Annotated in this window: 45 protein-coding genes, 1 tRNA gene and 1 pseudogene (1 of these 47 only partly in view); 29 read left to right on the top strand and 18 right to left on the bottom strand. The window is 71.2% G+C overall.

Annotated elements, in window-relative coordinates; translation table 11 throughout:
* Positions 1 to 318 carry the 5' portion of a response regulator transcription factor gene (locus tag ACZ4WQ_RS29300; RefSeq protein ID WP_311727131.1) on the bottom strand. Its footprint begins 330 nt before the window's first position, so 318 of the gene's 648 nt are visible here — the first part of the coding sequence; its start codon is at positions 316 to 318; the stop codon falls past the left edge of the window.
* Positions 319 to 555: 237 nt separating this feature from the next.
* Here ACZ4WQ_RS29300 and ACZ4WQ_RS29295 point away from each other — a divergent pair, with 237 nt between their 5' ends.
* Positions 556 to 2,448 (top strand): zinc ribbon domain-containing protein, encoded by a 1,893-nt coding sequence (locus ACZ4WQ_RS29295; protein WP_468022548.1) that lies wholly within the window; start codon positions 556 to 558, stop codon positions 2,446 to 2,448.
* Here the strand turns inward: ACZ4WQ_RS29295 and ACZ4WQ_RS29290 are convergent.
* Positions 2,441 to 3,769 carry a sensor histidine kinase gene (locus tag ACZ4WQ_RS29290; protein ID WP_361186779.1) on the bottom strand — a complete coding sequence of 443 codons (1,329 nt, stop codon included), beginning with the start codon at positions 3,767 to 3,769 and terminating at the stop codon, positions 2,441 to 2,443. The two genes, ACZ4WQ_RS29295 and ACZ4WQ_RS29290, sit on opposite strands and share 8 nt — an antisense overlap.
* Positions 3,770 to 3,901: 132 nt before the next feature.
* Here ACZ4WQ_RS29290 and ACZ4WQ_RS29285 point away from each other — a divergent pair, with 132 nt between their 5' ends.
* Both ACZ4WQ_RS29285 and ACZ4WQ_RS29280 read left to right on the top strand, forming a co-directional pair.
* Positions 3,902 to 4,660 carry an ABC transporter ATP-binding protein gene (locus ACZ4WQ_RS29285; RefSeq protein ID WP_311727128.1) on the top strand — a complete coding sequence of 253 codons (759 nt, stop codon included), beginning with the start codon at positions 3,902 to 3,904 and terminating at the stop codon, positions 4,658 to 4,660.
* Positions 4,654 to 7,131, top strand: a complete 2,478-nt coding sequence (locus ACZ4WQ_RS29280) for an ABC transporter permease (protein ID WP_468022547.1) — start codon at positions 4,654 to 4,656, stop codon at positions 7,129 to 7,131. The genes ACZ4WQ_RS29285 and ACZ4WQ_RS29280 overlap by 7 nt, the downstream gene beginning before the upstream one ends.
* Before the next feature lie 80 nt (positions 7,132 to 7,211).
* On the opposite strand, the gene ACZ4WQ_RS29275 is transcribed toward ACZ4WQ_RS29280, so the two are convergent.
* The 3 genes from ACZ4WQ_RS29275 to ACZ4WQ_RS29265 form a co-directional block, all read right to left on the bottom strand.
* Positions 7,212 to 7,757: a DinB family protein gene (locus tag ACZ4WQ_RS29275; protein WP_398376620.1), complete on the bottom strand. Its 546-nt coding sequence runs from the start codon at positions 7,755 to 7,757 to the stop codon at positions 7,212 to 7,214.
* Between the two features lie 129 nt (positions 7,758 to 7,886).
* Positions 7,887 to 9,344, bottom strand: a complete 1,458-nt coding sequence (locus ACZ4WQ_RS29270; RefSeq protein WP_311727125.1) for an aldehyde dehydrogenase family protein — start codon at positions 9,342 to 9,344, stop codon at positions 7,887 to 7,889.
* A gap of 94 nt (positions 9,345 to 9,438) precedes the next feature.
* Positions 9,439 to 10,302, bottom strand: coding sequence for a helix-turn-helix domain-containing protein (locus tag ACZ4WQ_RS29265; RefSeq protein WP_311727123.1), 864 nt, complete (start codon positions 10,300 to 10,302; stop codon positions 9,439 to 9,441).
* A gap of 305 nt (positions 10,303 to 10,607) precedes the next feature.
* On the opposite strand from ACZ4WQ_RS29265, the gene ACZ4WQ_RS29260 reads away from it, so the two are divergent.
* The gene (locus ACZ4WQ_RS29260) at positions 10,608 to 11,111 is read left to right on the top strand and encodes an ATP-binding protein (protein ID WP_358843862.1); all 504 of its coding nucleotides are present in this window, start codon (positions 10,608 to 10,610) and stop codon (positions 11,109 to 11,111) included.
* Between the two features lie 52 nt (positions 11,112 to 11,163).
* Here ACZ4WQ_RS29260 and ACZ4WQ_RS29255 read toward each other — a convergent pair whose 3' ends face one another.
* The 3 genes from ACZ4WQ_RS29255 to ACZ4WQ_RS29245 all read right to left on the bottom strand — a co-directional run bounded on the left by ACZ4WQ_RS29255 (position 11,164) and on the right by ACZ4WQ_RS29245 (position 14,206).
* Positions 11,164 to 12,315, bottom strand: coding sequence for a site-2 protease family protein (locus ACZ4WQ_RS29255; protein ID WP_398376617.1), 1,152 nt, complete (start codon positions 12,313 to 12,315; stop codon positions 11,164 to 11,166).
* A gap of 82 nt (positions 12,316 to 12,397) precedes the next feature.
* Complete coding sequence (locus ACZ4WQ_RS29250; protein WP_311727224.1) at positions 12,398 to 12,622, bottom strand: DUF397 domain-containing protein; 225 nt, start codon at positions 12,620 to 12,622, stop codon at positions 12,398 to 12,400.
* Between the two features lie 477 nt (positions 12,623 to 13,099).
* Positions 13,100 to 14,206, bottom strand: a complete 1,107-nt coding sequence (locus tag ACZ4WQ_RS29245; protein ID WP_311727119.1) for a glycoside hydrolase family 43 protein — start codon at positions 14,204 to 14,206, stop codon at positions 13,100 to 13,102.
* 144 nt (positions 14,207 to 14,350) lie between these two features.
* On the opposite strand from ACZ4WQ_RS29245, the gene ACZ4WQ_RS29240 reads away from it, so the two are divergent.
* The 6 genes from ACZ4WQ_RS29240 (at position 14,351) to ACZ4WQ_RS29215 (ending at position 19,959) form a co-directional block, all read left to right on the top strand.
* The gene (locus ACZ4WQ_RS29240) at positions 14,351 to 16,096 is read left to right on the top strand and encodes a bifunctional 3'-5' exonuclease/DNA polymerase (protein WP_385347963.1); all 1,746 of its coding nucleotides are present in this window, start codon (positions 14,351 to 14,353) and stop codon (positions 16,094 to 16,096) included.
* A gap of 135 nt (positions 16,097 to 16,231) precedes the next feature.
* Positions 16,232 to 17,260: a rod shape-determining protein gene (locus ACZ4WQ_RS29235; protein WP_385347960.1), complete on the top strand. Its 1,029-nt coding sequence runs from the start codon at positions 16,232 to 16,234 to the stop codon at positions 17,258 to 17,260.
* A gap of 145 nt (positions 17,261 to 17,405) precedes the next feature.
* Positions 17,406 to 18,002 (top strand): sigma-70 family RNA polymerase sigma factor, encoded by a 597-nt coding sequence (locus ACZ4WQ_RS29230; RefSeq protein ID WP_311727116.1) that lies wholly within the window; start codon positions 17,406 to 17,408, stop codon positions 18,000 to 18,002.
* A complete protein-coding gene (locus ACZ4WQ_RS29225) occupies positions 17,999 to 18,808 on the top strand; it encodes a zf-HC2 domain-containing protein (RefSeq protein ID WP_398376613.1) in 810 nt (269 codons plus the stop codon). Before ACZ4WQ_RS29230 ends, ACZ4WQ_RS29225 begins: the two co-directional genes overlap by 4 nt.
* Before the next feature lie 126 nt (positions 18,809 to 18,934).
* Complete coding sequence (locus ACZ4WQ_RS29220) at positions 18,935 to 19,480, top strand: RNA polymerase sigma factor (protein WP_352131902.1); 546 nt, start codon at positions 18,935 to 18,937, stop codon at positions 19,478 to 19,480.
* Positions 19,477 to 19,959, top strand: coding sequence for an anti-sigma factor family protein (locus tag ACZ4WQ_RS29215; protein WP_398376610.1), 483 nt, complete (start codon positions 19,477 to 19,479; stop codon positions 19,957 to 19,959). The genes ACZ4WQ_RS29220 and ACZ4WQ_RS29215 overlap by 4 nt, the downstream gene beginning before the upstream one ends.
* A gap of 22 nt (positions 19,960 to 19,981) precedes the next feature.
* Here ACZ4WQ_RS29215 and ACZ4WQ_RS29210 read toward each other — a convergent pair.
* The 5 genes and pseudogenes from ACZ4WQ_RS29210 to ACZ4WQ_RS29190 all read right to left on the bottom strand — a co-directional run.
* Positions 19,982 to 20,437: pseudogene (locus tag ACZ4WQ_RS29210) on the bottom strand (signal peptidase II); the annotation flags it as partial.
* Positions 20,438 to 20,663: 226 nt separating this feature from the next.
* Complete coding sequence (locus tag ACZ4WQ_RS29205) at positions 20,664 to 21,947, bottom strand: glycoside hydrolase family 5 protein (protein ID WP_398376608.1); 1,284 nt, start codon at positions 21,945 to 21,947, stop codon at positions 20,664 to 20,666.
* An 8-nt stretch (positions 21,948 to 21,955) separates the two neighbouring features.
* Entirely contained in the window at positions 21,956 to 22,303 is a 348-nt protein-coding gene (locus tag ACZ4WQ_RS29200) for a response regulator transcription factor (protein WP_311727110.1), read from the bottom strand.
* A 312-nt stretch (positions 22,304 to 22,615) separates the two neighbouring features.
* On the bottom strand, positions 22,616 to 23,653 hold the full coding sequence (locus ACZ4WQ_RS29195) for a glycoside hydrolase family 6 protein (protein WP_398376607.1): 1,038 nt from the start codon (positions 23,651 to 23,653) through the stop codon (positions 22,616 to 22,618).
* Positions 23,654 to 23,860: 207 nt separating this feature from the next.
* Positions 23,861 to 24,919, bottom strand: a complete 1,059-nt coding sequence (locus ACZ4WQ_RS29190) for a S8 family serine peptidase (protein WP_311727107.1) — start codon at positions 24,917 to 24,919, stop codon at positions 23,861 to 23,863.
* Positions 24,920 to 25,356: 437 nt separating this feature from the next.
* On the opposite strand from ACZ4WQ_RS29190, the gene ACZ4WQ_RS29185 reads away from it, so the two are divergent.
* The 11 genes from ACZ4WQ_RS29185 (at position 25,357) to ACZ4WQ_RS29135 (ending at position 38,554) form a co-directional block, all read left to right on the top strand.
* Complete coding sequence (locus tag ACZ4WQ_RS29185; RefSeq protein ID WP_398376606.1) at positions 25,357 to 25,854, top strand: GtrA family protein; 498 nt, start codon at positions 25,357 to 25,359, stop codon at positions 25,852 to 25,854.
* Positions 25,851 to 27,143: a glycosyltransferase gene (locus ACZ4WQ_RS29180; RefSeq protein ID WP_311727105.1), complete on the top strand. Its 1,293-nt coding sequence runs from the start codon at positions 25,851 to 25,853 to the stop codon at positions 27,141 to 27,143. Before ACZ4WQ_RS29185 ends, ACZ4WQ_RS29180 begins: the two co-directional genes overlap by 4 nt.
* Positions 27,144 to 27,870: 727 nt before the next feature.
* The gene (locus ACZ4WQ_RS29175; protein WP_311727104.1) at positions 27,871 to 29,415 is read left to right on the top strand and encodes a glycosyltransferase family 39 protein; all 1,545 of its coding nucleotides are present in this window, start codon (positions 27,871 to 27,873) and stop codon (positions 29,413 to 29,415) included.
* A 25-nt stretch (positions 29,416 to 29,440) separates the two neighbouring features.
* Positions 29,441 to 31,135, top strand: a complete 1,695-nt coding sequence (locus tag ACZ4WQ_RS29170) for a hypothetical protein (RefSeq protein ID WP_385345702.1) — start codon at positions 29,441 to 29,443, stop codon at positions 31,133 to 31,135.
* 95 nt (positions 31,136 to 31,230) lie between these two features.
* Positions 31,231 to 31,665 carry a hypothetical protein gene (locus ACZ4WQ_RS29165; RefSeq protein WP_311727102.1) on the top strand — a complete coding sequence of 145 codons (435 nt, stop codon included), beginning with the start codon at positions 31,231 to 31,233 and terminating at the stop codon, positions 31,663 to 31,665.
* A complete protein-coding gene (locus ACZ4WQ_RS29160; RefSeq protein WP_468022546.1) occupies positions 31,665 to 33,731 on the top strand; it encodes a PAS domain S-box protein in 2,067 nt (688 codons plus the stop codon). The genes ACZ4WQ_RS29165 and ACZ4WQ_RS29160 overlap by 1 nt, the downstream gene beginning before the upstream one ends.
* Entirely contained in the window at positions 33,728 to 34,408 is a 681-nt protein-coding gene (locus ACZ4WQ_RS29155; RefSeq protein WP_311727100.1) for a response regulator transcription factor, read from the top strand. The genes ACZ4WQ_RS29160 and ACZ4WQ_RS29155 overlap by 4 nt, the downstream gene beginning before the upstream one ends.
* An 81-nt stretch (positions 34,409 to 34,489) precedes the next feature.
* Positions 34,490 to 35,233 (top strand): phosphatase PAP2 family protein, encoded by a 744-nt coding sequence (locus ACZ4WQ_RS29150; protein ID WP_398376603.1) that lies wholly within the window; start codon positions 34,490 to 34,492, stop codon positions 35,231 to 35,233.
* Positions 35,234 to 35,239: 6 nt separating this feature from the next.
* A complete protein-coding gene (locus ACZ4WQ_RS29145) occupies positions 35,240 to 35,926 on the top strand; it encodes a response regulator transcription factor (protein ID WP_311727098.1) in 687 nt (228 codons plus the stop codon).
* Positions 35,923 to 37,353: a GAF domain-containing sensor histidine kinase gene (locus ACZ4WQ_RS29140; RefSeq protein ID WP_468022545.1), complete on the top strand. Its 1,431-nt coding sequence runs from the start codon at positions 35,923 to 35,925 to the stop codon at positions 37,351 to 37,353. Before ACZ4WQ_RS29145 ends, ACZ4WQ_RS29140 begins: the two co-directional genes overlap by 4 nt.
* Positions 37,354 to 37,465: 112 nt before the next feature.
* Positions 37,466 to 38,554 (top strand): polyprenyl synthetase family protein, encoded by a 1,089-nt coding sequence (locus tag ACZ4WQ_RS29135; protein WP_385345695.1) that lies wholly within the window; start codon positions 37,466 to 37,468, stop codon positions 38,552 to 38,554.
* 250 nt (positions 38,555 to 38,804) lie between these two features.
* On the opposite strand, the gene ACZ4WQ_RS29130 is transcribed toward ACZ4WQ_RS29135, so the two are convergent.
* Positions 38,805 to 39,428 carry a hypothetical protein gene (locus ACZ4WQ_RS29130; RefSeq protein ID WP_311727095.1) on the bottom strand — a complete coding sequence of 208 codons (624 nt, stop codon included), beginning with the start codon at positions 39,426 to 39,428 and terminating at the stop codon, positions 38,805 to 38,807.
* 120 nt (positions 39,429 to 39,548) lie between these two features.
* On the opposite strand from ACZ4WQ_RS29130, the gene ACZ4WQ_RS29125 reads away from it, so the two are divergent.
* The 8 genes from ACZ4WQ_RS29125 (at position 39,549) to ACZ4WQ_RS29090 (ending at position 52,865) form a co-directional block, all read left to right on the top strand.
* The gene (locus ACZ4WQ_RS29125; protein ID WP_468022544.1) at positions 39,549 to 40,055 is read left to right on the top strand and encodes a hypothetical protein; all 507 of its coding nucleotides are present in this window, start codon (positions 39,549 to 39,551) and stop codon (positions 40,053 to 40,055) included.
* A 145-nt stretch (positions 40,056 to 40,200) separates the two neighbouring features.
* Positions 40,201 to 43,062, top strand: coding sequence for an AAA family ATPase (locus ACZ4WQ_RS29120; protein WP_468022543.1), 2,862 nt, complete (start codon positions 40,201 to 40,203; stop codon positions 43,060 to 43,062).
* Entirely contained in the window at positions 43,055 to 44,347 is a 1,293-nt protein-coding gene (locus ACZ4WQ_RS29115) for a serine/threonine-protein kinase (protein ID WP_398376594.1), read from the top strand. Before ACZ4WQ_RS29120 ends, ACZ4WQ_RS29115 begins: the two co-directional genes overlap by 8 nt.
* Before the next feature lie 10 nt (positions 44,348 to 44,357).
* Positions 44,358 to 48,737 carry a tetratricopeptide repeat protein gene (locus ACZ4WQ_RS29110; protein ID WP_468022542.1) on the top strand — a complete coding sequence of 1,460 codons (4,380 nt, stop codon included), beginning with the start codon at positions 44,358 to 44,360 and terminating at the stop codon, positions 48,735 to 48,737.
* A gap of 10 nt (positions 48,738 to 48,747) precedes the next feature.
* Positions 48,748 to 49,191 (top strand): hypothetical protein, encoded by a 444-nt coding sequence (locus ACZ4WQ_RS29105; protein WP_398376592.1) that lies wholly within the window; start codon positions 48,748 to 48,750, stop codon positions 49,189 to 49,191.
* Positions 49,175 to 49,795, top strand: a complete 621-nt coding sequence (locus ACZ4WQ_RS29100; RefSeq protein WP_398376591.1) for a hypothetical protein — start codon at positions 49,175 to 49,177, stop codon at positions 49,793 to 49,795. The genes ACZ4WQ_RS29105 and ACZ4WQ_RS29100 overlap by 17 nt, the downstream gene beginning before the upstream one ends.
* Complete coding sequence (locus ACZ4WQ_RS29095) at positions 49,792 to 52,428, top strand: Hsp70 family protein (protein ID WP_468022541.1); 2,637 nt, start codon at positions 49,792 to 49,794, stop codon at positions 52,426 to 52,428. Before ACZ4WQ_RS29100 ends, ACZ4WQ_RS29095 begins: the two co-directional genes overlap by 4 nt.
* Positions 52,425 to 52,865, top strand: a complete 441-nt coding sequence (locus ACZ4WQ_RS29090; protein WP_468022540.1) for a tetratricopeptide repeat protein — start codon at positions 52,425 to 52,427, stop codon at positions 52,863 to 52,865. Before ACZ4WQ_RS29095 ends, ACZ4WQ_RS29090 begins: the two co-directional genes overlap by 4 nt.
* On the opposite strand, the gene ACZ4WQ_RS29085 is transcribed toward ACZ4WQ_RS29090, so the two are convergent.
* The 4 genes from ACZ4WQ_RS29085 to ACZ4WQ_RS29070 all read right to left on the bottom strand — a co-directional run bounded on the left by ACZ4WQ_RS29085 (position 52,837) and on the right by ACZ4WQ_RS29070 (position 57,571).
* Positions 52,837 to 54,897, bottom strand: coding sequence for a CHAT domain-containing protein (locus ACZ4WQ_RS29085; RefSeq protein ID WP_398376585.1), 2,061 nt, complete (start codon positions 54,895 to 54,897; stop codon positions 52,837 to 52,839). The genes ACZ4WQ_RS29090 and ACZ4WQ_RS29085 overlap by 29 nt on opposite strands.
* A 10-nt stretch (positions 54,898 to 54,907) precedes the next feature.
* Positions 54,908 to 55,327: a hypothetical protein gene (locus ACZ4WQ_RS29080; RefSeq protein ID WP_398376583.1), complete on the bottom strand. Its 420-nt coding sequence runs from the start codon at positions 55,325 to 55,327 to the stop codon at positions 54,908 to 54,910.
* Positions 55,328 to 55,834: 507 nt separating this feature from the next.
* Positions 55,835 to 55,908, bottom strand: a tRNA-Thr gene (locus tag ACZ4WQ_RS29075).
* A 118-nt stretch (positions 55,909 to 56,026) separates the two neighbouring features.
* The gene (locus ACZ4WQ_RS29070) at positions 56,027 to 57,571 is read right to left on the bottom strand and encodes an alpha/beta hydrolase (RefSeq protein WP_468022539.1); all 1,545 of its coding nucleotides are present in this window, start codon (positions 57,569 to 57,571) and stop codon (positions 56,027 to 56,029) included.
* Positions 57,572 to 57,671 lie beyond the last annotated feature (100 nt).

The following is a 57,671-nucleotide window of genomic DNA, read 5'->3' as shown; positions in this document are numbered from 1 at the left end:
GCCCACCGCCGTGCCGTCGCCGGAGTCCAGCAGCTCGGTCGCGTAGGTCCGCTGCACATACTGGCTCAGCACCAGGACCGGCAGCCCCGGCCGCTCCTTGCGCAGGGCGACCGCCGCCCGCAGCCCCTCGTCGCTCTGCCCCGGCGGCATCCGCACATCGGTGACCACGAGGTCCGGGGAGAACTCGCCGACCGCCGCCCGCAGCGCGGGGGCGTCGCCGACGGCCGCGACGACCTCGTGTCCGAACCGGGCCAGCAGCCCCACCAGGCCCTCGCGCAGCAGCACGCTGTCCTCCGCCAGGACTAGCCGAAGGCTCATGTGTTTCCTTTGGGATCCGTGGTGATGCGTCATTTATCGGCGTCGTGTCGTGTGTCCGGTACCGGTGTCGGTGTCGTATGTGAGTGTGAGGATCGAATGCGTGACCTTTCTCGAGGTGTGTCGTTGATCGGATGACAGCGCCACGGGCGGGAAGGGGGGCTGGTGAGTCGGAGATTGCCGCTGGGTGGGGGCGAGATGGCCCGTACTGCCTGTGCCCGTGGTCTGTTGCGTGCGGGTGTGGTGGAGAAGACGGGTGAGGTGTTGTCGGCCGCTGTGCTGGCGGAGCGGGTGGACTGGGCGGCTGGTCTGGTGTCCGGCATGGCTGCCTCGCTGCTGGACACGCACTGGAATGCCGCCGATGTGGACCAGCTGGCCTCGGACTGGAACGCCGCACCGCCCGCGAGCGTGAAGGTCAATGACCGTATCGTGCGCATGGCGCAGGAGCAGGCCGGGCGGACCCTGCGGTCGGCGAAGTGGCGGGCCGATCTCACCGTCGGAGTCATCGGGACCTGGCCCGCCGAGGCGGGTCGGCGTACCCCGGATGAGTGGGATGCCGTCCGCGAGGCCATCCCCGACGGCTGGCATCTGCCCTCCGGCGTGATCAGGTCCCGCACCCGGCAGATCGCCGACTTCGAGCGGCAGCACGGCCGGTTGCCGGCTGACGTGTTCGAGCTGGAGGCCGCACCCGGCGTTGCGCGGATGCTGCTGCTGTCGGCGTGCGATGGGCAGCAGGCGTCGATCGCACGCGGTGACGATCCGGGCCGGGCGCTGCTGCGGGTGCAGCTGCCCGTCCGCCGGGACCCGCGCTCCTACCGGGACTGGGCGTGGGTGGCGTGCCCCATCACGCTGCCGCCCACGGTCCCACCCGGCGCGGTGCTGCACCTGCCCACTCTCCGCGTCCACCAGGGCAGGGTGCTCGCCGATCTGGCCTACACGCACGCCGTGCCCAAGGCCCGGCGCACCGGGCACATCATCGCGCTGGGCGTGGACTGGGGCCTGAACACCCTGCTCAGCGCGGGCGCCATCCGGCTCCACAAGGACGGGCGCCTCATCGCCATCGGCACGGGCGGGATGTTCCGTGCTGCCGGTGTGCTGGCCAAACAGCACCGGCTGCGCCGCGAGTGCGAGCACCTGCACGCCAAGGCCGGCCACTACCAGCACCTCATCGCCGGACATGACACGCATCCGCTGACGGCCCGGCACCACGTGCTCACCGAAGGGGTCCGGCACGTCTCCGCCCGCCGCTCCAACCTCAACGACGCCCTGGCGTGGGCCGCGGCGCGCTGGACGGTCGACCAGGCCATCACCGTCGGCGCGAGCGTGATCTATGTCGAGGACCTCCGCTCCATGGAGGCGCGGGGCATGGGCCGCACCCTCAACACCCGCCTGTCCCAGCAGATCCGCGGGCAGATCGTGGAGCGGATACGGCACTTGGCCGCCGAGGCCGGTATCGCCGTCGTGACGGTCCCGGCCCGCAACACCTCCCGGCACTGCCCCCGCTGCCTCGTCCCACTGTGCCACCGCAAGGCCCCCGACCGGCCCACTACACCCGGCTGGAAGTGGGCCGTCTGCCCGAACCCCGGGTGCGGCTGGCAGGGCGACCGCGACATGGGGGCATGGCAGCGCATCGCCGCCCGCGGCCTGACCCACCAGACCAAGACCGTCACCGACCGCGCCAGCGACACCCTGGCCATCCGCAGCGTGACAGACAAGCTCGAAGCCCGAGCCGTGGTCACCCCCACGACCCCGACGACCGCCAAGACCCGCCGGAGGGACCGGTCCAAGACCGGACCCACCCGGCGCCAGACCACACGCCCCGCGCCCAGGCGACGCAGGGCACCCTCCCCCACCAGACCCCCGGGTCCGGCGGGCCAGCGTCCGGAGGGACACGCACCAACGGGCCGGATACGGCTGCTCCGCGCAGCCCACCGGCACCAGGGCGTGACGACGATCAGCACACCCTTCCCCAAGCTCTCGGCTTCGCTCGAGCAGGGGAGACCCCATCCCGGCCGACACCGGCCACAAGGGGCAGCACTGGGTGCAGGGTTCCACCTGCACGCCCACGCCACCCCGCCACGATGGGACATCCCACGGCCGGACACCATGTCCTGCATAGGATCCCTTAGTTGATCAGAGACGCTTCGATCGGCTCGCACGGTATCTCCACGCCCAGAATCGTCGGCCCGCCAGGCGGGCTGGAAAGTGTCAGTGTCCCATCGAGCGCGGCCACCCGGTCTGACAGCCCGGTCAGCCCGCTGCCCCCCGCGTCAACTCCAGCCCCGCCCCCGGAGCCGCCCCGCCGAAGGACCGCACCGCCCACCCCGTCGTCCACCACCGACACGAACAGCGCCCCTTCCCGCACCTCGGCCCCGACCTCCGCCAGCGCCGCGGCGCTGTGCTTGGCGACATTGGCCAGCGCCTCGCAGACCACGAAGTACGCGGCCTTCTCGACCGGTTCGGGCAGCCGCCCCAGCCCGGGGGCATGCACCAGAACGGGGATCGGCGAGCGGTCGGCCGCGTCCTCCAGCGCCGCCTCCAGGCCCCGGTCGGCCAGCACCTGGGGGTGTATTCCATGAATCAGCTCCCTCAGCTCCGCCAGCACCTTGCCCGCCTCGTCATGCGCCTTGGCGAGCTGGTCGGCCAGCGGCCCGGGCGGGGCGTCCAGCCGCGCCAGGCCCAGCGTCATGGTGAGCGCCACCAGACGCTGCTGGGCGCCGTCATGCAGATCCCGCTCTATTCGCCGGCGCTCCGCCTCGAAGGCGTGCACCAGCCGGGCCCGCGACCGGGCCACCTCCCCCAGCTCCTCGCGCAGCGGGTCGTCGGGGCCCGCGAGGAGCAGCCGGGCGAACGCGGCCCGCAGCCCGGCGAAGGTGCCCAGACAGTAGAGCGCCACCGGGAGCAGCATCGCCCCCGCGAGGGACCACGCGGCCGCCTCGTTATAGGAGGTGACGGACCAGTACTTGAGCACCTGGGCCTGGCCGCCGCCGTCCAGGGCCAGCAGTATCGGGGTGGCCATCATCGACAGGGGCGCCCCCAGCGCGCCCAGGAGGGCCATTGCGTCGGCCATCCACAGGCCGAACGCGAACAGCACTGCGTACGCCAGCTCGTACCAGGTCGCCCGCTCCTGATACCGCACGCGCGCCCACGCGAGGAGCCCCGGCTCGTCCGGAGGGCGGTGCGGGCTGCGGGCCGGTCTGTCGTCGACCAGCCGCAGCCGGCGGCGCTCGATCGCGCCGACCGGCACCCCGGCCAGCCCCAGCGCGGCCAGTACCCCCAGTCCGAGCACCAGGATCGTCAACACGCCGCCGACCAGCGCGAGGACGATGATGCCGAGCAGCGCGAGCAGCCCGACGGGCGCGCTGCTCATCAGATACAGCACCGCGCGCCAGGGCCAGGCGGAGCGCAGATAGCCGGGCTGATAGAGGGCCTGTCGGACATTTCGCGTGGACATACGAGAACGGTACGGCGCGGCGACCCCCGGCACAGTCGGCCCAGTAGGCGTCTTGGAGGTATGCCTGGCCATACCCCGGAACTATGCCCAGTGGTCGTGAACGGGCGGGCCGGAGGCGGTTGTCTGGACGGCATGACACGAACTGACCTGCGCACCGCGGCGGTCCGGCTCTCGCGGGTGAGCCGGCGCTACGACTCCGGCTCCGGGGCGAGCGGGGTGACGGCGCTCGACGACGTCAGCCTCTCCTTCCCCGCGGGCAGCTTCACCGCGGTCATGGGCCCCTCCGGCTCCGGCAAGTCCACGCTCCTCCAGTGTGCGGCGGGCCTCGACCGGCCCGACTCCGGCTCGGTGTCGATCGGCGGCACCCCGCTGGAGGGGCTGAGCCAGACCCGGCTGACGCGGCTGCGCCGGGAGCGGATCGGCTTCGTCTTCCAGTCCTTCAATCTGCTGCCCTCGCTGACCGCCGCGCAGAACGTGGCCCTGCCGCTGCGGCTGGCGGGCCGCGCCCCCGCGCGCGCGGAGATACAGCGGGCGCTGGCCCGGGTCGGTCTGGCGGACCGGGCCGGGCACCGGCCGGGTCAGCTCTCCGGCGGCCAGCAGCAGCGCGTGGCGCTGGCCCGTGCCCTGATCACCCAACCCCAGGTGCTCTTCGGCGACGAGCCGACCGGCGCCCTCGACTCCGCCACCAGCCGCGATGTCCTGCGGCTGCTGCGGGAGCTGGTCGACGCCGAGCGGCAGACCGTCGTCATGGTCACCCACGACCCGGTCGCCGCCTCGTATGCGGACCGGGTGGTCTTCCTCGTCGACGGGCGGGTGAGCGGAGAGCTGGAGCGGCCGACCCCCGAGCAGGTCTCCGCCCGGATGACACGGCTGGAGACGGTCCCGTGCTGACCATGACGCTCGGCGGTCTGCGGACCCGCTGGATCACGCTCGTCGGCACCTTCGTCGCGCTCGGTCTCGGGGTCGCGCTGATCGCCACCATGTGCCTGGCGCTGGCCTCCACGCTGGACGCCCCGAAGCGCGTTCCGGAGCGGTTCGCCGCCGCGCCGGTGGTGGTGCGCGGCGCCGACACCGTCACCGTCCCCGTGCGGCGCGGACCGGACACGGAGGAGGTGTCGGCGCCGCTGGCCCACCCCCGCCCGGTGCCGCCCGAGCTGGTGCGGCGGCTCGGGCGGCTCGGCCCGGTGACACCGGACCGCACCTTCCCCCTGCTTTCGGGGGCGCTCCCCCAGGGCACCGTCGGCCACCCGTGGTCCGCCGCGGCCTTCACCCCCTACCGGCTGGCCTCCGGGAGGGCGCCGGAGCGGGCCGGGGAGGTGGTCGTCGCCGGTGCCGGGGTGAAGGTGGGCGACCGGATCGGCATCAGGACCGCCTCGGAGTACCGCACCCGGATCGTGGTGGGCACGGTCCCCCGGTCGGCCTTCGAGAGCGCGGTGTTCTTCACCGACGGCGAGGCCGCCCGCATCTCGTCCCGGATCGACGCGGTGGTGGTGCGCGCCCCGGCCGCCGAGGTGCGCGAGGCCGTGGCGGGTACGCCCGGGGTGCGGGTCCTCACCGGCGCGGACCGGCGGCGGGCCGACCCCGACCCGGACCGCGACAGCCGGGCCCTGCTCACGGTCAACGCGCTGCTCGGCACGGCGGCCGGGGTGACCGGCTTTGTCTCCGTCTTCGTGGTCGCCTCCACCTTCGCCTTCGCGGTGGCCCAGCGGCGCCGGGAGTTCGGCCTGCTGCGGATGGCGGGAGCCGCCCCCGGCCAGCTCAGACGCGTGGTCTTCGCGGAGGCCGCGGTGGTGGGGGTGCTCGCCTCGGCCGCGGGCTGCGCGCTGGGGACGTGGGGTGCGCCCTGGCTGGCGCGGCGGCTGGTGGAGGGCGGGGTGGCGCCCCCTTGGTTCACCATCGGCGATCACTTCTGGCCGCTTCCCGTGGCCTTCTGGACGGGCCTGCTGGTGGCGCTCGCGGGGGTGTGGGCCGCGGCGCTGCGCGCCGGTCGGGTCGAGCCGGCCGAGGCGCTGCGCGAGGCCGCCGTGGACAGCCGGACCATGCCGCTCGCCCGTCGGCTGCTGGGCGCCGGGCTGCTGCTGGCCGGGGTGGCGGTGCTGGGGTGGACGCTGGCCGACGACCCGGGCGAGCTGCTCAAGCGGAAGACGTACACCACCGAGCCCATGGTGCTGATCACCGCGGTCGGCCTGCTGGCGCCCCTGCTGGTCCGGCCGTTGGTGCGGGCGCTGGGCCGGCTGCCGGCCCGGCTGCCCGGGGCGACGGGGATGCTGGCCCGGGAGAGCGCCTCGGCCGGGGTGCGGCGTACCGCGTCCGTGGCCGCGCCGGTGCTGATCACGGTCGCGCTGACCGGTTCCCTGATGGGCGCGGCCGCGACGGTGAGCGAGGCCAAGGCGGCCGAGTTGCGGGCGCACACCCGCGCCGATTTCGTGGTCACCCCGGGGGCGGGCGCCGAGGGGCTGAGCGCGGGCGCGGTGCGGCGTGTGTCCGAGGTGCCCGGAGCGCTGACGTCCGCGTCCGCGACCACCGCCGTGTTCGCCCGCGACGGCGAGTCGGCGCTGGTCGAGTCGGCGGCGCGGGCCGTGGATCCGGCGCGGCTCGAGGCCGTCGGGCGGCTGCCCGTGGTCTCCGGCTCGGTCCGTGATCTGGACGACCGGGGCATCGTGGTGAACGAGGAGTGGGAGCGGCCCACCGTCGGCCGCCAGGTCGCCGTCTGGCTGGGCGACGGCCGGAAGACCACGCTGCGGATCGTCGCCGTCCTGCGGACCGGCACCGGCGACAACGGCGCGTATGTCACCTGGGGGAACGCGCGCGGCGCCACGGTGGACCGGATCGAGGTGCGGCTGCGGCCCGGGGCCGACGCGGCCGCCGTGGCCCGGGGGCTGCGGGCGGCGGTCCGGTCCGAGGGCGGGCGGGTGCTCACCCCGGACGTCTGGGTGGCGGAGGTCCATCCCCGCACGAGCCCGCAGACCCGGCTGGGCCTGCTGGTGGTGGTCGGCATCGCGCTGGTCTACGCGGGCATAGCGCTCGTCGGCACGCTGATCATGGCCACCTCCGACCGAATACCCGAGCTGACGGCGCTGCGGCTGGCCGGAGGCACCACCTTCCAGGTGCTGCGCGCGGTGGCGGCGGAGGCGGTGCTGACCGTCGCCGTGGGCGCGGTGCTGGGCGCGGCGGTGGCCGGGGTCCAACTGCTCGGCCTGTGGAGCGCGCTGGGGCGGCTGTCGGTGCCGGCGACCACCATGCCCGCGGTGCCCTGGGGCGCGCTGGGTGCGGCGGTGGCCGCGTGCGCACTGCTGGCGGTGGTCTCCTCCGTCCTCCCCGCCTGGTGCGCGCTGCGGCCACGGCTCGCCTCCCGGCGATGAGCCGGCCACCGGCTCGCCCCGCCCGCTCGACCCGCCCGCTCGACCTGCGGCCGGCGGTTCGGCCGGCGTCCGGGGCCCGGCTAGCGGCCCGCCGCGACCGCGTCGATCAGCTCGAAGGCGGTCTTGCCGTCGATGGTCTCGCGGATGATGTCGGCGTGGCCGGCGTGGCGGGCGAACTCCTGGATCAAGGTGAGCAGCAGAAAGCGCATGGAGCGCACACTGCCCTCGGGGAACCACGGCGCCGGGGGCAGCGGGAAGGTTCCGTTCAGGTCGGGCAGCGAGCGGATGAACTTCTCGGTCTCGGCCACCGCCTCGTCCCAGAAAGCCAGCACCTCCTTGACCGTCGCCTGCCCCTCCTCGGGCTCGAAGCTCAGATGCCACGTGGAGTGGTCGCGCGGGATGGAGCGCGTCACCTGCTTGGCGTCCTCGACCCAGCCCACCTCGACCTCGGCGACGTGCTTGAGGACGCCGAACAGCGACAGCTCGCTCGCCGACGGCTTGAGGAGCGCCTGCTCGTCGCTGAGGCCGTGCAGCGTGCGGCGGACGGCGCCGCGCTGGGCATCGAGGAAGCCCAGGAGGGCTCCGGCCTCGTCACCGTGGGCTTCCTGGTTCACCAGAGTGGGCATGGGTCCGCCTTCCGTCGGTCCTCCGGGAGTTCTCTCTCCCGATGTCTCCGACGCTACGGACCCTTGCGGTCAGCCTCTGTCCTCAACGAGCCCTCAACGACACCTCGGCTTGGAAAATGACGCCTCGACTCAGAACGGGAACTGGCTGCGGCCATGCTGAATGGAGATCCACTTGGTGGTGGTGAAGTCCTCGACGAAGGAGTCGCCGTTGAGGCGCCCGAGCCCGGAGTTCCCCTCTCCTCCGAAGGGCACGATCGGCTCGTCGTGAACCGTGCTGTCATTGATGTGGATCATGCCGGTGCGCACCCGCTTCGCGAAGCGCACCCCGCGCTCGATGTCGCCGGTGTGCACGGCGCCGCTGAGCCCGTACTCCGTGGCGTTGGCGATGCGGACGGCCTCCTCGTCCCCGTCGAAGGGGATCAGCAGCACCACCGGACCGAAGATCTCCTGGCCGAGGATCGCGGCGTCCTCCGCGACTCCGGTGAGCACGCTGGGCGCGACGAGCGTGCCCTTGGTCCGGCCGCGCACCAGCGCGGTGGCCCCCTCGGCGACGGTCTGGTCGACCAGGGCGCTGATGGCCTCGGCCTGGCCCTCGTTGATCAGCGGGCCGATGTGCGTCGTCGGGTCGCTCGGGTCGCCGACCTTCAGCGACTCGACCTTGGCCACGAACTTCTCGGTGAACTCGCGCTCGATCCGGCGATCCACGAGCACCCGGTTCGCGGCCATGCAGACCTGGCCCTGATGGACGAAGCGGCTGAAGACGGCGGCGTTCACCGCGTAGTCCACATCGGCGTCGTCGAGGACGACCAGGGCGCTGTTGCCGCCGAGCTCCAGGATGGAGCGCTTGAAGTGGGAGGCCGCGACGGTGGCGACATGGCGGCCGACCTTGTCCGAGCCGGTGAAGGAGATGACCTTGGGCACCGGGTGCTCGATCAGGGCGTCGCCGATCTCGGCGATGTCGGTGACCACCACATTGAGCAGCCCCGCGGGCAGCCCGGCGTCCTCGAAGACCTTGGCGACCAGCCCGCCACCGCAGATCGGAGTGTTCTGGTGGGGCTTGAGCACAACGGAGTTGCCCAGCGCGAGCGCCGGAGCGACCGACTTGACCGACAGCAGGAAGGGGAAGTTGAACGGGCTGATGACCCCCACCACCCCGACCGGCAGCCGGTAGAGGCGGTTCTCCTTGCCGTCGACCGGCGAGGGCAGAATGCGGCCCTCGGGCCGCAGCGCCAGCTGGATCGCCTCGCGCAGGAACTCCTTGGCGAGGTGGAGCTCGAATCCCGCCTTCACATGCGTGCCACCGCACTCCGCGATGATCGCCTGCGTGAGCTCCTTCTCACGGTCCTCGATGACCCGCAGCGCCCGCTCGAAGACCAGGCGCCGGGCATACGGGTTGGTGCCGCCCCACTCCGGCTGCGCCCGCTCGGCTGCGCGATAGGCCAGATCGATCTCCTGAACGGTGGCCACGGTGATGGAGGCGAGCTTCTCCCCGTTGTAAGGGTTGAAGTCGACGATGTCCCAGGAACCGCTGCCGGTCCGCCACTCACCGTCGATGTACTGAAAGGCCAGCTCGGAGAAGTAGGACATGCCATCCCAATCTGGAGGACACGGTGTCGCTTGTGACGACACCCGCGTACGCGTGGGGGGTTGTTTCCTGACCGACTGTCATCGTACTGGCGAGTCAGGCGACTTGAAGAAGGCCCCGCAGCAAGTCACGGCTCTTTTCCATGGACAGGCTGTCGTCACTCAGCCGCCCCAACACCCCTCGGTAGTGCCCCACTTCCTCGGGTTTGTCGAGGTAGAGCGCGCTGGTGAGCTGTTCCAGATAGACGATGTCCGGCAGGTCCGACTCGGGGAAGCTCAGCAGGGTGAACGCCCCGCTCTCCCCGGCGTGTCCGCCGAAGGAGAAGGGCATCACCTGAAGCGTGACATTGGGCTGCTCGGAGACGGCGATGAGGTGCTGGATCTGGGCCCGCATCACGGCCCGACCGCCGTACGGCCGGTGCAACGCCGCCTCGTCGAGCACCACATGGCAGGCGGGCGCCCGCTCGGAGACCAGCAGCTTCTGCCGCTCCAGCCGCAGCGCGACCCGTCGCTCCACCTCGGGCGCGCCGGCCTTGGGCTGACCACTGGTGACCACGGCATGGGCATAGCCCTCGGTCTGTAGCAGTCCGTGCACGAACTGCACCTCGTAGCAGGCGATATGCGAGGCGGCGCCCTCCAGCCCGACATACGTCTGGAACCAGCTCGGCAGCACATCGCCGTAGCTGTGCCACCAGCCCGCGACATTGGCCTCGCGGGCCAGGCCGAGCAGGGACGCGCGCTCGGTCTCGTCCGTGACCCCGTAGAGCGTGAGCAGATCCTCGATGTCGCGCGCCTTGAAGCTCACCCGGCCCAACTCCATCCGGCTGATCTTGGATTCGGAGGCCCGAATGGAATAGCCCGCCGCTTCCCGCGTGATGCCACGGGACTCGCGCAACCGCCTGAGCTGAGAGCCCAGGAGAATCCGGCGCACCACCGATCCGCTTGACTCGCTTGCGCTCATGTCTGCGACCCTCCCTGTACGGAACGCATCCTTCCGAAGGCGACCCCCGCAGCCCTGGGGCCGAAGTCTGCCACTCTTCGGGCTCCTCCCCGTACACATGTCGTTACTCAAGTGTGAGACGTACACAAGAGGGCGTAGGGAGAATCTGTGTCGAAGTTGGGTACATAGTCTCAAAAAATCTGCGTGCACGTGCATCTGCCCTTGCATACGTTGTGCGCATTCGGAACCATAGGTCTTGCGCACGTGCAAGCTCGTACGAGATCTGGCCAGGATTCGTCAGGGCCACGGATGCAGGAGTAGCTCGCATGGGGACCGAAGGCTCGACCATGCTGGAGCCCGTGTGGCGGGGGCTCCCCCCGATCGACGCCCCCGGCGTTTCCGGTTCCGCGTCCTGCTCACTACCCACCCGCTTCGAAGCGGTCCAGGGAGCCCGTCGGTTCACCGGGGCCACGCTCGAACAGTGGGACCTTCCCGAGATGTTCGACGAGGTGGCCCTGGTCGTCTCCGAACTGGTCACCAACGCCCTGCGCCATGGCGTCTCCGGTGGCCGCCCGGACGGCCCGCCCCGCGCGGAGAGCGAGACACAGGTGCGGCTGCATCTGATGCGCTGGCACTCACGCCTGGTGTGCGCGGTCCGGGACCCGAGCGAGAAGAGCCCGGTGGCCGGCGAGGCCGACGCCGGCCAGGAATCGGGAAGAGGGCTCTACCTCGTGGAGTCCTTCACCGACGACTGGGGCTGGCACCCCCTGGCCGGAACCCTGCGCGGCAAGGTGGTCTGGGCGCTGTTCCTGCTGCCGCGCCCACGGTAGAACCACCCACGGTAGAACCGCCCACGCCGGGGATGACGGCCCTCCGGGCGGGTCACAGCGCGCTGGGCTTCGGCGGGGCGGCCGTCATCCCCAGCGCGTGCTGCTGGAAGAGCCGCGTCACATCATGTGCGGTGACGATCCCCTCCAGATGGCCATGGTCGACGACCAGGATCGGCATGGCGGCCCCGGGCCGCGCCCCCCGCTCCATGACCTCGTTCAGAAGATCGCCCGGCACGGCGAGCGTGCACCGGGAGACCGGCGTGGCCACATCGCGCACCCGCCTGCCCTCCCGGCTCTCGGGCGGCACCGCCGCGAGCCCGCGCAGACTCACCACCCCGCTCGGCCGGCCCTCGAAGTCGATGACCGGCAGCACCGTGTGCCGGGCGGGCCCCGCCACCTCGTCGATGAAGCGGTCCACGGACAGCCAGTCGGCCCCGGCGGCCACCGGGTGGGACATGGCGTCGGACACCCGCACCCCGCGCAGCGCCTCGTTGATGGTGGCGCGCTGCCGCTCCGCGTTGGCGACGATCACCATGAAGAGACCGATGAGCGCGAACCACAGCCCACCCGTGGCCCCGCGGATGAACGACACCCAGCCGAAGGCGATCATCGCCAGGCCGAAGATCTGTCCGCTGCGGCCCGCGGCCCGCTCGGCCCGCTCCCGGTCCCCCGTACGCCACCACATCACCGCCTGCACCACCCGCCCCCCGTCCAGCGGCGCGGCGGGCAGCAGATTGAAGATCCCCAGCAGCAGATTGGCCCACCCCAGCCACACCAGCAGCGCCGCGACCACCCCCCAGCCGATCAGACCACGCGCCCCGAGGCCCGCCCCGAGCGCGACGCCCCCGATCACCAGGCTGGTGATCGGGCCGCTGATGGCCACCAGCAGCGCCACCCCGGCGGTCCGCGGCCGCCCCATCTGGGTCATGCCGCCCAGCGCCCACAGCGTCACATCCTGGACCGAGACGCCCTTGCTGCGGGCGGCGACCGCATGCGCGGCCTCGTGCAGCAGCAGGCTCCCCATCAGCAGCACGGCCCCGATCACGCTCGCGGCCGCGTAGGTGGCGCTGGAGTGGCCCGGGGTCCAGGCCGGGAGCGTCTGGCGGCCCAGCCCGTAGGCCAGCAGGGCCACCAGCACCGGGACGCTCCAGTGCATCCGCAGCGGCACCCCGAGGACATGTCCGACACGTACCGACCCGTTCATCGCCGTATCACCCCAGCCGTCTCATCCAGCCGGACACCAAGCCCACCTACCAGTGTCGCTCGGCGGAGCGGGAACGGGCGCGTCAGACCGGGTCGCTCACCAAGTGGTCGAATTCGCCGCCCTTGATGCCGAGCAGCATCGCCTCGACCTCGGCCGGGGTGTAGATGAGGGCGGGGCCGTCCGGGTAGCGGGAGTTCCGTACGGCGACATGCCCGCCCGGCAGCTTGGCGAACTCCACACACGAGCCCTGCGAATTGCTGTGGGTGCTCTTCTGCCAGGCGGCCCCCTGAAGGTCCACGGCCGCCATGCCGTTGTACGGGTGGTCGCGCACAGGGGCTCTCCACTGTTAGTGCAGCTGTCAACTGACCCGGATCATAACCTTGTTGGCCTGCGAATGCATGGGCATCCGAACGATCAAATGCATTCGCAGATGCACCAGCAGATGCACGTGCACCATGCGTATCCGGATGATCACCCGATGATCACCCGATGATCACCGGGAAGCGTAGGACATAGACGATCCGCACGGTCTATAGATGTGACGCCACCGACGCCCGCCGGGTTCGCCCACACCCGGAAATTCTTCCGGATTCCGTTATTCCGGGGCATGGCACCCAAAAGACCGCCCAAAGCGCGCGTACGGCGTTTTCGCGAACAGCGGGATTCCCGCGGTCGGCGGGGTTCCCGCAGACATACGAGAACCGCAGGCCATCAGCGTGACCCGCGGTTCTCGTTCGGCCGGCGCTTCCGATCCCGTACGGTCGGCGCTTCCGCTCCCTTACGGTCAGCGCCGCGCGGCGGCCGGGGTGCCGGAAGGCTCGGCGAGCGCGATGGACGTGGAGACCGGTGTGCCGAAGTTCGGGGTGCCGTCGGCGTTCCAGTTCACCCTCTGGGCCCGGGTGGTCCGGGTGCCGCTGCACCCGTCCGTGGCCTTGGAGTTGGCGTGGTAGGCCATCCAGACCTCCTTCCCGTCGGGCGACGGGAAGAAGAAGTTGTGGCCGGGCCCGTAGACCCCGTTGGCGTCGTTCCGCTGGAAGACCGGGTTGGCGAACTTCTTCCACGCGCCAGCCGCCAGCGGGTCGCCGCCGGTCAGCTCCATCAGCCCCAGCTTGTAGTCCGGGGTGTCGCAGTGCGAGGCGGAGAAGGTCAGGAACGTCCGCCCGTCGTGCTGGAGAATGGTCGGCCCCTCATTGACGCCGGAGCCCACCTTCTCCCAGCCGTAGGTGGGGGTCGCGATGCGGACGGCCCCGCCGGTCGGGGTCCACGGATTGCTCATCCGGACCGCGTACAGGTTCTGCGTGCCGCCCTCCCAGAAGGAGTAGAGCAGGTAGAGGCGGCCGTCGGGCAGGGAGAGATAGCTGCTGTCGATCATCCAGCGGTTGTCGCCGTACGGATCGACCTGGCCCTTGTACGTGTACGGGCCCAACGGGTTGTTCCCGGCGCTCTCCAGGACGTGGACGTGCTGGTGGTCGATGTCCGTGGAGACGCCCGCGCTGTAGGTCAGATACCAGCGCAGACCGTTGGAGCCGTTGAGACGGTGCAGCTCGGGCGCCCAGAAGTTGCAGCAGCGGGACGCGACGGTCTCGCGGTAGACCGTGGTCGGGGTCGCGGTCTTCAGCCCGCCGAGCGTGGGCGATCTGCGCATCTCCCAGTGGGAGGCCCAGGTGGTGCCGAGGTGGTAGTAGTACCCGGCGTAGCGGATGATCGTCGGGTCCGCGCCGTTCTGCGTCACGATCGGGTTGGTGAACGTCCCGGCCGCCACGGCGGAGTCGGCTCCGGCGGCGGGCGAATCGGCCCTGGCCGCGGGGGCGCCGCCCGTCTGGGGCAGGGCCAGGAGCGCGAGGAGAACCGCCACGAGGAGCGGCAGCACTCGGGTACGGGTGGGGGTCATTGACGGCTCCAAGGTTCGACATTTCGAACGCTTTTCGTCATTCCGGACGGACCGTAGGACCGCCGCGCCACACGGTCAACCCAATTCACAGCCGTAACCGCACGGGCATGAGGCCTGTCAGACCCCCCTGTCACACTCGGCGACATGAGATGGGCGGTGGCGGAGACCGGCGACGGGGGTGCCCGGCTCTGCCCGCTGGACCCCACGGGGCGGGCCGCCGGGCCGGTCGTCGAGGTCACGGCGGCGGCGGGCGGCGTCGCCCAGGCCGTACGGTCGCGGCCCGAGGTCGAGCGCTGGGTGTGGCGGTCGACCGCCGAGGTCTACCCCCGCCTGCTCGCCGCCGGCGTCCGCGTCGAGCGGTGCTACGACATCGAGGCCGCCGAGGCGCTGCTGCTGGGCCACGAGGGGCGGTCCGGTGAGCCGCGCTCGCTGGCCGCGGCGTGGGCGCGGCTGCGCGGGCTGGCCGTGCCCGACGACCCGCCGGTGCGGGCCGCCGAGACCCAGCCGTCCCTCTTCGAGCCCGGCCCGGTGCCGCTGCCGCCCGGCACCGACCCCCTCGACGGGCTGCTCGCGGTCTACGCCGGACAGCTGGCCCGTACGGAGGCGGCCGAGCACCCCGGCCGGATGCGGCTGCTGACGGCCGCCGAATCGGCCGGGACGCTGGTGGCCGCGGAGATGCGGCGGGCCGGGGTGCCCTGGCGGGCCGACCGCCACCGCGAGCTGCTGGACGAGCTGCTCGGCGAGAGATACCCGGGCGGCCTGGAGCCGCAGCGGCTGGCCGAGCTGGCCGACGAGGTGTCCCGCGCCTTCGGGGGCGTACGGGTGCGGCCCGATCTGCCGGCCGAGGTCGTCAAGGCGTTCGCGCGCGCGGGCATCGCGCTCGGCTCCACCCGCGCCTGGGAGCTGCGGGGCATCGACCACCCCGCCGTGGAACCGCTGCTGCGCTACAAGAAGCTGTACCGCCTGCACACCGCGCACGGCTGGGCGTGGCTTCAGTCCTGGGTCCGGGACGGCCGCTTCCGCCCCGAGTATCTGCCCGGCGGCACGGTCTCCGGCCGCTGGACCACCAACGGCGGCGGGGCGCTCCAGATCCCCCGGGTGGTGCGGCGGGCGGTGGTCGCCGACGAGGGATGGCGGCTGGTGGTCGCCGACGCCGACCAGATGGAGCCGCGCGTGCTGGCGGCCATCTCCCGCGACCCGGGCCTGATGGAGGTCGCGGGCAGCGGCCGGGATCTGTACGCGACGCTGTCCGACCGCGCCTTCTCCGGCCGGCGCGAGCTGGCCAAGCTCGCGCTCCTCGGCGCGATCTACGGCCAGACCTCGGGCGACGGCCTCAAGCACCTCGCGGCCCTGCGGCGCCGCTTCCCGGCGGCCGTCGCCTATGTGGACGAGGCGGCCCGGGCGGGCGAGGAGGGGCGGCTGGTGCGCACCTGGCTGGGCCGCACCTGCCCGCCGGCCACCACCTCCGCCGACGCGGCCGACGAGGCGGGCCTGCCGCGCGATCTGGAGGAGGAGCCGAGGTACGGCAGCACGGCCGGCGCCCGCGCCCGCGGGCGGTTCACCCGCAACTTCGTCGTCCAGGGCAGCGCCGCCGACTGGGCGGTGCTGATGCTCGCCGCGCTGCGGCAGTCGCTGGCCGGGGCGGGGCTCCGCGCGGAGCTGGTCTTCTTCCAGCACGACGAGGTCATCGTGCACTGCCCGGCCGAGGAGGCCCCCGCGGTGCGGGAGGCGATCGCGGCGGCGGGCGAGACGGCGGGGCGGATCGCCTTCGGCGAGACGCCGGTGCGGTTTCCGCTGACCACGGCCGCCGTGGAGTGCTACGCGGACGCCAAGGAGTACGACGTCAAGGACTACCTGGACACCGCGGATCACTCGGACGGCAGGGACTAGGGAGCGGCGGGGGCCAGGGGAAGCGCTCGCCCGACCGGCTCACCACCGGAGGCGAGGCGCGCGGTGCGGCGCTCACGATGATCACAGGGCCGCCGGGGCGACGGCCCGTCACGCCGCCCAGGCAGGAGACCTGACATGACCATCAGCCTCGAGCGGCTGCGCCGCTGCTCCATCGCCGTCGACCTCGGCGCCGCCAGGACCCGGGTCTATCTCAAGCGCAAAGGGCTCATCGTCGACGAGCCGTCCGTCGCCGCCGTGAACACCCGCACCGGGGGGCTGATCGCGGTCGGCACGCTCGCCGAGCGCATGACCGGCCGTACGCCCTCTCATATCCGGGTCGTGCGGCCCGTGTCCGGCGGCAGGGTCGTCGACATCGCTATGGCCCAGCGCATGTTGCGGTTCCTCGTCGGCAACAAGCTGCGCCGGGCCTGGCGGCGCAAGCCGCTGGTGAGCGCCGCCGTCTGCGTCCCGTACGACGCGGACCCGCTGGCGGAGCGCGCCGCCGTCGAGACGCTGACCGGGCTCGGCGCCCGGCGGGTGGAGCTGGTCGACAGCCTGGTCGCCGCCGCCGTGGGCTGCGGCCTGCCGGTCGAGCGGCCCGAGGCGACGATGATCGTGGTGTGCGGGGCGGCCACCACCCAGGTCGCGGTGTTGTCGCTGGGCTCGATCGTGGCCGCCGAGCGGGTGCCGGTCGGCGGGGAGACGATCGCTCACGCCGTCGTCCAACATGTGCGCAACGAGCATGCGTTGATGCTGCCGAGCCAGGCGATCCGTCCGCTGCACCTGGCCCTCAGCGGCGCCGGAGCGGCCATGGACGGCACCGAGGTGCACGGCCGGGACGTGGCCACCGGCCTCGCCCGCTCGGTGCAGATCGACATCGAGGGCATCCGGGCCGTGGTGCAGACCCCGCTGACCGGGGTGCTCGACGCGATCGGCGCGGTGCTCCGCCGCTGCCCGCCCGACCTGGTCGCCGACCTCGCGGAGCGCGGCATCATGCTGGCGGGCGGAAGCGCGGGGCTGCCCGGGTTCGAGGATCTGCTGCGGGATGCGACCGGCATGCCGCTGCACATCGCCGAACACCCCGACACCTGCGCGGTCGAGGGGCTGGGCGCGATGCTCGAGGGCTCGGTGCGGCCCGTCATCCTGGACCCCCTGTCCTCCTGAGAGCCGGTGAGATCGGACGCCGTCCGCGTTCTCTTCAAGAATCTTCGGCACGAGTTGAGCGGCACTCCCGCCCCGTCCGTAGTGATGGAGGAAGAGGCCGTCCGGGCCACACAACCCCCGGCCCACACACCGGGAGTGTCTGTTGATGTTGTCCAACTCGGGTTCCGTCCTGGAGGTTCTGGTGCGCGACGACGCCGCCGTGACCGATGCGCATCGGTCGAGATCCCAGCGCGGTACGCCGGACGAGGAGCTCATGCGCGCGCTCTACCAGGAGCACGCCGGGCCGCTGCTCGCCTTCGTACTGCGCCTGGTGGCCGGCGATCGGCACCGGGCCGAGGACGTCGTCCAGGAGACCCTGGTCCGTGCCTGGCGCAACGCCGACCAGCTCAGCAGGGCCACCGGCTCGATCCGGCCCTGGCTGGTCACGGTGGCCCGGCGGATCGTCATCGACGGGCACCGCAGCCGCCAGGCCCGCCCGCAGGAGGTCGACCCCTCCCCGCTGGAGCTCATGCCGGCCGAGGACGAGATCGACCGCGCCCTGCGGCTGATGACCCTCTCGGACGCGATGCACGACCTCAGCGACGCGCACCGCGAGGTGCTCGTCGAGACGTACTTCAAGGGCCGCACGGTCAACGAGGCGGCCCAGACGCTCGGCATACCCAGCGGGACCGTGCGGTCCCGGGTCTTCTACGCGCTGCGCTCCATGAAGCTCGCGCTCGAGGAAAGAGGAGTGACGGCATGACCGCGCAGGCGCCCCACGCCGGGCACGACGCCGTCGGCGCGTACGTACTCGGCCTCCTCGACGATGCGGATGCCACGTATTTCGAGCAGCACCTGGCCGGTTGTGAACAGTGCGGAAGCCGGCTCGACGAGCTGGCGGGGCTTGAACCCATGCTGGCGGAGCTGGCCTCCGGCGTCCCCGGCATCCACGGTGCCCCGGGCCGGCCCGGGCTCACCCACGTCCCGCACTCCTTCACCGCCACCCCCAACGCCATCGAGACGCTCACCGCACGCCCGGGCCCCGGGCTGCTGGACCGTATGGTCGGCGAGGTCGCGGTGGTCCGCCGCCGGCGGCGCCGCCGGCACCTCTCCCTGGTGGCCGCGGCCGCCGTCCTGATCATCGGCGGACCGCTCGGCGCGGTGGCCCTCACCTCCGACGACGGCTCGACCACGGCGATCACCGCGACCACCACGAGCGAGACCTTCGAGAAGGTGCCCACCAAGGTCGAGGCCACCGACCCGGACACCAAGGTGAACGCCACGATCGCGGTGACGGACAAGAAGTGGGGCACCGACGCCATGCTGCGGCTGAAGAACGTCAAGGGCCCCCTCGCGTGCAGCCTGATCGCGGTCCCCAAGAGCGGTGAGAAGCAGGTCATGACGACCTGGTCGGTGCCGCCTCAGGGGTACGGCATCCCGGACAGCACGGACAAGAGCGCCCGGGACCCCCTGTTCACCCAGGGCGGCGCGGCCTACAAGCTGGCCGACATCGACCACTTCGAGATCCGCACGCTCGACGGGAAGCTCCTGGTCTCCGTGAAGGTGTGAGCCACCCGTCGAAGGGGTGAGCCACCCGTTCCGCCGATCGCGGCGTGCGGCGGGACCAGCGCGATGTTACACAGAGTGTGACAGTCGTCACCGCGTCCCGGGGGGTCAGGATCCGAGGAGGCACCCGTGGCTGACCCGGACGCCCGTCAACAGCGCATGTTCGCCCAGTACGTGCTCCCCGAGGTGGAGGTGCTGCTGCGGGTGGCCATGTCGCTGACCGCACAGCCCGCCGACGCCGAGGATCTGGTGCAGGACACCCTGCTCCGGGCCTACCGGGCGGTCGGCCGCTTCGACGGCCGCCATCCGCGCGCCTGGCTGCTGACGATCATGCGGCACGCCGAGGTGAGCCGCCGCCGTCAGCGCAGACCTCATCTGCTCGACGACCCGGACACCGAACTCGACCGGCTCGCGTCCGCCCCGGGCGCGACACCCGAGGAGCTGGTGGTCGACACGGCCTTCGACGAGGCCGTGGACGCCGCGTTCACGGCGCTGCCGCTGCGCGACCAGCAGGTGGTGCGGCTGGTGCATGTGGACGGGCTGTCGTACGCGGAGGCCGCGCGGGTGCTGGACGTGCCGAAGGGGACGGTGATGAGCAGGCTGCACCGGGCGCGCAAAAGAATCCGGGATCGGCTGGTGGCCGCGGAACCCCAAGGACAGCGAGGTGGGGCATGAGCAGCAGATGGTGGATGTGGTGGCGGAGCGCCGAGCGCGGCCACGCCGAGGAGTGCCTCGCGGACGGCGCGGAGCTCCAGTCGTATCTGGACGGTGAGCTGGACGCGCCGGAAGCGCGCCGGGTCCGGGCCCATGTGGCGCGGTGCCACCGCTGCGCCCGGGAGCTGGCCGCGTATCAGCGCATCACGAACGCGCTGGCCTCCCGCGGGGCCCGCGAGGGCCCGGACGAAGCGGCGCTCGGGCGGCTGCGCGACCTCGTGGGCTCCCTCGCGGACCAGGACCCGAGCCGAGGCCGGACCGAGGAGCGACCGCAGAACCGGGACCGGGACCTGCCCCGGGACCGGGACCTTCCCCGGGACCTGCCCCGGGACCGGGACCTTCCCCGGGACCGGACTCAGGACCTGGCGCCCGAAGAGGCGCCGCTGCCGCCCGGGGAGCCGGACGCCAGCGAGAGCGCGGTCCCCAAAGCGGGCGCCTGAGGTCGCGTACCAGGACAAGGACGATCAGGCAGGCGCCGACCGCCAGGGCGGCGTCGGCGAGGTTGAACACCGGGCCGCGGGGCGAGACCGTGATCCAGTCGATGACCGCGCCCCGCAGCGGCCCGGGGTGTCGTACGGCCCGGTCGGCGCCGTTGCCGAGCGAGCCCCCGGCGATCAGCCCGAGGGCCAGGGCCCGGGTCCGGGTGCGGACCCGCAGCCCCGCGCCCACCGCGGCCAGCGTGGCGAGCGCCCCGGCGACGGTGATGAGGGTGATCAGCAGGGGCCGGCCCCGCCCCAGGCCGAAGGCCACCCCGGTGTTGCGCACCAGCAGGGTGCGCATCGGACCGAACTCGCCCTGTGGCCCGAAGGTGCCGCCGATGGTCGCCACCGCCAGGGCCTTGGTCACCTGGTCGGCCACCGCCACCGCCGCTACGGCCAGCGGGAAGAGTACGCGGCCGGTGCGCTGCTGGGGCTTCATCGTCGGCCTCCTCGCGCTTTCGGGGGCCGGTGCGGAAACGGGCCCGGAGAGGAAACCCGGCGAGGTGAGCTCCCGCTTCCCGATGCGCCCGGGTTTTTGGCCCGCGTGAGCCCATGCCTCCGGACACGACGTCTCCGGACCGACACACGACGGAGGGCCCGCAGGCGGGATGCCTGCGGGCCCTCGCTGTCCACCGCCGGGTCCGGCGGCCGTCGTACCGAGGGGGTTACTCCGACGTCTTCCCCTTGGCCGACAGCAGCGGCGCCTGGTACTTGGACAGCATCTTCATCTTGTTCTTGTCGACCGTCTTCCAGTCGTTGTTCAGGACACCACCGGTGTCACCCGAGTTCGGGTTCAGGGACCAGTAGGTGTAGCTGATCTGGTTCTTCTTGAGGTAGTCCATCAGCGCGTTCTGCCACACGGCCTCGGAGCTCTTGCCCGCGGTCTTGCGACCGCCGAACTCGCCGAGCATCAGCGGAGCGATGTTCTCCTTCTTGATGTAGGCCCAGTGCTTCTGCCAGATGGCCGGCATGTTCTTCGGGAAGTCCTTGGCCATGAACCAGTTCTGGTTGTACACACCCGGCCCGTAGTCGTGCGGCGAGTAGACGACCTTGTTCTTCTCCTTCAGCGTGACCGGGTACTTCTTCACACCCTGGAGGTCGCCGCCCCACCAGAACTGCTCGTTCTTGTGACGGTCGGTGCCCTCGACGAAGATCAGCCAGTTCTTGTTGACGGCGTGGATCGCGTTACCGGCCTTCTCGGCCGCCATGCGCCAGTCGGTCTTCGGGTTGCCGTCGCCCCACGTGGCCTGGCCACGCGGCTCATTGTGCAGGTCGGCGCCGATCACCCGGGGGTTGTCCTTGTAGCGCTTGGCCAGCTGGGTCCAGTCGTCCAGCCACTGCTTCTCGGTGAGGTTCTGGGTGTACCACAGCTCACTCTGGCCGTACTGGTCCGGACGGTGCTGGTCCAGGATCACCATCATGCCGCGGTCGGTGGCACCCTTGACGATCTTGTCCATGATCTGCTGACCGGTGAGGCCCTTGAGGTCCGGGTTCTGCTTGAAGTCGATCCCGTTGGGCTTGCTCTTGGCCGCGAACATCTCGTTGGAGTACGGGAGGCGGATCGTGTTGAAGCCGTTGTGCGCGATCTGGTCGAGCATGCTCTGCCAGCTACGGGTCCACAGACCGTGCGGCACGAAGCTGCCGGTCTCGGCACCGAACCAGTTCACACCGGTCAGCACCACCTTGTGGCCCTTGGAGTCCACGATGTCGCCACCACGGGTGGACAGCGGACCGTCGACGGCCGCGCCGCCCTTGCCCTTCGCTGACGCGACGGACGAGGCGGTGGAGGACGAAGCGTTGTCGTCGGAATTCAGGGCGAACGCGGTCACGGTGCCACCGACGGCAGCAGCCACGACAACACCAGCCGCGATACCGACACGCAGGCGGTAGGAACGCTGCCCACGCTTCGACCCGGTGGTCTCGGAAACGGTCGGAACGTTGTTGTCCATGGGGGAATTCATTCGGTGAGACTCCTGAGGAATTGGGGTATGGCTGTTTTCAGGACGCTGGGATTATTCGTCGGAGATTCCAGACATTCCATTCGCGGGTCGGAGACTGCGGTCAGCCGGACAAGCCGCGCACGGGGAAGGAGATCTGCGACCAACAGGTCGAGACGGAGCGATTTCCAGCTCGACTTGTCCACGTCGATGAGCACCACGTCCGGCTGCCTGCGCTCGGCCAGTGAAATTGCTTCACGAACCGATCTGGCGGCGCCGGCCAGCTCCAGTCCGGGTGTCTCGTCGACCAGGTCGGCGATCGCACTCGAAACCAGATGGTGGTGCTCCACGACGAGAACTCTTTTCATCGGTGGAGCTCCTTCAGGCGGCTTTCCCTTTCGCTCAACGACATTAGGGAACCCACCGGGGGCGAATCACCGTACGCCTGACTGAAATCCCGCTACCTCAATTGCGGGAATGCCGGGCACGCCAAACGACCGAATTCCGCCTACCTCGATTGAGGTAGGCGGAATTCGGCCGCTTTGATAGCCCTATGTCCGCTTTGGTCGGGCAGTTTCGCTCCGCTGTGCACTGGATCAGATGCGTAGAGTGACGACCGCAGGCCCGAAACAGCCCCTGAGCCCCAGGACTGGGGGGCTCAGGGGCTCAGGGGCAGGGGCTCAGCGGGTGAGGCCGAAGGCGTAGCCGGGGACGAAGAGCCCGGCGGTCGCGGCGCAGCCGTCGGCCTGGCCCGGCTGCTTGACCCACAGATACGCGTCGATCCCGGGAATCCCGGTGCGGGCGGTGGGCGGCGTGCCCAGCCGGCGCCCCGGCGGATCGCAGAAGCGGTGGTCACGGGTGGGTCCGGCGCCGTTCCGGCTGGTGTCGATCACGGCCCCCAGCCGGGGGCGGCGCAGCTCCCTGAGGACGGACAGGCCGTAGCGGACCTCGTCGCGCGTGGCATTGAAGTTCGAGACGTTGAGGGCGATGCCGTCCCCGTACCGGTCGATCCCCGCGCGCTTCAGCCGCTCGGCCATGACCGGCGCGGGGAGCCAGCGGGAGTTCCCGGAGTCGTAGTAGATACGGGCGTGCGGGGCCCGCTTCCGCAGTTCCCGCCCGGCGTGGGTCAGGGCCGCGTACCGCTGCCCCTGCTGCCGTCGCTTCAGGCAGGTCAGGTGGGCCAGCGCGTCCGGTTCCAGGATGACGACGGCGCGCGAGGCGCCGATCCCCCTGGCGAAGCCGCCGATCCAGTCCCGGTACCCGGACAGATTCGCCATGCCCCCGGAGCTGTGCTTTCCGCAGTCGCGCTGCGGGATGGCGTACGCGACCAGCACCGGCAGCCGCCCGCGGGCCCGGGCCGCCCGCACCACGCCCCGCACCTGGGACTCGACCCGGCCCTGGTCGGTGTCCGTGAACCAGGCGGCCTGCGGCTGGTCGGCGATGCGCTTGCCGATGACCGCCGCCCGGCGGTCGTGGGCGTTGCCGCGCACCCACTGTGCCGCCGGGTTGTCGGGGTCGGTGTAGAAGCGGGTGGAGGCCGGAAAGTACGGCTTGGCCAGGTGGAAGACGGATCCTTCCCCGGGCCGGGCCGCCCCCGGGTGGAGCACCGTCGCGGCCGTCGCGACCTCGGCCACCAGGGCCAGGGCCAGCAGCTGGGCGATGCCCCTGCCGGTCAGCAGCGGGGACCGGCGGCCCGTGCGCCGCCCCTTCGGCCCCAACCGCCGCCATCCCCCCTGACGCAGCCGTTGCCGCGGGCCCAGCCGCCATCCCCCCATGCGCAGCCGTATCGGTACCGGCCCGAGCCCCAGCCACCTCGGCAGCACTATCAGCCACAACAGCACCTGTAGCCTCAACCGTCGCCAGAGCCCCAGTCGCCCAGGGGCCCTCTCGCTCACGCCGGGTCCGCCGTTCACCGGGGCCGCCGGTCAGCTGTCGGAGTTGTTCGACGGGGGCTTGCGGCGGCTGATCAGGAAGACCGCGATGACGGCGAGCACCACCAGGGCGCCCGCGACCGCGCCTATCGCCACCATCGCCGACCCCTCCTCGGACCGGGCCGCGGAGTGCTCGCGCTTCGACTCGGCGGTCGCCTTTCCGGAGCCGGGCGGGCTGGTGGAGGCGGGCGGCGCCGCGCGGTCCGCCAGCGCCCTGGCCGGGGCGATCAGCCCGAAGCCATAGCGCGGGTCACGCCCCGATGACCCCTTGCGGTCGGCCGTGTCGATCAGCTTCTGCACCACCTGGCCGGCGGTCCAGCGCGGGTGCTCCGAGCGTACGAGGGCGGCGCCGGCCGCGACCCACGGCGCGGCGTAGCCGGTGCCCGCGCCGGTCCAGTAGTCCTTGTTCGGGGCGGTGGTCAGGATGGCGACGCCGGGCGCGGCCAGGGTCACGCCCCCGCCGTGGTGCGAGTCGGTCCACACGGCGCCCTTCTCGTCGGTCGCCACGACGGAGACCACCCCGGGGTAGGAGGCGGGGTAGGTGGGGCGGTTGCCGTCCTTGCCGTTGTCGCCCGCGCCCGTGACCACCACGGCGTCCTCGCCGATCGCGTACGTCACCGCCGACCGCAGCGCGGCGTTCGGCTTCTTGAAGGACACCGCCACATCGATGACCTTCGCGCCGCGGCCCACCGCGTGGCGGATGGCCCTGGCGGTGGCGTCGACCTGCGGCTTCCGGTCCTCGTACACCCCGAGCGGCAGCACCCGGGCCTGGGGCGCAAGACCCAGCAGCCCGTTGCCCCGGTAGTTGCGGCCGGTCCCCACGATGATCCCGGCCGCGTGGGTGGCCTGCTCCATCGCGTCCCCCTGGTCGCGGGTGCTGGTGCCGCTGGGGCCGTCCCCGAAGTCCTTGCCGGCCAGCACCCGCCCGCGCAGATCCGGATGGGCGGCGTCGACGCCGGTGCCGATGACCGCGACGGTCACCCCGGCGCCCTTGCTGATTTTCCACGCCTTCTTGGCCTGGAGCGCGGTCAGCGCCCATTCGGAATCGTGCATCGCGCCGGAATCGGAATCCGCGGAAACGGCGGAAACGGCGGCCGCTGCGGAGGGGGCGAGTGAGAGCGCCATCAGGGCGATGACGGTCCCGGTCCGGGCGGCGAATGAACGGTGCGGTATCACGCGATCTGACATTACGTCACCTACCTTCATCCCAGGCTTCATCCCAGGGGGGACGCGAGGCCGTCGGCAGACGCCTGGCCGTTTCATCTTCTGCGGACCCCCGTGGTGGGGACACCCGCGCGCGGGGGACCTGCCGCTCCCCTTTTTGGGGGACCGGTTCCAGGCCCGGTTTCCGCGCCTCCCCAAAACGGGGGAGAAAGCCGGTCCATCGAAGGTGGAGTACGCCCTCCCCCGAACGCGTGATGTCCTCGGAAATCCGGGGGCGCACTCTTGGACTGACATCGGCGATAGAGCCTCCTGCGTAGGGAGTCGCGATGCAGCGTTTCGGAACGTTCAGCGATCGCACAAGCGACCCGAGCGAACGGGTGGACAACACCCGCAAGCGAAAAGGAAGGTTCTTTCGCGCGCTCTCGACGAGCGGCCCGCTGGCCGCCCTGAGCGGTCTGGTGCTGCGATTCGCGGTGGTCGGCGTGGGTGGCGTGCTGGTGAACACGGCAGCCCTCTTCGCGCTCTACCACTGGGCCCACTGGCCGCTGCTCGCGGCCTCCCCGATCGCGGTGGAACTCGCCGTGGTCCACAACTATCTGCTCAACGACCGGTGGACCTTCTCGGTGAGCACCCCGTCCGTCCGACGGTTCCTGAAATTCAATGTGTCCGTGCTGTGCGGGCTCGCGGTCAATGTCATGGCGGTCTGGCTGCTGGAACGCGCGGGACTCCATCTGCTGTTGGCGAACGGTATCGGCATCGCCGCCGCCTTCGCGGCCAATTTCGCGGCGAGCGCGGGCTGGGTCTGGGGGAGGCAGGACCGATGATTTCCATTATCTACCTGAGCCTGGTGCTGGTCTCGGTGCTGCTGACCATACAGTCGGCCCATGTGCTCTATCTGATGCTCTACACCTGGGACCGGACGGACGCCGAGCAGAAGGCCAAGGCCCCGGAAACCTTTGTCAGGCCGCGGCTGTCATTCAGCGTACTGCTGCCCGCGCGCCATGAGGAGGACGTCATCCAGACCACCATCGAGCGGGTGGTGCGGGCCGACTATCCGGCCAAGCTGCTGGAGGTCTTCGTGATCTGTTCGCAGGACGACACCGGCACGATCAAAAAGGCGGAAGAGAAAGTCGCCGAGCTGGAGCGGGAGGGGCTGCACAACGTCGAGGTCGTGGTGTTCGACGACAAGCCCGTCAACAAGCCCCACGGGCTCAACGTGGCTCTGCCGCACACCACTCACAAGGTGGTGACGATCTTCGACGCCGAGGACGACATCCACCCCGAGATCTTTCTGCTGGTCAACACGGTCATGCTCAAGGAGCGGGTGCGCGTGGTCCAAGCGGGCGTCCAGCTGATGAACTTCGACTCCAACTGGTACTCCACGCTCAACGTCCTGGAGTACTTCTTCTGGTTCAAGAGCCGACTGCACTACCACGCCCACTTCGGCTCCATTCCGCTCGGCGGCAACACCGTCTTCTTCTTTCGCGAACTGCTGGTCCGGCTCGGCGGCTGGGACGAGCGCAACCTCACCGAGGACGCGGACCTGGGCCTGCGGGTGTCGGCCAGCGGCGAGCGAGTGCGCGTGGTCTACGACGACCGCTATGTGACCAAGGAGGAGACGCCACCGACCCTCGGCCACTTCATCCGGCAGCGCACCCGCTGGAGCCAGGGGTTCATGCAGACCCTGAAGAAAGGCACCTGGAAACAGATGCCCACGCGCAAACAGCGATGGCTCGCCTTCTACGTCCTCGCGTTTCCGCGCGGGCAGGCGCTGCTCGGCCTGTATCTGCCGATCTCCCTGGGGATGATCCTGGTCCTCAAGGTGCCGGTGCTGATCGCGCTCTTCTCCTATCTGCCCATCCTGCTGCTGTGCGCGCACTTCCTGGTGAACGCGGTGGGACTGTACGAGTTCACCGCCGCGCACGGGCTGGAGGCCACCCCGAAGACGCTCGTGAAGATGGCCATCGCCTGGTTCCCCTTCCAGATGGTCCTCGCCTATGCCGCGGTGCGCGCCATGCGGCGCGAGCTGCTCGGCCGGCGCGACTGGGAGAAGACCCAGCACGTGGGTGCCCACCGCACCCGTCCCGAGGAGGCGGACTCCCGTGTCGCATGACCCCACGCCCCCGCGCCCCCCGCACCCGCGCCCGCCGGACCCGCCGGACCCGCCGGAACCCCAGCAGCCTGAGCGTCCCGAGCGGCCTCAGCGCCCTGAGAGCCTCCAGCGGCCCGAACGACCTGAGCCACCTCAGCGGCCCGAGGGGTCCGAGCGGCCTCAGCGGCCCGAGGGGTCCGAGCGGCCTCAGCGGCCCGAGGGGTCCGAGCGGCCTCAGCGGCCTCAGCGGCCCGAGGGGTCCGAGCGGCTCCAGCGGCCCGACCGACCCCCGCGTCCCGACCGGCCCCGGCGGCCCGAGGGCCTCCAGCGACCCGACCGACCTGACCGGCCCGACCGGCCCCGGCGGCCCGAGGGCCTCCAACGACCCGACCGGCCTGACCGACCTGACCGGCCCCGGCGACCTGAGGGTCTCCAGCGGCCCGACCGGCCCGACCGGCCCCGGCGGCCCGAGGGTCTCCAACGACCCGACCGCCCCGACCGGCCCGAGCGGCCCCGGCGGCCCGAGGGTCAGCGACCCCAGCGCCCCCAGCGACCCGAGGGACAGCGCCCCCAGCGACCCGACGGGCCCCAGCAGTCCCGGCGACCCCAGCGGCCCCAGGGCGGGGTCGCGGTCGAGGAGCGCCCGCCCCCGCCGCCCCGGCGGCGCCGCCCGCCGCCCCGGCTGTCCGTCGAGCGCGGCATCTTCCCCCGGCTGGACCGCCGCGGTCGGCTGGCGCTGCTCCTGTCCGTGCTCACCGGGCTGCTCACGCACGGCTACCACCTGTTCCGCTATCCGCTGTACCTCACCGACGAGGGCATCTATATGCAGCGGGCGTGGTCGCTGGTCAGAGAGACCAGGCTGTCCCCGTACACCTACGACTACGACCACGCCCCGGCGGGCTGGATCACGCTGGCCGGCTGGGCGTTCCCGCTGCCGAAGCAGTTCGAGGCATTCGGCAACGCGATCAACACCGGCCGATTCCTGATGCTGCTGGTGCATCTGGGCTCGGTGGTGCTGCTCTTCGAGGTCACCCGGAGGCTGTCCGGCACCGTGCTGGCCGCCACCATCGCCGCGTTCTTCTTCAACTGCTCGCCGATCTCGGTCTACTACCAGCGCCAGGTGCTGCTGGACAACCTGATGATGTTCTGGGTGCTGCTGGCCCTGTTCGCTCTGCTGCGCCGGGAGACCACGATCAGATCGGCCTTCGCCGGCGGGCTCGCCCTCGGGGCCGCGCTGATCACCAAGGAGAACGCGCTCTTCTTCGCCCCAACATTCCTCTATCTGCTGTATCGGAGGATCCGGCTCTCACCCAGCCAGCGGTTCACCCGGACGCTGTGGCCGTTCGCCGCGGCGGCCCCGGTGGGCGCTTATGTCACATACGCCCTGCTCAAGAACGAGTTGCTGCCCAGCGGGCTCGACTTCGACCTGGCCAACCCGCCGGCGGACCACGTCTCGCTGCTCTACACCCTGTGGTGGCAGATCAACCGTAGTCAGGGCAGCCTGCTCAACCACCACGGTCTGCTGTACACCAGCTGGCTGCCCCGGGACTCGTTTCTGCTGCTGGCCGGGATGGCCACCACGGTCATCAGCGTGTGGTGGGGAATGCGGAAACACCGGCGGGATCTGGGGTTTTTCGTCGCCGGGACACTGGGCTTCGGATATGCCTTCTATCTGCTGCGCGGCAGCGTGGTGCTGGACTTCTACATCACCCCGCTGATTCCGATGTTCGCCATGAATATCGGCATGGTCACGGACCGACTGCTGAGGCGTCCGGTGCTCCGCAAGGTGCTCGGGCGGGCGAGTGCCAAGGTACGGATCGCGGTGCCCGCGGCGCTCGCCGTCATGCTGCTGGCCTCGCCCTCCACCGGATACATCCTGACCGTCAACACCGAGGGCCGCGTCGCGGTCGCGGACCAGTACCAGTCCAAGCTGGCCCTGACCCATATGCAGCTGGCACAGATCGCCTGGGTGCGCAAGCACGTCTCGCCCAAGGCGCGGATCATCATGGACGACGACATGTGGGGTGAATTGCATGACGTGCACCCGGTCTATCCGTACGCGCATTCCCACTGGAACGCCTCGTCCGACCCTGCCCTGCGGGACAAGCTCTTCCGCAAGAGATGGCAGAACGTCGACTACATCATCATGTCCAACAAGATGCGCAACGCAATTCACCGCAACAACGGCGACGGCCGGGAGAACTGGATCCTGGCGGCACTACGGAATTCGGAAAGGGTATGGGCGGACATCCGGGGTGGCATCAGGCTTGAAATCTATCGGGTGAACAAGTAGCCCGCCGGAAGAGGAGGTGAAGGCCATGCCCGAGTACGACGACTACGACGAGTACGAAGAGTACGACGACGAATTCGACACCCGTGAGGCGGCCGGGCAACGCGGGGACGACGGAGACGACAGAAACGACAGCGGGGGCGACGGAGGCGACGGGGGCGACGGGGGCGACGACTTCGGCGAATACGGCGACGACGAAAAGTACGACAAGTACGCCGACTACGACGACTACGAAGGCTCCGGCGACGATTACGCCGACTACGACGAGCCCCCGCCGAGACGCGCCACCAAGACCAGCAAGACCCTCAGGGTTTCCAAGGCCTCCGAGACCTCCGAGACTTCCGAGGCCTCTCCGGGGGAGCCGAGCGCCGGCGGGGGGAAGCGCAAGCGGGTCTCCTGGAAGACGGTCCTGCTGGGCATCGTGGCCATCGCGATCCTCGGATCGCTGGTCAAGATGGTCGCGGGCGGCGGCCTCGGGAACGCCCTCAACTCGTCCGGCGGCGGAAGCGCACAGAAGAAGAGCAAGACCCAGGAGCAGGAGATCCGCCCGACGACCAAGCCCAAGACGATCAAGCTGGGCAATCAGCGGGTCCCGCAGGCCTCCGGGCCGATCATCGTCATCAATCCGGGCCTGGTCGCCCCCGGCGGCAAGGCGTCCGTCGAAGGCGGCGGCTTCGCCCCCAAGAGCACGGTGGACCTGCTGCTGAAGACCAAGCGGTCGGGCGCCAAGGGCCGTCCCATCCGGACGGTCCGGACGGACAAGCACGGCTCGCTCTACGTGAACTTCACCATGCCCGAGTCGCTGGGCGGCAGGCCCGGCACGCTGGTCGCGCAGCAGCGCGGCGGCGGCCGGACGGCCCAGGCCGAGCTGATCTCCGGTGGCTCGATAGGCACCGCGAGGATCAACAAGATGGTCGGCCGGCCGGGCGACGTGGTCTCGATCAGCGCCCGCGGCTTCAAGCCGGGCGAGCAGATCAACGTCTTCTGGGGCCGGACCAACGGCACCCCCGTCGCCAGGCTGCGCACCGACAGCTCGGGCGGGGTCGGCCGCGCGGACATCAGGGTCGGCGTCGCCCCGACGGGCCAGAGCACGCTGGTGCTGGTCGGCCAGCAGAGCAAGACCACGGCCACCGCACCGTTCCAGATGCTGAGCCTGTACCCGGCGATCAAGTCCTCTCCGTACGCGCTGAAGGCCGGGCAGCGGATCAGGCTGTCGGGGAACCGGTTCGCGCCGAACGAGCGGGTGCTGGTCTACATCAACGCCACCACCGGTCTCCCCGCCTTCACCACGCAGGCCAACTCCTTCGGCCAGATCCGCGACGTGGCGTTCGACGTGCCGTTCGGGCTGAAGGGCAGGCAGAGCCTGACCGCGATCGGCGACCAGAGCCGGGCCGTGGTCCGCTCGGGCTTCACCGTGCTGCCGTACTCCCCCAGCGCCGAGCCCAGCACCTTCGGCGGCAAGGCGGGCACCACGCTGAGCTTCTACTGCTCCGGGTTCGCGCCCAACGAGACGGTGACCGTCTACGCCGGCAGCGGCAGCGTCGCCGGACGGAAGATCGCGGTCTTCCAGGTGGACGGCCGGGGCAAGGCGGCGGCCGTGGGCTCGTACCGGATCACCTCGGCGGACGAGAACGGTGTGAGTTTCAAGCTCATCGGCTCCAAGAGCGGCGGGGTCGCCAAGGCCGGCATCAACAACACGAGCGGCCAGGGCCAGGGGCACTAGAGATGCGTAGTCACGGTGCCGGGGGGGCTGGCCGGGGACAACTACAGACAAGCCCGGTGTTCCATAGTTGTACCATGCATGTCCTGGAGTGTCCTATGAGTGTTATTTTCGGCCCGAATTCTCGAAGAGTCCTACAATTCCTGACCCACATCGAGGACCTCTCCCCGGAGGAGATCGACCGCGTGGCCGATCTGTGGAAGCAGACCTCCAGCCAGACCCGCGCCGAGGGGTGGGCTGAGGTCCACCGCACCACGTCCGACGAGGAGCAGTACCGGATCCTGGTCGCCGCCTCCGTGGCGCGCCGGTGCGCCCTGGACACCGCCCGGGCGCTCGGCAGGCACGACTGGGCCTTCTGGGCCGCGGTGTGGGACGCCGCGGCGGCGGTCGCCGTATGCGACCGCATCGGGAGCCACTACCAGGTGCTGGTGGCTCCGCTGGCCGCTGTCATGCCATCGCTGGCGCACTGCCGGCGTGACGAACTGACCACCTTGGAGCTCCAAGGTGCCGTCCTCAAGGGAGGTGGAGGTTGATGCGCGACGACCGGATCCGAGTCGTGGTGGCCGATGACGACCCCGTGGTCCGGGAAGCGCTCGCGGACCTGGTCGACTCCCACCCCGACCTGGCGCTGGTGGGCCTGGCCGTCAACCACGAGCAGGCCATCCGCGCCGCGGTGGAGCACCGCCCCCGTGTCGTGGTCATGGATGTGCACATGCCCAGGGGCGACGCGCCCAGCAGCGTCCGCGCCATCCGTGAGCAGGTGCCCGGGGCCCGCGTGGTGGCCCTCTCGGCCCACGGTGACCGGGAGACCGTGCTCAACATGCTCGCGGTCGGGGCCACCGGCTACCTGGTCAAGGGCACCCCCGCCGAGGAGATCCTCGAAGCGATCACCCGGGCCGCCCGCGACCAGTTCTCCATGGCCGGGGAGCTCGTCGCCGACTGCGCCGAGCCGCTGCGGCGGGCCGACCGCGCCTCCTGGCGGTTCGAGGAGCTGGTGGGCAACCGGCTCGAGGAGTCGTACCTGGAGTTGCTCGGCCAGGCGCCGTGCGGGGTGCTGATCGTCGGCGCCCGCGGGCGGATCGAGTCCGCCAACGCACACGCCCGGCACATGTTCGGCTACAGCTCGGCCGAGCTGCGCGACAAGCGGCTGCGCGACCTGGTCCCCGACCGCTACCACACCGCCGCCGAGCAGCTGATCGGGCGGCAGTTCACCGCTCCCTCCGCGATGACCGGGCGGCGCCGGGACGGCACCGAGTTCCCCGCCCAGTTCAGCGGCGGCCATCTCCAGGGCAGGCGGCCCCGGTGTGTGGTCTTCGTCGCGGACCTGAGCCAGCTGCGGGCGGCCGAGGGCCGGTTCCGGCAGGTCATCGAGTCCTCCCCGGACGCCATGGTGATCGTGGATTCCGCCGGGCGGATCCAGACGGCCAACCGCCGCACCGAGGCCCTGTTCGGCTACGACCGCGACCAGCTGATAGGCCGCGCCGTCGAGGCGCTCCTCCCCGACCAGCCGCTGACCATCTCGCTGCGCGACTGGGCCGACTCCGCGGAGGAACCCCTGGGCCACAGCATGGAGCTGGTCGGGCGGCGCAGCGACGCCAAGCAGTTCCCGGCCGACGTCAGCATCATCCCGCTGCGCACCGAGGACGGGCTGCTGACCGTGCTGGCCATCAAGGACATCACCGAGGTGCAGCGCGCCCAGTTCGTCCTGGAGCGCAGTCTGGAGCTGCTGGAGATCACCGACCGGGACCGCCAGGCGCTGCTCAGCCATCTCGTGCACGCCCAGGAGGCGGAGCGCGGGCGGATCGCCGCCGACATCCACGACGACACCATCCAGGTCATCACGGCGGCCAGCCTGCGGCTCCAGCAGCTGCGGCGGCGGCTGCGCGACCCCGATGAGCAGCGGATCATGGAGAAGCTGGACGAGACCCTCAAGCTGTCGCTGAGCCGGCTGCGCCAGCTGATCTTCGACCTGCGCCCGTCCAGCCTGGAGCACGGCTGCCTGGCCGCCGCGCTGCGCGGACTCCTGGAGCAGATACGCACCGAGACTGGCGTCGAGTACCGGCTGGAGGACCGGATCGCGGCCAAGCCGCCGCCCGAGACCATGGCCCTGATCTACCGCACCGCGCAGGAAGCGCTGATGAACGTGCGCAAGCACGCGCGGGCGAAGACCGTGCATGTGCAGCTGCTGGGGCTCGACGAGGGCTGCCTGGTGCGGATCGTGGACGACGGCCAGGGCTACAACCCGCTCGAGGTGGAGTCCCGCCCCGGCCATCTGGGCCTGTCGCTCATCCAGGAGCGGGCGCAGATCGCGGGCGGCTGGTGCCGTATCGAGAGCGCGCCGGGCGCGGGCACCACGGTCGAGTTCTGGGTGCCGCTGGGCGAGGCCCCGGGCCGCGGCCCGCTGCCCTTCGGCCCCGCGGACACCTCGGGCTACCCGGACTCCCTGGACTCGTCGGGCTCCTTGGACTCGCCGGGCTCGTCGGGCTCCTTGGACTCGCCGGGCTCGTCGGGCTCCCTGGGTCCGCTGGACGCACCGGACTCGCCCGCCCCTCTGGACCGTCCGGAACTGGACCGTCCGGAAGGGGACACGCAGTCGTGACCGCGCCGGCCGATCTCACCAAGGTGCTGATCGTCGAGGACCACCGGGTGGTGGCCGAGGGTCTGTGGGCGCTGCTCGCGGAGTACTCGGACCTGACCGTGGTGGGGTGGGCCGACTCGGTCGCGGAGGTCGTCCCCATGGCCAAGGAGCTGGGCCCCGACGTGGCGCTCGTCGACTTCCGACTGCCCGACGGCACCGGAGCCGACGCGGCGGCCGCGATCCGGGCCAACGACCCCTCCACCGCCATCGTGATCCTCAGCGCGGACGCCAGCGACTCGGCGCTGCTGGCCGCGGTGGAGGCCGGGGCCTGCGGCTATCTGCTCAAGTCGGCGAGCGGTGACGAGATCGCCGCGGCCATCCGCTCGGCGGCCGAGGGCGAGACCCTCATCCCGGCCAGCACCCTCGTCGAGGTCCTGGCCCGGCACCGGGAGAACGCGCGCTCCTCCGCGCAGCAGACCGAGCGGCTGGAGAGCCTGACCCCGCGCGAGCAGGAGATCCTGACCCTGATGAGCCAGGGCCTGGACAACCGGGCCGTCGCGGAGCGGCTGAGCATCAGCTACGCCACGGTGCGTACGCATGTGCGCAAGATCCTGGAGAAGCTGGAAGTGCGGTCCCAGCTGGAGGCGGTCGCCAAGGCGGCCGACTGGGGGTTCCGTCACGTGGAACCGGACGAGTGACGCCGACCGGTTGACCCCACTTTGGGGGACAAAACCCTCACTCGGGGGAATTCCGGGCGTACCGCGGCGAGTTTCCTCCCCATGCGCCGCAGCCTACGGATCCTTCTGCCGGCCGCCGCCGCGAGTTACGCGGCGGTCGCGGTGGGCGTGCTCACCACCTCGCCCCTGGTCCGCCTCGACTGGCACGTGGCGCTGTTCAAGCCGTACAAGCACTGGCCGTGGGCGCAAGGGCCGCTCGACGTGTTCATCGTCGCGGGCCAGCGCGGCCCCACCGCCGTCGCGGCGCTGGCCTGGCTGGGCTGGCGCTCCTGGCGCACCGGAAGCGTGCGCCCCATGATCGTCTTCGCCCTCGCCCTCACGCTCCTCAACGCGAGCGTGGGCGCCGTCAAGCTCGGGGTGGGCCGTCTCGGTCCGCATTACGCGCACACGGTCGGCTCGGCCGAGCTGTTCCACGGCGGGATGATCTTCCCGTCCGGCCACACCGCGAACGGGGTCGTCGTCTGGGGCACCCTGGCCTATCTCGCGGGGCGCCACCGCCGGGCGGCGCGCGCGGCGGCCGGGGCCATGGCCCTCGCCATCGGACTGGCCACGGTCTACCTGGGCACTCACTGGGTCAGCGACGTCCTGGGCGGCTGGGCGGCCGGCGCCCTGGTGCTGCTGGCCCTGCCGCTGTGCGAGCCGTTCGTCGCCGCGGTGGAGCGATGGCTCGAACGGAGCCGATGGCCCGGCCGGCTCGGGTGGAGCGGCTGGAGCGGCCCGCTCGGCGCGCGCTCTCCCCCGCCGCCCGCCCGTGCCCGTGTCCGCACTCGTCCCGTGAGCAGGTGAGCCAAAGTGGCACTTCGAGTTCTGATCGCCGATGACCACGCGGTCGTCCGGCAGGGCCTGCGGATGATCCTCAGTCTCGACGACGACATCAAGGTGGTCGGCGAGACGACCAACGGCCGGGAAGCCGTACGACTGGCCCGGGAGCTGTGCCCCGACGTGGTCCTGATGGATCTGCTGATGCCCGTCATGGACGGGATCTCGGCCACCGCCGAGATCCGTCAGGACCTCCCCGAGGTGGAGGTCGTGGCGCTGACCAGCGCCCTCGACGACGCCATGGTCATGGGGGCGGTCCGGGCGGGCGCGATCGGCTTTCTGCTGAAGAACGCCGAGGCCGACGAGTTGAGAAACGCGGTGAAGGGCGCCGCCGCCGGCCGGATCCAGGTCTCCCCCGACGCGACGTCCCGGCTGATGGGCCAGGTCAGGGCCCCGAGCGGGCCGGAGCAGCTGACCGAGCGGGAGGCCGAGGTCCTGACGATGCTCGCCCGCGGCAAGTCCAACAAGGAGATCGCGCGCGACCTGCGGATCGGACAGCAGACGGTGAAGACGTATGTGAGCCACATCCTGACCAAGCTCGGGGTGCACAGCCGCACCCAGGCCGCGGTGTACGCCGTCCAGTCGGGCCTGGTGCCGGCCGGGGAGCTCAACACCCCCGAGCCGCTGGAGGCGACACGGGACCACTGGTGGTCGGCGTGATCACTGTCAGGCGCCGGGCCAGGGCGCGGCGGCGCGCCCTGGCCGAGATCCAGCGGCGCGTCCTGGACGCGGAACCCGCCGAGGACCTGCTGCGGCTGGTCGTACGGCGGGCGCGGGAAGCCCTCGGCGCGGACGCGGCGCGGGTGCTGGTGATGGAACCGGCCGAGGGCCCCGTCCCCGGCGAGGCCCTGACCGTACGGGCCGCCGACGGCACCCCGCGTACGGCCGGGCTCACCGCCGTCCTGGACACACCGCTGACCGTGCGAGGACGGATCGTGGGCGTCCTGGAGGCGAGCGTCCTCGGCCTTCGCCGCTTCACCTCGGACGACCGACGCGCGCTGAGGAGCTTCGCCGCGCCCGCCGCCCTGGCGGTCGCCCAGCTCCGCACCCGGGAGCAGCTGCGCCGGCTGGCCGACACCTCCGATACGGACGGGCTGCGGCCCACCCTGGACCGGCTGGCCGCCGCGGCCGTGGCGCACACGGGCGCGGCGGAGTGCGCCGTCCGGCTGCTGGAACCGCTGGAACCGGACAGCGCACCGGAAGCAGCCCAGGAAGCCCGGGAGGCGATCGCCTCCGCCGCGCCCGTGATCCGTACGCTCCGCGACGACGGCACCGGAGCGGCCTGGCCGCTGCGCTGCCCGGGCCGGGTGGCCGGGGTGCTGCACTGCCGCTACCCGCCCGGCCGCCGGCCCGACGGCCTCGACCTGGCCCTCCTCGACGCGATCGCCGGGCACGCGGCCCGCGCGGTGGCGGACGAGCGGCGCCGGGCGGCCGCGCGGGACAGGGGCGCCCTGGACGAGCGGCGGCGGCTGTCCAGAGAGCTGCACGACTCCGTCTGCCAGGCCCTGTACGGCATCACCCTGGGCGCGCGCACCGCCCGTGAGCTGCTGGACCGTGACCTGCGCGGCGGCGAGGGACGGGGCACGGACGCGCTGCCGGAGCTGGCCGAGCCGATCGACTACGTCCGGCAACTCGCCGACGCCGCGATCACCGAGACGCGGGCCGTGCTGGGCCGCCTCAGGCCCGAGACGCTGGAGGCCGACGGCCTGGTCGCGGCGCTCGCGCACCACGTGGCGGCGCTGCGCGACCGGTACGGCATCGCCGCCGAGGCGACGCTCGGCCCGGAACCGGAGACCACGCCGGAGGCCAAGCACGCCCTCTACCGGATCGCCCAGGAGTCGCTGCACAACGTCGCCAAGCACTCGGGGGCGCGGCATGTGCGCCTCCACCTGCTCAGCGGCCCGGGCACGATCACGCTGACGGTCGCGGACGACGGCGTGGGCTTTGACTCCCGGGGCTCCTTCCCCGGCCATCTGGGCCTGCTGTCCATGCGGGAGCGGGCCCGGGAGGTGGGCGGCACGCTGAGCGTGGACAGCCGGCCGGGCCGGGGCAGCCGCGTCCGGGCTACCGTCCCGGCGGAGCCGTAGGCCCTCGAAAGCGGAGCCGTGGGCTCTCGAAACCCTGCCCCGTGTGAGACATTTCACCTACTACGTTCCCGATGCCGGAGATGCCGGCCAGCCACAGACAGGAGACCCGTCCGTGACCCTCCCCGGGCCCATGGGGCTGTCCATGCGGGACCGCGCGGTGGAAGCCGACGTCCGAGCCGGACTGGCGGCGGTCGAGGCGGGCCTGCTGGAGGCCACGAAGAGCGATGTGCCGTTCATCACCGAGGCCGCCCAGCACCTGGTGCGGGCGGGCGCCAAGCGGCTGCGGCCGCTGCTGGTGCTGCTGGCCGCGCGGTTCGGCGACCCGGCCGCGCCGGGCGTGGTGCCCTCGGCCGTCGTCGTCGAGCTGACGCACCTGGCGACGCTCTACCACGACGATGTGCTGGACGACACCGACGCGCACCACCGCACCGATGATTCCGATACGAACTGGGACAACTCGGTAGCTGTGCTCACCGGCGACTTCCTCTTCGCCCGCGCCTCCCACCTGCTGGCCGACCTGGGCCCGGAGGCCGTACGGATCCAGTCCGACGCCTTCAGACAGCTGGTCACCGGCCAGATCCTGGAGACGGCCGGCCCCAGCGGCGACCGCGACCCGATCGAGCACTACCTGGAGGTCCTGGCGGGCCGGGCGGGTTCGCTGATCGCGGTCTCCGGGCGGCTGGGCGCGCTGGCGTCCGGCGCGGGGCGGGAGGTCGCGGGCGCGCTCGCGCACTACGGCGAGCGGCTGGGCGTCGCCTGCCGGCTCGCCGAGGACGTGCTGGACATCGCCGAGGGCCGCGGGGCCGGGGGCCTGCCGCGCGGCCGCGCGGGCACCGCGCTGCGCGAGGGCTTCGCCACACTGCCCGTCCTGTATCTGCGGGCGCGGGCGAAGGCGACCGGCTCGCCCGAGGACCGGGAGCTGTGCGAACTGCTCGCCGCCGGGTTCTCGGACGAGCCCCGGTACGCGGAGGCGCTGGGCCGGCTCCGCGCCCACCCCGCCCTGGAACAGGCCCGGGTGGCCGCCGCCCGCTACGCGGACGAGGCCCGCGCCGCCCTGGCGCCGCTGCCCGCCGGCGCGGCGCGGCGGGCGCTGGAGGACCTGTGCGAGGTGGTGACGCGCGGCCGCCCGGCCGTCTCACCCACGGCCCCGGCCCCGCTGGTCACCGCGGAGCAGGGACTCCCCGAAGCGGCGCAGCCGTGAGACGGCGTCGGGGTCGGGGTCCACGCGGCGCGCCCCACGGCAGCGGCAGTCCTCGGCCGTCACAGGAGGCCCGGGGCAGCCGGCTCCCCGGCGCCGGCGCCCACCGCCGACCCGCGAGGACCGCCGGACGACCGCCGACAGCCGCCTGAATCGCTCCCTGGCAACCACAGCGAGGAAACCCGCCCGCCCGCGCCCCGTATTCCACCCGCGTTCCACCCGCTTGCACCCGTGTTGCACATTCCGGCCCCGGTCAGCGCCTGCGCTGCCCCGCGTAGAACATCGAGGCGCCGGTCACCACGAACAGCCCACCGGAGATCCCCAGGGTGAGGGCGGTCTGGCCGGACTGGTCGGGCCCGTCCGGCAGCCGTGGCTCCAGGACCCCCATCGGGTCCTCGCGGAGGACGACGCGCTGGAGCCGCTTGATGTGGTCGAAGCAGTTCTGCTGCTGCGATATCTCGTGCACGGCCCGCTTCCCACCGGTCTCCTTCACCGTGCAGTGCTGCTGCTCATCGCGGTCCTCGACCTTGATGACCACGGCTGGCACCTTCTCCCCGAAGGTCTTCATATAGAGCTCGTACAGCCCCGGCCCGGCGAACAGCGTCAGCGCGAACCCCGCGCAGGACACCAGCGCCGCCGCCCCCGCCCGGTGCCAGATGCCGCCCGCCACGGTCGCCGCGACGGCGAACGTCCCGAGCGCGAGCACGACTCCGGCGTAGATGCCGACCGACGGATACTGGGCCAGCCAGGCGGCGGCGGTGAACATCAGCGGCACCGACACCGCCCACACCAGCGAGGTGACCAGCCGGCGCGCCGTGGACGGCGGGGCCCCCGCCGCCTTCTTCCCCGTGGCCACGACGGACTCGGGCGTTCCCATGCCTGCTCCCTGCTTCGCTCACGCCTGACGGGCAGCAAGCATGCCGCAGCCGCCGGTCCGGCTACGCCCGGGGCTCGGGCAGGGGCAAGCGGAGGCCCATTCGACCTACGCTGTCAGCTCATGGATTGGACTACGCCCATAAGCACGCTGATCGGCGCGATAGTTGGGGTCGGATCAACGCTGCTGGGTGAGGCTGTTCGCGCAAAACGCGATCGAGGGCACCAGCTGCACCAGCTCAGGCGGGAGCTGTACGCCCGCTACCTCGAAGCCCTCACCAACACGGACAGCGAGCTGCAACTGCTCGCCATCCGCCAACAGGCGCCCGTGGACGAAGGCGACGTCCGGGCCGCCTGGCGCAGTCACTCCCTGCTCTCCCTGAACTACGAGATCACCCTCGTCGCCCCGACGCCGGTAGCCGACGCCGCCGATACGGCATACCGCTCGCTGCGAGCGATGCGGAACGTCATAGCCACGACCGAGGTCACCATCGGCAATCCCGGTACGCCGGAGAACAACGCCCCCGGAGCAGCCGAGTGGCAACACGTCCACCGCACCTACATCGACGCGCTGGCCGCCCTGCGCTCGGCCATGCGCACCGACATAGGCCCCGCACACCAGCCCACATGACCAGGGGATTCAAAGATCAAAAAACTTCAATGGCGACAGGCCCTGTCGCACCCGTGTCAAACTGTGAATACAGCGGAGAAACCGCCGTCGGCTCCGGAATTCTCCGCCAACATGGTCTGCCGGGAACGGGTACGGGGGTGCCGTCGTGTTGTCACTGTTTTCGGAAGGGATCTTCACTCCGCATACACTTCTGGACGAACGCACAATCGACGTTCTCTCGGCGGCAACCCAGCGCTGCTCGGGGACAGTCCGCCCGAGTGACATCCTCTACGCCGCGATCGACGCCGGCGATCAAGGAGTTCTGTCGGCACTCGCGCTCACGCTCGCCGACGGTGCCCAGCCGCGGCATCTGCTGGAAACCATCGCGGTGTACAACCCGGGGAGCCAGGACGGACTGGATTTCGATTTCGACGGAAGACGTGAGCGCTTCACACCGGAGACGCTGTCCGGCCTCGACCGCTTCGCCGCGGAGTTCGCCCAGGACCAGGATCGGCTGCGCCCCGTCTGCCTCGAACTGCTCATCGCCTGCGTCCTGGATCATCCCGACCCCGGTGACCGGCAGTTCCTGCGGATTCTCGACATGGCGGCCGCCGCGCGCACCCTGCGGGAACAGGCACGCCTCAGCACCGAGCAGCCTCCCGCTCTGCTGGACGAGACCGGGAGGCTGCGCTCCGAGGATTTCTCGGCGGATGCCTGGGCCGTTCTGGAGCAGGCGGCGGGGCGCGCGGGTGAGCTGGGGTACGACCGCCTGTTACCGCCGCACTGTTTCCTCGCCCTGCTCGGCGAGACGGAGGGGCTGACCGAGCGGCTCGTCCGGCTCCAGATCCCGCCGCAGCTGGGCCTGGTGAAGGTCGCGGAGCTGCTGAGCGGCGCCTTCCGGCTGTCACAGCACGGAAAGGACGCGCCGCCACTGCATCGTGACGGGCTGGGAGAGCCGATGCTCGCCCTGCTCCGGCGCGCCTGGCGGGCTGCCGCGGTCTGGGGTGCCGAGCTGGTCGACACACCGCATCTGCTCGATGCCCTGCTGGAGGATCCGCCGCCGAGGCTGGCGTCGGTGTTCCAGGGGGAACCGCTCCGGGTGGACCTCGCCCGCATGCGTGAGCTGCTCGCCCAGGCCGTCAGGGAGGCGCGCACCGCGGGACCGCGCGAGGTCTCCTTCCGGTTACCGCCGCAGTCACCGCCCGCCGAGGATCTCACCTGGCTGGCGCGGACCCAGGGGATCGTTCCCGCCCTGCACCTGGAGCGCTACTTCGACGCCCTGGGTCGAGCCCTGCATCGTACGACCGACAACCATGTGCTGATCACCGGGCCCGCCGGGGTCGGCACCACCACCCTGCTGCGCGAACTGGCCAGGCGCGCGGCGGCCGGAGAGCTGCCTTTCCTGCGGCGCAAGCGCCTGCTGCGCGTCGACTGCCATGACGTACCGGACTCCGAGAGCGGTGCCAAGCTCGCCAGGATCATCGCCCATGTGGCCGGGCGTACTGATCTCATCGTGTGCCTGGACGGCCTTGGAGCCATGCTCCGCGGCCCCGGGGGCACCGACCACGTACCGGCCCTGCGCAGCGCGCTGAAGGAGCGCCGGATCCATCTCGTCGGGGTGCTGTCCGGCCAGGAGTACGACGACCTGCTGTCCTCCGACCACGCCCTGCGCGAACTCACCACCCGTATCGACATGACCGAGCCGGCCCGGGCCTGCGCGCGAGACATGGTCCGCCAGGCGGCGGACGGCCTGGAAGCGGAGTTCAACACCGAGGTGGAGGACCGCGCCGTCGACCGGGCAGTCGTGATGTCCGGCGACTACATCCTCAACCAGCGGCTGCCGCTCGCCGCCGTCAAGGTGCTCCGCCGGGCCTGCGAAGACCTGGATTACCGCCGTACGCAGCTCGGCGATACCCGGGCCGTCGTGAACACCGAGGACGTGGTGCGGGTCATCGCCGAAGTGTCGGGCGTGCCCGCCGGGCAGATCGCCGGCACGGGCGGGGAGCGGACCGACTACGAACAGGCGCTGGGCGGGTCCGTCTTCGGGCAGCGGGAAGCGGTCGAGGTCGTCGCGAGCGAGCTGCGCCGCATCAAGTCGGGCCTGGCCGGGGCGAGCAACGGCCCCGCCTCGGTGATGCTCTTCGCCGGGCTGACCGGGACGGGCAAGACCGAGCTGGCGAAGACCGTCGCGAGTTTCTACTCCTCCTCCAAACGCCTGCAGACCTACCCCATGGAGAACTTCTCCGAGGCGCACAGCGTGTCGGGCATCATCGGCTCCCCACCGGGATACATCGGCTACGAGCGCGGCGGCCGCCTCATCAACGAGCTGAACGCGGACCCGTACTGCGTCTTCCTGCTCGACGAGGCGGAAAAGGCGCACCCCGAGGTCTGGCGGCCGTTCCTCAACCTCTTCGACGAGGGCTGGATCGTCGACCAGCGTGGTGTCAAGGCCCATGGCGACCGGGCGATATTCATCCTCACCAGCAATGCGGGTCAGGAGATCATTTCCCGGATGGCACGGGAGGGCCGGTCCGACGAGGAGATCGTCGCGCGGGTGAAAGAGGCACTGCCCCAGATCGGGAACCGTGCGCAGGGCGGTCCTGTCTTCTCTCCCGAGTTCTTGGCGCGCATTCGCCGGATCATCGTGTTCCGCCCGCTGGACCTGGACGCCATGACCGGAATCTGCCGCAAGCTGGTCGACCGGCAGCGCGAATTCTGGCTGGACAAGCGAGAAAAGGAGCTGGTCGTTCCCGAAACGCTGATCCGCTACGCCGCCGGGCGCGGACATCTGCTGAACGAGAAGTCCGGCGGCAAGGAGGGCGGCCGCATCATCGCGAAGATCCTGTCGGACCTGATCGAGAATCCCATCCTTCTCGAACAGGAGCGCCGGGAGGCGGAGTTCCGGAGTTGCACCCGCATCGAGCTCGACTTCCGTCGCATCGGGCCCGGCGAACCCCGGACGGACGTCCGCTTCAGCCCCGCTCCGGCGGCAAATACGGCGAAGGAGGCCGGACCGGGTCATGAGTGACGACGGAGCCGGGACCGACCTGCGGTCGTTCGAGGGCCGGGTGATCAACGACCGTTATCTGCTCACCAAGTGGATCGGTGGCGGCGCCTTCGGCGCGGTCTTCCTCAGCGAGCAGCGCATCCTCGGCCGCCCCGTCCGGCGGGTCGCCTGCAAGATCTCCAAGGAGACGGGGATGACCGAGGCGGACGCCCAGGAGCGGTTCGCCGACATCCTGCGGCTGGCCGAGGCGATGGACGGGATGACCGACGCCGAGGCACGCCGCCACCTCGTTCATGTGTACGACGGCGGGCTGGCCCACGACGCCGACGGCCGGGCGTTCCTGGTGATGGAGTACGTGCAGGGCACCACACTCGCCGCCCAGTTCGAGACGTTGAAGACGGTCCCCGCCAAGCTGCTGTTCAACTGGGCCCGGCAGATCTGTGTGGCGTTGCGCGGACTGCATGCCCTGGACCAGCCGTTGCTGCACCGGGATCTCAAGCCGGACAATGTCCTGCTGGGCTCGGACCTGACCGTGCGGCTGATCGACTTCGGCCTCGCCGCCAGGCTGCTGGCGTCCGGGACCGTGCCCGGAGTCGCCGGCACTCTGACGTACATGGCGCCCGAGACCTCCCAGGGCGAGAGCGTGCCCGCCTCCGACCTGTACTCACTCGGGGTGCTGATGTACGAGGGGCTGACCGGCCGGCTTCCCTTCGCGCACCTCATACCGCCCCCCGGCCTTCCCGACACGCTGCACGGCGACTGGCTGTACCAGCAGAAGAAGGAGGGCCACGCGGCGGCCCCGCCGTCACGGCTGAACAACACCGTGACGCGCGGGATCGACGCCGTGGTCCTGCGCTGCCTGGAGTTCGAGCCCGCGCGGCGGTTCCGCAGTGCGGCGGAACTCCTGGACGCGCTGGCCGGGGCCGAGGCCGGGGCCCACCGCCCACCGCCCGGCGAGAGCGCGCTGGAGCAGGCCCGGAAGCAGGCGGCCGACGGCGATCCGGCCGGCGCGTGCCACACCCTGCGCAAGTGCCTGGACTCCGGTTCGGGGGATCTTCCCCCCGCCGTCCGGCTGGCGCTGCTGAGCGAACTCGCCCGCCTGCTCGACGGGCAGGGCGACCCGGCCGGCTCCGCTCGGCACCTCGCCAGGGCCTGGCAACTGGTGCGCAACAGCGCCCTTCTGCGCACCCGGAAGGAGCGTTGTGCCCTGCTGTCCCGTACGGCCGACGCCTACCGGCGGGCCGGGAACGCCTTTCAGGCGACCCACTTCGAGGATCTCCTGCGACGTGAGAGGGGCAGGGGGTGAGCACAGCCGCATGAGTCCGCCACCATCCTTCGGCGACTTCCTCAGCCGCTCGGGGCGATTGCGCAGACAGTGGACCGCCGCTCTCAAGAACCCGGACCCGCCCAGCGGCCTGGCGCGACTGCGGGAGCTCTCCGTGCGGATGGAGGAGCGCCCCGAAGCGGCCGCTCCGCTGTGGACCGACTTCTTACGGTCCCTGGTCGGCCGCCCATTCCAGCCGCTGCTCACCGAGGACGATTTCGAAGCGCTGGAAAGGCTCGGCCTGCGCGTCGCCCAGACCGGTGCCATCCCCTTCGACCAGGTGGTCCGGCCGCTGGTCAAGGCGCGCTATGGGCGCGGCGAGGAGAAGCAGGTCTACGAACTGCTGACCCGGCTGTACTGGGAGGCGCCGGACCAGGATCCGGTCAGGGCCGCGCTGGCGGACGAACTGGCCCGGTCCGGCCGACAGGACGACGACCATCTGGAGGTCTGTGCGGACCTTCTGGGCCGGGGCGGGCCACGGCCCCCGGCGGTGGTCGCGCTGGCCACCGACGCGCTACAGGTGGACTTCACGTCGGAGGCGGCGCAGCTGCGTCGGGCGAACAAGCTGGCAGCGACCGGACTCCCAGGGGCGGACCGCGCGGCCGGGCTCCACCGGCTGTTGGTCACCGCGGAACTCGACCTGGCCAGGGACTGCTTCCTCGCGGCCTGCGCGGCGGACCCACGCGACGGGACCGCATTGCTCGGGCTTGTGGCCGCCTACGTGCGGGCCGGCGAGGCCGCGAGTATCCCTGAATGGGCGTTCGACGCAGCCCGTGAAGCCCCGCCCAGGGTCGCCGCGATGGCCGAGCTCGGCCGGGTGCTGGCCTGGTTCGACTCGGACACCGACACACGTCCCCCGGCCACCGACCGGCTGGCCGCCCTCGACCTGACCCTCGAGGCGGGCCCCTGGTCCGCCTACGCCCGCGGCCGCCTGCACCTCCTGGACGGCGACGCCGCGCGGGCCCGCGATCTGCTCGTGCCCCTGACGGCCGGCGCCTCCCCCTTCCCGCAGTGGCGCTACCACGCGGCCTGGTCGCAGCTGCTCTGCGGCAGCCGCGCCGGACTCCGGAGGCTCATCGGCACGATGACCCCGAACCCGGACGACTGGGCGCTCGCCTGTCTCCTGCTGGACGCCGAGCCGGATGCGGTGCCCGGCACTGACGCGGAACATGCGGCAGCCGCGGCCCCACCCGGCTACGAGCGGATCGCCCAGGTCCGCCGTGACCTGACCGCGGGCAGGCGGCCGCCGCCCGGCGCCGCGGACCAGCCCGCGCCCGGTCTGCCCGCGCCCGGCCTGCCCGCGAAGGTCGGCGGCTTACCGGAGCGGCTCGAGGCGTTGCGTACGGCCCTGGGCGAGGCGTACAGCCGGGCGATGCCGGCGGAGATGACGGCGCTGGTGAGGCAGCCGCTGTACCGGCGGCTGCCGAAGGCCGACCGTTTCTTGTGGTCGGGGCTGCTGGCGCTGCGGCGGGATCCGGAGGAGGGGCGGCGACTGCTCGGGGCGGCCCTGGCGCTCGGGCATGAGCGGGCGGCGCTGGTGCTGGCCGCGCACCACTTGGAGGAGCGCCGTCCGGCCAGGGCGCACCGGCTGCTGGCCGGGCGCGGCGGCGCCAAGGCGGAGTTGCTGAGCGTGTGGGCCGAGGCGGCCGGGGGCGGGTCGGACGAAGCCATCGCGGACCGGCTGGAGCGGCTGGCGGCCCGGGAACTCCCCCAGGTGCCGTACGTGCTCGGCGCCGTCTGGCTGCATCAACTGGCCGGGGAGGGCGCGACCCTGGACCCGGACGACGCCCCGTACCACGCGCGGCGGGCGGCCAGGGATCTCGGCCGGGCCGTAACCGCCGGGCCGGGCGCCGTACCCCCGGACGCCCCTGTACTGCTGCGGGCCGCCACGACGGTCGCCTACGGAACCGCCCCTGGCCCGGGCGACGAGTCGGCGGGGCTGCCGTCCTCCGCACGGCAACATCCCTGGGCGGAATGGGTCCTGGGCATCGCGCTGCTGGCCGAGGAGCCGGAAGCCGCCGACCTGGAACTGTGCGGGCGGCTGGCCGCCCTGATCGAGGATGCCGACGAGCCGCCCCCGCAGGCCGTGGCCGGGCTGGCCGCCGCGCTCACCCGTGCGGGCATGCTCGCCGAAGACCCTGACCGCCGGGACTCCCTCGCCCGGTTGGTGCGCAGTCTGACGAACCAGTACCCCTCGCCGGAAGTGCACGCGCTCGCCGGTCGGATCACGGCTGCGGCGATCGCACTGCCGGCCGTGGGACGCCCACCGCTCCAGGCGGCGCAGCCGTCCGGCGCCGTACAGCCCGTGCCGGCGCTGGCCTGTGCCGCGCGCGACCTCGCGCGGGGCGACCGGGGCGCCGCCGTACAGGAGTTGCGGGCCGCATCGGCGGACAGCGCCATGTGCGCCGTGCTCGCCGACGTGCTGGACGGCCGCTCTCCCGGGGCCTCCCCGCCCGACGGGGCCGGGAAGCAGGCCGCGCTGGTCCGGGTCGTCCATGCGGCCGGGCTCGTCGAGAGCGATCCCAAGCGGTGCCTTGACCTGCTCTCCGCGGCGGCGGCCGACTGCGATCTGGCCGCCGTCACCGACATCACCCGGCTGCTGCCCGCGCTGTTCGCCCACGCCGAGGGCCGCGATCCGGGCAGCCGCAAAGCGGGTCGTGCCAGACCGAACGGCGCCAAACGCCGTCCCGGCGAGCCCCATCCGCTGGCTGGTCTCGTCAGGCGGCTGACCGATGAGTGCCCGCCCTCACTCGACACGGCGGTCCTGGCCGACTGCGCGACCGCCGTCGGGGATGACGTGACGGCGGAAGCGATGTGGGTGCGGGCAATACACCGGGCTGAACAGGAAGGGCTCGACTCCGGCCACCTCCGCGCCCGATTCGCCCGGCTGCTCTGCCATCAGGCGGTGACCGCCCGCCGAGCGGGGCACGCGTTGCGGAGCGCGGAGCTGCTGCGCCGGGCCGCTGACGTCCTGCCATCGGCCGGCCCCCCGATGAAACGCGTCCCGTCCCGCGGCAGAGTCCAATCGCTCGCCCGCGACCTGGAACTCGGCACATACGTCGACCGCCTGCTGGACCAGCTCTTCCCCGGCGCCGAGCCGGAGCCCGTCCCCTGGGAACGGCCCGGCCGTTACTCCGCCCTGGAGACGACCGTCGAGGCCGACAGCAGGCTCCTGCGCGCCCTGAGGTCGGGAGGGAGCAGAGGAGTCGAACGGAGCTGGGCGGACTGCCTGAAGACCCTGGAGTACGACGTCCGCCTCCACCACACCCTGGCCCTGCTGTACCGGAGCATGGCGCTCGGCGGGGCCGCGCCCACCGCGCAGGCGGGCGGACACCTCGCCCGCGCGACCGTGCTGTGGACCCTTCTGCTGGCATCAGGAGAATTCTGGGAGCAGCACGGCGAGGCGCCCGTCGGGCCCGAGGCGGAGACGCGGCTGCGCGGCATCGTGTGCCGGGACATGTTCGGCATGCACCGCAAGCTCGGTGCCGAGGCCCTCCAGGCAGGGCAGCGGGATACCGCCCGGCAGCACCTGCGGGTGCTGGAGACCGTCCGCGAGGGGGAGTCCGCCGTCCATGGCCTTCTGCGGGACTTCGGCATCCCGTGGTCCGTGGCGGTCGACGCGCGGCGCTGGGCCGAGATCTCCGCCCTGGCCGGTTCGGTCACCGACGCGTGGTGCGACGAGGTCGTTGAAACCGCCGAGAAGGCGGTCAGAGACTCGGCCGCAATCGCGAAACTGGCCGAGGGGATCGACAAGGACTACGAATCCGGCATCCGTCTGATGGAGCCGCTGATCGGCCTTGGTATTCCGCTGCCCCGCCTTCTACGAACCGGACTCGACTGGTACAACGGGCTACAGACCTGCCTTTACCAGATGCACAGAACCGAGGAACTGCGGAAGGTTATCGGAAAAGCGCGCAGGTTCGCCGACGAGCTCGCTCCGCTGTGCACCCCGGGCAAGGGACATCTCCCGGGCAACCGAGCGCTCGGCCAGCATTTCGCGTTCCGCGGACTGTTCGTCGCACAGGGCAGCCGAGCCGCCATCGTGTCGTACGAAGAGGCGCTGAAGTGGGATCCCGGCAACCTCAGCGCCCCCGACCTGCTCGCCCAGACCCTCTTCAGGGCACAGGTGGAGCGTGTCCTCGCCGCGCGGAAGGCGGAGAACTATCCACGCATGCTGACCGCGGCGAAGAAGGCGTACGAATTGGCCCGCACCGACCATGACCGTTCGGTGGCTCTGACCTACCAGGCCACGAGTCACATCTATTCCAAAAAATTCCCCCAAGCCCTTCCGTTGTTGAAACAGGCTGTGCGTCTCGATCCCTCCAACGAGGCGGCCCGATCGTTCTACGACCAGTTACACGACAAACCGTGAGAGGAGACTTATGAAGCCGAATCCCTTCCACGTCCTCGGACTTCCCGTGTCGGCGGGCGACGAGGAGGTGGCAGAGCGCTTCCAGGAACTCGCCGTGACCGGGGCGCAGGACGCGGGTGCGCTCGCCGAGTGGGCCAAGGACGAGTTGATGGGCCTCCCGGAGACCCGCGAACTGCACGTACTGCTGGAGGCTCCGGGTGCGGACTACCGCGGCGAGCGATGGGAGGACTTCGCCCGGCAGTACGGGCGCCGTCCCATCGCCTTCGACGCGCCGTCCGGGCGGGCGGAGGCGCCACGGGCGGCGGACTTCGACCTCGCCGCCGTGGCCCGGCTGTTGCTGGACGAGATGCTGACCCCGCCGACCGTCGACATCCGCCCCGCTCTGGACAACGCGCCGGTGCCGCTGCGCCTGGAACTGCCGCCGCTGGAGGTACGCGATGTCCTCTTCGGCTGAGATGCCCTCTCCGGCTGACTCCTCGCCGGCTGGTTCCTCTCCGGCCGACGCCGAGGCCCACCCCACCGGGAACGTGATCGACTGGGACGAGTTCGAGGAGCGCCCGGTGCCGGAAGGGCTGGGCGGACCTGAGCAGCCGGACCTCGTCAGCCCGGGCCGCGCGATGGCCGCCCTGCTCCAGCGGTACTGGTCCGACCTCCAGAACGAGAGCAACAGGGCGCACAAGGAGACCGCAGCGGCGCGCCAGGTACTCATCGAACTCGCCGTCCATGTGGCGCGGTTGGACGGTCTGCTGAGGGAGGCGGCCGGTCCGCTGGAGGCGGCAGGCGCCGAGTCGCTGGGTCGCCGTCTGCACGTGGCCAGAAAACAGGTGCTCGAACCGCTGCACGCGCTGGACATCACCACGCAGGACCCCAACGGAAAGCCCTACGAATCGGTCGCGGATGTCGTCGACATCGCTGGGTGGCGTTATGGGCCCGAATTCACCGCCGAGGTGGTGGCGGAGACCGTGGAGCCGATCGTGCTCGACTGCGGCACGGTCGTACGGCTGGGGCAAGTGATTATGGGCGCGCCGCTGAGCGCCGGAACGGAGAACGGCGCATGACGCAGTACGTGAGCAAGGCCGTCGGAATCGACCTGGGGACCACCAACAGCGCGGTGGCGGTGATGAACCCGACCGACACCGACCTCGTGATCCACCAGGACGGCATGAACGCCCGCACGACACCGAGCTGCGTATGGCGCAACCCCCGAAACGGCGAACTCGTCGTCGGGCGCAAGGCGTTCGCGAGGGTGGGCAGCGAGCCGGAGCCGGTCACCTCCGTCAAACGCCTCATGGGATCACGTAAGACGGTGACCCTGGCGGGCGAGGAGCACACCCCCGTCGACGTCTCCGCCGAGATCCTGCGGGAGATGAAGCGGCAGATCGAGCAGGACGTGGCAGAGTTCGACACCGGGGACGTGCGCTGGGTGGTCGACCGCGCGGTCGTCACCGTACCCGCGTACTTCGACCAGCCGCAGATCGACGCGACCCGCAAGGCGGCGGAGAGCGCCGGTCTGCGAGTGGTGGACCTGCTGCACGAGCCGACGGCCGCCGCGAGCTACTACTGCTGGCGGACCGGCACCCGGGACGGCACCTTCCTGGTCTACGACCTCGGCGGCGGCACCTTCGACGTGAGCGTGGTGCGCTGCAAGGCCGCCGACTTCAAAGTGCTCGGTATCAGCGGCAACACCATGCTCGGTGGGGACGACATCGACACCGCGCTCGCCCGCCACCTCCAGCAGCTGCTCCAGGAGGACGACTGGGCGATGGACCTGGACCTGGAGAACGACGCGGAGGACCGGCTGCGCTTCCGGCGCCTCAAGTCCCTCGCCGAGTCCGTGAAGAAGGGGCTTTCGGACCGTACGGAGTTCATGCTCCGCGACTCCGGCGGGCTGACCGACAAGGACGGGCAGCGGGTCGTCATCGACACCGTGATGGAACGCGCGCAGCTGGAGAAGATCGCCCGGCCGCTTCTGGAGCGCACCTTCCAGTACTGCGACGAGGCGCTCGACCAGGCGGCCGAGGAGGCCGGGGTCACCCTGGCCGACGTGGACCAGATCATCCTGGCCGGAGGCTCCACCCATCTGCCGCTGGTCCAGGAGATGGTGAAGAGCCGGTTCTGTGCGCCCGACCTCGGCTCCCCCGACCCCGGCTCGCCGCGCGCCAAGTGCACCGACCCGGTGTACGAGCAGGTGGACACGGTCGTCGCACTGGGCGCCGCCGTGCGAGCCTCGGCGGTGGGCGGCCTGGACATCTTCAACGAAGAGCGGACGGTCCGGGTGGGCTTCCGCGGCACCGTGGTCACGGCCTCGGACCGCACCGTGGTCGGCGGGACGGTCGAGGCGCTCGACCCCGATCTCGATCTCGGCGGCGGCTCGGTGCGGCTCAGCACCGAGGAGTATGAGGACGAGGCGCAGCTCAGGCCGGGCGGCAGCTTCGCGTTCACCCGCATTCCCGTACAGCCGGACGCGCAGAGTCTGCTCACCGTCGACGTGTTCGACGCCGATGGGGAGTTGCTGGCGACCGTCGGACGCACGGTCGTCCACGACCGCGCCGCCGCGCAGAAGCCGGGGCGCAGTACGACCAGCGCGTCCATCAACGCCAAGCCGATCCTGCTGGAGGTGAACCGCGAGGGGCGAACGCAGCGCGACGTGCTGATCCCCGCGCTGCGGCCGCTGCCGTTCAAGGAGCGCTACGACTTCAGCCACCCCGGTGACACCGACACTGTGGAGTTCCGGCTTTACCAGCAGGCCCGCCAGATCCAGGTCATCACGGTTCCGGTGCCGTCCTCGACCCCCAGGGGCACGGTGATCGACCTGGACGTGGAGATGGACGTGCATGCGCTCATCACGGTGCGTGGCTCCATCGGAGACCATCCGTTCGAGGCACTGGTCGAGGTGCCGCCGGAGGCCGAACTGCCGGGAGAGGACCAGGTGGCCGAGCTGGTGCGCGGCTTCGAGCAGGGCGTCGAGTTCCTGCCGGCGGGCGAGCGGAACGTGAAGAGGACCAGGATGGAGATGGCTCAGAAGGCCTTCGCCGACGCTCTCGAACTCGGCGAAAGGACAGTAGCGAGCCATGAGTTCGAGCAGATGCAGGCGATCGCCGACTCCGTCGGCAAGCCCGACGCGGAGGATCTTCAGCCGCCCAGGCCGGACTTCGAGAAGCTCGTCAAGGACTGTACCGAGCTCAACCGGTACGTGGCCACGTTCAGCGCCGAGGCCGAGGCCCCGCACGACGAACGGGAGCTCGCCCAGGCCATCGAAGTCCAGCGGGATCAGGGCGAGCGGGCACTGAGCGCCGGTGACCAGCGGTCGTACTCGGAGGTCATCACCCAGCTGCAACACATCTTCGAACACCTCCGGATGCTGGCGTACCGGCAGCATCAGAAGGACCGCGGGCCGGTCGCCGACACCGAAGTGGCCGAATCTCGGCTCCAGAGTGCCCTGGAGATCCTGAACCTGGTACGTACGCAGGTCCAGGCGTCCCGTACTGCCACGGCCGAACACCGTCAGGAGGTGGAGGACATCGGGAAGCGGCTCGCCGGGTTGCAGGCTCTCATCGCCCAGGATCCGCACCGGGTCCAGCAGGAAGCCGGCCAGGAGCGTCAGCGCCTGATCCGGCTGAAGAACATCGTCATGGGTTCGCCCGACGACCCGGACGGCCCCGGCGCCGGCATCCCGGTGGCCATCTCATGACGGCCACGACGAGGCACGTCCGCTGCCCGGTGGCCCTGTGCCGCAAGGAGAACACGTACGGGACGGAGGTCTGCGCGGGCTGCGGCACGCCCCTGTCCGGCTATGCGCGGCTGCACACCTACCCCGCACACCTGTTCAATCGGGGGCTGGCCGCGGCACGCGAGGGCCGCCTCACCACCGCACGGGACTGCTTCGCCGCGGTGGTGCTCTGGTGCCCCGGCGACACCGAGGCGCGCAACGCGCTGGCCTTGGCCGGCCTCCGGCTCGATGACCCCGACGAGGCACACCGGCAGTGGGCGGAGGTGCTGGACCGCAGACCGGGCGACCCGAAGGCGACCCGGGGCCTCGCGCGGCTCGCGGAACTCGCGGCGCTCGCCGAACCGGGCGGGACCAGCGGGACCAGCGGAGTCAGCGAGCCCGGCCCAGGGCCTGGATAAGCAGTTCGGGGTCGACCCCGAGCTTGCGCATCAGCTCACGCCCCGATGACTCCTCGTCCGCAAGCAGGGCGAGCAGGATCGCGGTCTCGCCGACGCGACCGGACGAAGTGCGCCCGGCGGCGCCGCGCCGGCGGGCCTGGTCAAGTACGTCGTGGACGCGGGGGGACAGGTCACGGCGCCGGGGGGTGAGCATCTCGGAGAGCCGTCGGAAGGCGCGCTCCCCGGCCGCCCCCTGCTCGTGCATGCCGCGGCGCAGCGCTTCGCTTCCCATCGCGCCGAAGGCGAGCAGCAGCGTATAGGTGCCGATGACCTCGCCGCGCGTCTCGGCCAGCAGATTGGCGAGCCGCACTATGCCCACGGCGCTCCGGCTCAAGTCGTCCATCGGCAGCCGCTCGTCACCGTTGAGCGCCGCCGTGCCCGGGGCCAAGGTGTGCTGGCCGGAGGTGTTCTGATCCAGAGTGCTCTTGTCCAGGCTGTTCCGGCCCGGAGTTTTCGTCGCGCCGTCCGGCAGCAGCCTGGCGAGCGGGACCCCGCACAGTTTCAGCAGCCGGGAAGAGACGCCGCCGCCCACGGCGACGAAGGCCGCTGTGATGTCGGCCGTGGTAATGGTGCTCCTGCCATCAGCGGCAACGTGGGTGGCCGCTTCCATGAACACGCGGTTGACGGTGTCGGACAGGAGGCCACCACGCCCCGTACGAGTATCGGAACCGCCGACCGTGCCGGAGCTGCGGCTGAGGACCTGGTGGATCACCTGGTCGAGGGCCTCCATGGCGTCCGGCCCGATACTGTCCTCGATCCGCCGCCGTACGTCCGCCTCGCCGAGCAGCCCTTGCAGCAGGTCGACAGAGGCGATCCCGCCCCGGCCGACCGCGGACGCGCGCACCCGCCGCATCAGCATCTGCGCGTCAGGGGCGAGAGGGAACGTCAGGTCGTCGTCGGACGGTTCAAGCGCCTGAGGGTTCCCCGTCGTCGCGTCCGTCACGTCCTTGGTGAGGCCCGCGGCCGGGTCGCCGTACAGGATGAAGGATGCCCAGGCGGCGTCCGGCCGTTCGCGGAGCGCGGCCCGGGCCGCCCGGACGGCGGCACCGGCCGACTCACCGGCGAGCAGCCGTCCGTAGAACCCGGCGGCGAACTGCCAGGCGCCCTCGTCGGCCACATCGGTACGGGTGCCGACGACGGTCTTCGCGCCCAGGGCCATGAAGGACATGCACATGCTGGCCACTTCGCCCCCACCGGCGGAGGCGCAGCCATTGATGAAGGTCACCGGCGGCGCGCCACACGCGGAGAGAGTCTGGAGGACGACCTCGCCGAGCAGTTGCCGGTCGTGCATCATCAGGCCGGTCGTGCCGGAGCCGGTCGCCACGTGACCGCAGAAGTGGAAGAGATCGTACGGCGTCTCCTCGGAGGCCAGTTCCGTGACGACGTCGAGCAGGGTGGCCTCCTGACCCAGCAGCACCTTGCACTCGATACCACGGCCGACCAGCCACGCCGCGACCTTGGCAACCTCCTTGCGGGCGGAGGCAAGGTCGCCGAGCGTGTCGCCCACGATGAGCGCGCGGCCGACCCGGCTGATGCTGCGCCCGCCGACGACGGGGCGCTTGCCCATCAACCGACGCCCGAGATCATGCTTGAGGCAGACGAAGTCCGCACCGTCGTGCAGCAGTTCCCACGGGACATCCTGCTCGTTCGTACGCACCAGGACGGGTCCGGTCGACGCGTGCAGCCGGGTGACCAGCTCGGCCGCGTTGCCCTGTACCCGCGGGAACAGATGCCCGTAGAGCAGCTTGCCCCACTTGGCCAACTCCTTGACCAGGCCTGGTTCCGGGTCCGGTTCCCCGGCCGCTGCCTTCGTCAGGGCCTCGTCGATCCGGGCGCGGCAGCCCTTCACCAGTCCTGGGTCGACCTCGACCGTGTACTCCATTTCGAGCGGAGGACTGTCGCCAACAGTGCTGCCGACCCGCAGGTCGTACTCGTAGCGAACGGTCATGCCTTGTCCGGTGACCCGAACGTTCAGCGTGGCCGGTTCGCTCATGACGGCCCGCTCATGACGGACTGTGCCGCCGGACGAATGCCTCGACGAGCCGCTCCTCGGCGGCGGTGGAGGGCTGGATGATCTCCACCTTGTCGTCCCCCATGATCACCGTGATCGAGGTGACGCCACCGGTCCTGTCCGCCGTGCCCGGCCCATTCCCCGAAGGGGCGTTACGCTCCCTGGTCAGCCAGCCCCGGATCGTATCGATGATCGAGACCAGGGTTCCGGCCGAGGTCACCACGAGGGTGGCCACCTCGACGACACCGCCCGAGCGTCGTCCGGGCGCCGGTCGTGTCGCGTAGACCGGTACGACCCGCGCGGCCCCGCTCTCGAACAGTTCCCGCCCCAGAGCAGCAGGTGCATCCGCTCGTACATCCCCGTTGAGGACCAGTTCGCACGCGAACCCTCCGTCGGGCTTCCGCTCCACCACGTACGACCTCCATCTTCTGCCCATAACCCTAAGACGCACCGCCGTTGCAGGGGACCCCTTCGGCCACATGCGCACAACGCCCCCGGAGCCGTAACGCAGTAGCCGGATTCGGCGGGTTCGGCTCAGTGCGCTGTCAGGAGCGGACATGCTCGCCCGCTTGCTGCGCCTGTCTCAGGCGTCGGCCTGCCCAACCAGCAAGCACAGGTTGTAGCGGCCGCGGCTGAGGTGGTAGCGCAGGTCCGGCTTCGGCCTGACGCGCCCGGCGATGGTCACAGGGTCGGATTCCTGGGCGGGGCGGGCTCGCGGGGGAGGGGAGAAAGCTCACGGAGGTAGTAGCGCACGTTTCCGCGTGCGGAGCCGTGCCGTGTGCATGCCCCAGCCGAACCCCGCAACTGAGACCAGAAATGAGACCACCGGCAGCCGCGCGGCCCGCGCACGGCGCCGCCGCCGTATCCGTTGCAACAAAGAACCCCATCTCAGACACTGTCCGAGCTGGGGTTCTGTCGGAGCCGCCTAAGGGAATCGAACCCTTGACCTACGCATTACGAGTGCGTCGCTCTGGCCGACTGAGCTAAGGCGGCATGCTGCCTGGCCAGGCTGGCATCAGCAGCGTCGCCAAGTCTACACAGTTTCGGGGGGTGCTCCGTACGGGGTTGATCACTGCCCGGGTGCGCAGCATTGGCGCAGGTCAGGTGCAGGTCAGGTGCAGCGTTTGCCGGAGGGGGGCGGGGTGCCGGTCAGGAGGTAGGTGTCGATGGCGGTGTCGATGCAGGTGCTGCCGCGGCCGTAGGCGGTGTGGCCGTCGCCGTCGTAGGTGAGGAGGGTGGCGGAGGCGAGCTGGGAGGCCAGGGAGCGGGCCCAGGTGTAGGGGGTGGCGGGGTCACGGGTGGTGCCGACGACGACGATGGGGGCGGCACCCTTGGCGCGGAGGGGGTGGGCGGTGCCGGTGGGGCGCACCGGCCAGTAGGCGCAGTTCAGGGCGGCCCAGGCCAGGGCCTTGCCGAAGACGGGGGACGCCTTCTGGAAGGCGGCGAGGGATTTGCTGACGTCGGCGGGGGTGCGGAAGGCGGGTGGGAGATCCAGGCAGTTGACGGCGGGGTTGGCGTACATGAGGTTGGCGTACGAGCCGTCGGCGCCGCGCTCGTAGTAGAGGTCGGCGAGGGTGAGCAGGCCGCTGCCGTCGCCGCGGGTGGCCGAGCGGAGGGCGGTGCGCAACTGGGGCCAGGCGCCCTCGTCGTACAGGGCGGCGAGCACACCGGTGGTGGCCAGGGACTCACCGAGGCGGCGGGACTCGCCGGCGGGCACGGGGTGGGCGTCCAGGCGGGCGAAGAGGGCGGACAGGCGCCGGCGGGCCTGGGCGACGTCGCGCGTGCCCAGGGGGCAGCTCGCGCGGCGCACACAGTCCTTGGCGAAGGCGGTGAAGGCGGTCTCGAAGCCGGCGGTCTGGTCGCGGTTGATCCGCTCGGAGGAGAGCGCCGGGTCGAGCGCGCCGTCGAGGACCAGGCGGCCGACGCGGCGCGGGAAGAGGTCGGCGTAGGTCGCGCCGAGGAAGGTGCCGTACGAGGCGCCGACGTAATTGAGCTTCCGGTCGCCCAGGACCGCCCGCAGCAGGTCCATGTCGCGCGCCGCCTCCACGGTCGAGACATGGCCGAGGAGCCGGCCGGAGCGGGCCGCGCAGCCGCGGGCGAACTTCTGGTACGAGGCGACGAGGCGGCGGGTCTCGGCCGGGGCGTCGGGGGTCTGGTCGGTCTGGGTGAAGGTGTCCATCTGCTTGTCACTCAGACAGGTGATGGGCTCACTGGCGGCCACGCCGCGCGGGTCCATGGCCACCATGTCGTAGCGCGCGCGGATCCGGGCCGGGTAGCCGATGCCCGCGTAGCTCTGGAGATAGTCGATCGCGGAGCCGCCCGGGCCGCCGGGGTTGACCATCAGGGAGCCGAGCCGCTTGCCGGAGCCCGTGGCCTTCTTGCGGGAGACCGCGAGCTTCACCTCACCGCCGCCATCGGGCCGGGCATAGTCCAGCGGGGCCTTCAGCGTGGCGCATTCGAAGCCCGCGCCGCCTCTGCATTCGCGCCAGCTGAGCTTCTGCCGGTAGTACGGCGCGAGGGCGGCGGCCCGAACCGACGCCTTCGTCGACGGCGGCTTGCGCGGCGAGGAGGCGCCGGAGGTGCAGCCGCCGAGGAGCAGGGCGACGCCGGTGAAGGCGGCGCCGAAGGCGCGGAGCGTGCGGCGGCTGATGTCCATCGGCAGTCCTCGGTCGATTCGGATATGCGGAGCGTAGTCGTATCGACGCGTTCCGTGCTCGCCTGTGGATAACCCTGTGGCCGCGAAACTCGTACAGGTG

The sequence above is a fragment of the Streptomyces sp. NPDC028305 genome, from assembly GCF_055569495.1.
This window is presented reverse-complemented; position numbering and strand designations above follow the sequence as displayed.

Coding starts and splice junctions, on each gene's coding strand:
- ACZ4WQ_RS29105 (WP_398376592.1), top strand. CDS start 48,748: ATGAAGCCGAATCCCTTCCACGTCCTCGGACTTCCCGTGTCGGCGGGC.
- ACZ4WQ_RS29285 (WP_311727128.1), top strand. CDS start 3,902: ATGACACGAACTGACCTGCGCACCGCGGCGGTCCGGCTCTCGCGGGTG.
- ACZ4WQ_RS29070 (WP_468022539.1), bottom strand. CDS start 57,571: ATGGACATCAGCCGCCGCACGCTCCGCGCCTTCGGCGCCGCCTTCACC.
- ACZ4WQ_RS29090 (WP_468022540.1), top strand. CDS start 52,425: ATGACGGCCACGACGAGGCACGTCCGCTGCCCGGTGGCCCTGTGCCGC.
- ACZ4WQ_RS29225 (WP_398376613.1), top strand. CDS start 17,999: ATGACCGCGCAGGCGCCCCACGCCGGGCACGACGCCGTCGGCGCGTAC.
- ACZ4WQ_RS29205 (WP_398376608.1), bottom strand. CDS start 21,947: ATGGACAACAACGTTCCGACCGTTTCCGAGACCACCGGGTCGAAGCGT.
- ACZ4WQ_RS29275 (WP_398376620.1), bottom strand. CDS start 7,757: ATGCCCACTCTGGTGAACCAGGAAGCCCACGGTGACGAGGCCGGAGCC.
- ACZ4WQ_RS29180 (WP_311727105.1), top strand. CDS start 25,851: ATGATTTCCATTATCTACCTGAGCCTGGTGCTGGTCTCGGTGCTGCTG.
- ACZ4WQ_RS29110 (WP_468022542.1), top strand. CDS start 44,358: ATGAGTCCGCCACCATCCTTCGGCGACTTCCTCAGCCGCTCGGGGCGA.
- ACZ4WQ_RS29260 (WP_358843862.1), top strand. CDS start 10,608: ATGGGGACCGAAGGCTCGACCATGCTGGAGCCCGTGTGGCGGGGGCTC.
- ACZ4WQ_RS29255 (WP_398376617.1), bottom strand. CDS start 12,315: ATGAACGGGTCGGTACGTGTCGGACATGTCCTCGGGGTGCCGCTGCGG.
- ACZ4WQ_RS29240 (WP_385347963.1), top strand. CDS start 14,351: ATGAGATGGGCGGTGGCGGAGACCGGCGACGGGGGTGCCCGGCTCTGC.
- ACZ4WQ_RS29290 (WP_361186779.1), bottom strand. CDS start 3,769: ATGTCCACGCGAAATGTCCGACAGGCCCTCTATCAGCCCGGCTATCTG.
- ACZ4WQ_RS29100 (WP_398376591.1), top strand. CDS start 49,175: ATGTCCTCTTCGGCTGAGATGCCCTCTCCGGCTGACTCCTCGCCGGCT.
- ACZ4WQ_RS29215 (WP_398376610.1), top strand. CDS start 19,477: ATGAGCAGCAGATGGTGGATGTGGTGGCGGAGCGCCGAGCGCGGCCAC.
- ACZ4WQ_RS29190 (WP_311727107.1), bottom strand. CDS start 24,919: ATGCACGATTCCGAATGGGCGCTGACCGCGCTCCAGGCCAAGAAGGCG.
- ACZ4WQ_RS29245 (WP_311727119.1), bottom strand. CDS start 14,206: ATGACCCCCACCCGTACCCGAGTGCTGCCGCTCCTCGTGGCGGTTCTC.
- ACZ4WQ_RS29125 (WP_468022544.1), top strand. CDS start 39,549: ATGGATTGGACTACGCCCATAAGCACGCTGATCGGCGCGATAGTTGGG.
- ACZ4WQ_RS29165 (WP_311727102.1), top strand. CDS start 31,231: ATGAGTGTTATTTTCGGCCCGAATTCTCGAAGAGTCCTACAATTCCTG.
- ACZ4WQ_RS29250 (WP_311727224.1), bottom strand. CDS start 12,622: ATGGCGGCCGTGGACCTTCAGGGGGCCGCCTGGCAGAAGAGCACCCAC.
- ACZ4WQ_RS29160 (WP_468022546.1), top strand. CDS start 31,665: ATGCGCGACGACCGGATCCGAGTCGTGGTGGCCGATGACGACCCCGTG.
- ACZ4WQ_RS29130 (WP_311727095.1), bottom strand. CDS start 39,428: ATGGGAACGCCCGAGTCCGTCGTGGCCACGGGGAAGAAGGCGGCGGGG.
- ACZ4WQ_RS29265 (WP_311727123.1), bottom strand. CDS start 10,302: ATGAGCGCAAGCGAGTCAAGCGGATCGGTGGTGCGCCGGATTCTCCTG.
- ACZ4WQ_RS29095 (WP_468022541.1), top strand. CDS start 49,792: ATGACGCAGTACGTGAGCAAGGCCGTCGGAATCGACCTGGGGACCACC.
- ACZ4WQ_RS29270 (WP_311727125.1), bottom strand. CDS start 9,344: ATGTCCTACTTCTCCGAGCTGGCCTTTCAGTACATCGACGGTGAGTGG.
- ACZ4WQ_RS29230 (WP_311727116.1), top strand. CDS start 17,406: ATGTTGTCCAACTCGGGTTCCGTCCTGGAGGTTCTGGTGCGCGACGAC.
- ACZ4WQ_RS29085 (WP_398376585.1), bottom strand. CDS start 54,897: ATGAGCGAACCGGCCACGCTGAACGTTCGGGTCACCGGACAAGGCATG.
- ACZ4WQ_RS29235 (WP_385347960.1), top strand. CDS start 16,232: ATGACCATCAGCCTCGAGCGGCTGCGCCGCTGCTCCATCGCCGTCGAC.
- ACZ4WQ_RS29200 (WP_311727110.1), bottom strand. CDS start 22,303: ATGAAAAGAGTTCTCGTCGTGGAGCACCACCATCTGGTTTCGAGTGCG.
- ACZ4WQ_RS29150 (WP_398376603.1), top strand. CDS start 34,490: ATGCGCCGCAGCCTACGGATCCTTCTGCCGGCCGCCGCCGCGAGTTAC.
- ACZ4WQ_RS29185 (WP_398376606.1), top strand. CDS start 25,357: ATGCAGCGTTTCGGAACGTTCAGCGATCGCACAAGCGACCCGAGCGAA.
- ACZ4WQ_RS29115 (WP_398376594.1), top strand. CDS start 43,055: ATGAGTGACGACGGAGCCGGGACCGACCTGCGGTCGTTCGAGGGCCGG.
- ACZ4WQ_RS29170 (WP_385345702.1), top strand. CDS start 29,441: ATGCCCGAGTACGACGACTACGACGAGTACGAAGAGTACGACGACGAA.